Source organism: Jeotgalibacillus sp. R-1-5s-1, from assembly GCF_004405105.1.
Lineage (GTDB): Bacteria > Bacillota > Bacilli > Bacillales > Jeotgalibacillaceae > Jeotgalibacillus.
The window spans coordinates 84790-142460 of the sequence record NZ_SORW01000053.1 but is presented as its reverse complement, the minus strand read 5'-3'; the positions used below and the strand labels follow the sequence as shown (position 1 = coordinate 142460).

Annotated in this window: 62 protein-coding genes and 2 riboswitches; of the genes, 47 read left to right on the top strand and 15 right to left on the bottom strand. The window is 42.6% G+C overall.

Features of this window, described 5'->3' with window-relative positions:
• Positions 1-519: 519 nt before the first annotated feature.
• Positions 520-1887, bottom strand: a complete 1368-nt coding sequence (locus tag E2491_RS16155) for a glycine--tRNA ligase (RefSeq protein ID WP_371414501.1) — start codon at positions 1885-1887, stop codon at positions 520-522.
• Between the two features lie 419 nt (positions 1888-2306).
• Here E2491_RS16155 and ccpN point away from each other — a divergent pair, with 419 nt between their 5' ends.
• The 10 genes from ccpN to E2491_RS16105 all read left to right on the top strand — a co-directional run bounded on the left by ccpN (position 2307) and on the right by E2491_RS16105 (position 11945).
• Positions 2307-2945, top strand: coding sequence for a transcriptional regulator CcpN (ccpN, locus tag E2491_RS16150; RefSeq protein ID WP_134376882.1), 639 nt, complete (start codon positions 2307-2309; stop codon positions 2943-2945).
• Positions 2946-2957: 12 nt separating this feature from the next.
• The gene (locus E2491_RS16145) at positions 2958-3764 is read left to right on the top strand and encodes a pyruvate, water dikinase regulatory protein (protein WP_134376658.1); all 807 of its coding nucleotides are present in this window, start codon (positions 2958-2960) and stop codon (positions 3762-3764) included.
• A 205-nt stretch (positions 3765-3969) separates the two neighbouring features.
• Positions 3970-4446, top strand: coding sequence for a YaiI/YqxD family protein (locus E2491_RS16140; protein WP_134376657.1), 477 nt, complete (start codon positions 3970-3972; stop codon positions 4444-4446).
• A gap of 48 nt (positions 4447-4494) precedes the next feature.
• Entirely contained in the window at positions 4495-6315 is a 1821-nt protein-coding gene (gene dnaG / locus E2491_RS16135) for a DNA primase (RefSeq protein WP_134376656.1), read from the top strand.
• A gap of 32 nt (positions 6316-6347) precedes the next feature.
• Positions 6348-7478: an RNA polymerase sigma factor RpoD gene (gene rpoD / locus E2491_RS16130; protein ID WP_134376655.1), complete on the top strand. Its 1131-nt coding sequence runs from the start codon at positions 6348-6350 to the stop codon at positions 7476-7478.
• A gap of 120 nt (positions 7479-7598) precedes the next feature.
• Positions 7599-8141: a hypothetical protein gene (locus E2491_RS16125; RefSeq protein ID WP_134376654.1), complete on the top strand. Its 543-nt coding sequence runs from the start codon at positions 7599-7601 to the stop codon at positions 8139-8141.
• A gap of 107 nt (positions 8142-8248) precedes the next feature.
• Positions 8249-9391, top strand: coding sequence for an acyl-CoA dehydrogenase family protein (locus tag E2491_RS16120; RefSeq protein WP_134376653.1), 1143 nt, complete (start codon positions 8249-8251; stop codon positions 9389-9391).
• A 156-nt stretch (positions 9392-9547) separates the two neighbouring features.
• Positions 9548-10042, top strand: a complete 495-nt coding sequence (gene cccA, locus E2491_RS16115) for a cytochrome c550 (RefSeq protein WP_134376652.1) — start codon at positions 9548-9550, stop codon at positions 10040-10042.
• Positions 10043-10131: 89 nt separating this feature from the next.
• On the top strand, positions 10132-10830 hold the full coding sequence (locus E2491_RS16110; protein WP_134376651.1) for a tRNA (adenine(22)-N(1))-methyltransferase: 699 nt from the start codon (positions 10132-10134) through the stop codon (positions 10828-10830).
• Positions 10827-11945, top strand: coding sequence for a Nif3-like dinuclear metal center hexameric protein (locus E2491_RS16105; RefSeq protein ID WP_134376650.1), 1119 nt, complete (start codon positions 10827-10829; stop codon positions 11943-11945). The genes E2491_RS16110 and E2491_RS16105 overlap by 4 nt, the downstream gene beginning before the upstream one ends.
• Before the next feature lie 166 nt (positions 11946-12111).
• Here the strand turns inward: E2491_RS16105 and E2491_RS16100 are convergent, their stop codons facing one another.
• Together E2491_RS16100 and vrrA are read right to left on the bottom strand one after the other, a co-directional pair.
• Positions 12112-13086 carry a 4-hydroxy-3-methylbut-2-enyl diphosphate reductase gene (locus E2491_RS16100; RefSeq protein WP_134376649.1) on the bottom strand — a complete coding sequence of 325 codons (975 nt, stop codon included), beginning with the start codon at positions 13084-13086 and terminating at the stop codon, positions 12112-12114.
• A gap of 72 nt (positions 13087-13158) precedes the next feature.
• Positions 13159-13542 (bottom strand): VrrA/YqfQ family protein, encoded by a 384-nt coding sequence (gene vrrA / locus E2491_RS16095; RefSeq protein ID WP_134376648.1) that lies wholly within the window; start codon positions 13540-13542, stop codon positions 13159-13161.
• A 133-nt stretch (positions 13543-13675) separates the two neighbouring features.
• On the opposite strand from vrrA, the gene E2491_RS16090 reads away from it, so the two are divergent.
• Positions 13676-14983, top strand: coding sequence for a DEAD/DEAH box helicase (locus E2491_RS16090; RefSeq protein WP_208528095.1), 1308 nt, complete (start codon positions 13676-13678; stop codon positions 14981-14983).
• Between the two features lie 19 nt (positions 14984-15002).
• Positions 15003-15899, top strand: coding sequence for a deoxyribonuclease IV (locus E2491_RS16085; RefSeq protein WP_134376646.1), 897 nt, complete (start codon positions 15003-15005; stop codon positions 15897-15899).
• A 25-nt stretch (positions 15900-15924) separates the two neighbouring features.
• Here E2491_RS16085 and E2491_RS16080 read toward each other — a convergent pair whose 3' ends face one another.
• On the bottom strand, positions 15925-16164 hold the full coding sequence (locus E2491_RS16080; protein ID WP_134376645.1) for a DUF2624 family protein: 240 nt from the start codon (positions 16162-16164) through the stop codon (positions 15925-15927).
• A gap of 110 nt (positions 16165-16274) precedes the next feature.
• Between E2491_RS16080 and E2491_RS16075 the strand changes: the two genes are divergently transcribed.
• From E2491_RS16075 to E2491_RS16065, 3 genes are read left to right on the top strand one after another with little or no spacing between them, the layout of a single operon-like run.
• Positions 16275-17051: a metal ABC transporter ATP-binding protein gene (locus E2491_RS16075; protein WP_134376644.1), complete on the top strand. Its 777-nt coding sequence runs from the start codon at positions 16275-16277 to the stop codon at positions 17049-17051.
• On the top strand, positions 17048-17887 hold the full coding sequence (locus tag E2491_RS16070; protein ID WP_134376643.1) for a metal ABC transporter permease: 840 nt from the start codon (positions 17048-17050) through the stop codon (positions 17885-17887). Before E2491_RS16075 ends, E2491_RS16070 begins: the two co-directional genes overlap by 4 nt.
• Positions 17888-17904: 17 nt before the next feature.
• The gene (locus E2491_RS16065) at positions 17905-18318 is read left to right on the top strand and encodes a Fur family transcriptional regulator (protein ID WP_134376642.1); all 414 of its coding nucleotides are present in this window, start codon (positions 17905-17907) and stop codon (positions 18316-18318) included.
• A gap of 496 nt (positions 18319-18814) precedes the next feature.
• Here E2491_RS16065 and E2491_RS16060 read toward each other — a convergent pair whose 3' ends face one another.
• Positions 18815-19402, bottom strand: coding sequence for a 5' nucleotidase, NT5C type (locus tag E2491_RS16060; protein ID WP_134376641.1), 588 nt, complete (start codon positions 19400-19402; stop codon positions 18815-18817).
• A gap of 123 nt (positions 19403-19525) precedes the next feature.
• On the opposite strand from E2491_RS16060, the gene E2491_RS16055 reads away from it, so the two are divergent.
• A complete protein-coding gene (locus E2491_RS16055) occupies positions 19526-19885 on the top strand; it encodes a DUF4190 domain-containing protein (RefSeq protein ID WP_134376640.1) in 360 nt (119 codons plus the stop codon).
• A 91-nt stretch (positions 19886-19976) separates the two neighbouring features.
• On the opposite strand, the gene ispG is transcribed toward E2491_RS16055, so the two are convergent.
• A complete protein-coding gene (ispG, locus tag E2491_RS16050) occupies positions 19977-21077 on the bottom strand; it encodes a flavodoxin-dependent (E)-4-hydroxy-3-methylbut-2-enyl-diphosphate synthase (RefSeq protein ID WP_208528094.1) in 1101 nt (366 codons plus the stop codon).
• A gap of 110 nt (positions 21078-21187) precedes the next feature.
• On the bottom strand, positions 21188-21313 hold the full coding sequence (locus tag E2491_RS17775; RefSeq protein WP_256369361.1) for a hypothetical protein: 126 nt from the start codon (positions 21311-21313) through the stop codon (positions 21188-21190).
• A gap of 110 nt (positions 21314-21423) precedes the next feature.
• On the opposite strand from E2491_RS17775, the gene E2491_RS16045 reads away from it, so the two are divergent.
• Positions 21424-23160 (top strand): methyl-accepting chemotaxis protein, encoded by a 1737-nt coding sequence (locus tag E2491_RS16045; RefSeq protein ID WP_134376638.1) that lies wholly within the window; start codon positions 21424-21426, stop codon positions 23158-23160.
• A 103-nt stretch (positions 23161-23263) separates the two neighbouring features.
• On the opposite strand, the gene E2491_RS16040 is transcribed toward E2491_RS16045, so the two are convergent.
• Positions 23264-24049, bottom strand: coding sequence for a DUF1189 domain-containing protein (locus E2491_RS16040; RefSeq protein WP_166805917.1), 786 nt, complete (start codon positions 24047-24049; stop codon positions 23264-23266).
• Positions 24050-24290: 241 nt separating this feature from the next.
• On the opposite strand from E2491_RS16040, the gene E2491_RS16035 reads away from it, so the two are divergent.
• The 9 genes from E2491_RS16035 to phoU all read left to right on the top strand — a co-directional run bounded on the left by E2491_RS16035 (position 24291) and on the right by phoU (position 34372).
• Entirely contained in the window at positions 24291-25922 is a 1632-nt protein-coding gene (locus E2491_RS16035; protein WP_134376636.1) for a Na/Pi cotransporter family protein, read from the top strand.
• Between the two features lie 357 nt (positions 25923-26279).
• Positions 26280-26699 carry a DUF456 domain-containing protein gene (locus tag E2491_RS16030; protein ID WP_371414496.1) on the top strand — a complete coding sequence of 140 codons (420 nt, stop codon included), beginning with the start codon at positions 26280-26282 and terminating at the stop codon, positions 26697-26699.
• A gap of 118 nt (positions 26700-26817) precedes the next feature.
• A complete protein-coding gene (locus E2491_RS16025) occupies positions 26818-27426 on the top strand; it encodes a superoxide dismutase (RefSeq protein ID WP_208528088.1) in 609 nt (202 codons plus the stop codon).
• A gap of 203 nt (positions 27427-27629) precedes the next feature.
• Positions 27630-29741, top strand: coding sequence for a penicillin-binding transpeptidase domain-containing protein (locus tag E2491_RS16020; protein WP_134376878.1), 2112 nt, complete (start codon positions 27630-27632; stop codon positions 29739-29741).
• Between the two features lie 237 nt (positions 29742-29978).
• A complete protein-coding gene (locus tag E2491_RS16015; protein ID WP_134376634.1) occupies positions 29979-30944 on the top strand; it encodes a PstS family phosphate ABC transporter substrate-binding protein in 966 nt (321 codons plus the stop codon).
• A 78-nt stretch (positions 30945-31022) separates the two neighbouring features.
• Complete coding sequence (gene pstC, locus E2491_RS16010) at positions 31023-31967, top strand: phosphate ABC transporter permease subunit PstC (protein WP_134376633.1); 945 nt, start codon at positions 31023-31025, stop codon at positions 31965-31967.
• 1 nt (position 31968) lies between these two features.
• Positions 31969-32847, top strand: a complete 879-nt coding sequence (pstA, locus tag E2491_RS16005) for a phosphate ABC transporter permease PstA (RefSeq protein ID WP_134376632.1) — start codon at positions 31969-31971, stop codon at positions 32845-32847.
• A gap of 28 nt (positions 32848-32875) precedes the next feature.
• Positions 32876-33697, top strand: coding sequence for a phosphate ABC transporter ATP-binding protein PstB (gene pstB / locus E2491_RS16000; RefSeq protein ID WP_134376631.1), 822 nt, complete (start codon positions 32876-32878; stop codon positions 33695-33697).
• A 15-nt stretch (positions 33698-33712) separates the two neighbouring features.
• Entirely contained in the window at positions 33713-34372 is a 660-nt protein-coding gene (phoU, locus tag E2491_RS15995; RefSeq protein ID WP_134376630.1) for a phosphate signaling complex protein PhoU, read from the top strand.
• Between the two features lie 191 nt (positions 34373-34563).
• On the opposite strand, the gene E2491_RS15990 is transcribed toward phoU, so the two are convergent.
• Both E2491_RS15990 and E2491_RS15985 read right to left on the bottom strand, forming a co-directional pair.
• Positions 34564-35031, bottom strand: a complete 468-nt coding sequence (locus tag E2491_RS15990; RefSeq protein ID WP_134376629.1) for a hypothetical protein — start codon at positions 35029-35031, stop codon at positions 34564-34566.
• A 9-nt stretch (positions 35032-35040) separates the two neighbouring features.
• Entirely contained in the window at positions 35041-35391 is a 351-nt protein-coding gene (locus E2491_RS15985; protein WP_134376628.1) for a hypothetical protein, read from the bottom strand.
• 191 nt (positions 35392-35582) lie between these two features.
• Between E2491_RS15985 and rpmG the strand changes: the two genes are divergently transcribed.
• From rpmG to E2491_RS15945, 8 genes are all read left to right on the top strand, one after another.
• A complete protein-coding gene (rpmG, locus tag E2491_RS15980; protein WP_039809691.1) occupies positions 35583-35732 on the top strand; it encodes a 50S ribosomal protein L33 in 150 nt (49 codons plus the stop codon).
• Positions 35733-35839: 107 nt separating this feature from the next.
• Entirely contained in the window at positions 35840-36385 is a 546-nt protein-coding gene (locus tag E2491_RS15975) for a 5-formyltetrahydrofolate cyclo-ligase (protein ID WP_166805916.1), read from the top strand.
• Between the two features lie 79 nt (positions 36386-36464).
• Positions 36465-37625, top strand: a complete 1161-nt coding sequence (locus tag E2491_RS15970; protein WP_134376626.1) for a rhomboid family intramembrane serine protease — start codon at positions 36465-36467, stop codon at positions 37623-37625.
• 101 nt (positions 37626-37726) lie between these two features.
• Positions 37727-37930, top strand: coding sequence for a YqgQ family protein (locus E2491_RS15965; RefSeq protein ID WP_371414495.1), 204 nt, complete (start codon positions 37727-37729; stop codon positions 37928-37930).
• Between the two features lie 8 nt (positions 37931-37938).
• Positions 37939-38901 carry an ROK family glucokinase gene (locus tag E2491_RS15960; RefSeq protein WP_134376625.1) on the top strand — a complete coding sequence of 321 codons (963 nt, stop codon included), beginning with the start codon at positions 37939-37941 and terminating at the stop codon, positions 38899-38901.
• 476 nt (positions 38902-39377) lie between these two features.
• Complete coding sequence (locus tag E2491_RS15955; RefSeq protein WP_134376624.1) at positions 39378-41282, top strand: LTA synthase family protein; 1905 nt, start codon at positions 39378-39380, stop codon at positions 41280-41282.
• A gap of 106 nt (positions 41283-41388) precedes the next feature.
• On the top strand, positions 41389-42447 hold the full coding sequence (locus E2491_RS15950) for a YqgU-like beta propeller domain-containing protein (RefSeq protein WP_134376623.1): 1059 nt from the start codon (positions 41389-41391) through the stop codon (positions 42445-42447).
• The gene (locus tag E2491_RS15945; RefSeq protein WP_134376622.1) at positions 42447-42770 is read left to right on the top strand and encodes an MTH1187 family thiamine-binding protein; all 324 of its coding nucleotides are present in this window, start codon (positions 42447-42449) and stop codon (positions 42768-42770) included. Before E2491_RS15950 ends, E2491_RS15945 begins: the two co-directional genes overlap by 1 nt.
• A gap of 42 nt (positions 42771-42812) precedes the next feature.
• On the opposite strand, the gene E2491_RS15940 is transcribed toward E2491_RS15945, so the two are convergent.
• Entirely contained in the window at positions 42813-42983 is a 171-nt protein-coding gene (locus E2491_RS15940; protein ID WP_134376621.1) for a DUF2759 domain-containing protein, read from the bottom strand.
• A 181-nt stretch (positions 42984-43164) separates the two neighbouring features.
• Here E2491_RS15940 and E2491_RS15935 point away from each other — a divergent pair, with 181 nt between their 5' ends.
• On the top strand, positions 43165-43806 hold the full coding sequence (locus E2491_RS15935) for an MBL fold metallo-hydrolase (RefSeq protein ID WP_134376620.1): 642 nt from the start codon (positions 43165-43167) through the stop codon (positions 43804-43806).
• 95 nt (positions 43807-43901) lie between these two features.
• Here the strand turns inward: E2491_RS15935 and E2491_RS15930 are convergent, their stop codons facing one another.
• The gene (locus E2491_RS15930) at positions 43902-44144 is read right to left on the bottom strand and encodes a DUF2626 domain-containing protein (RefSeq protein ID WP_134376619.1); all 243 of its coding nucleotides are present in this window, start codon (positions 44142-44144) and stop codon (positions 43902-43904) included.
• 282 nt (positions 44145-44426) lie between these two features.
• Here E2491_RS15930 and E2491_RS15925 point away from each other — a divergent pair, with 282 nt between their 5' ends.
• The 8 genes from E2491_RS15925 to E2491_RS15890 all read left to right on the top strand — a co-directional run bounded on the left by E2491_RS15925 (position 44427) and on the right by E2491_RS15890 (position 49180).
• Positions 44427-44807 (top strand): Spx/MgsR family RNA polymerase-binding regulatory protein, encoded by a 381-nt coding sequence (locus E2491_RS15925; protein WP_134376618.1) that lies wholly within the window; start codon positions 44427-44429, stop codon positions 44805-44807.
• 112 nt (positions 44808-44919) lie between these two features.
• Complete coding sequence (gene comGA / locus E2491_RS15920) at positions 44920-45990, top strand: competence type IV pilus ATPase ComGA (RefSeq protein ID WP_134376617.1); 1071 nt, start codon at positions 44920-44922, stop codon at positions 45988-45990.
• Entirely contained in the window at positions 45899-46960 is a 1062-nt protein-coding gene (comGB, locus tag E2491_RS15915; protein ID WP_166805915.1) for a competence type IV pilus assembly protein ComGB, read from the top strand. The genes comGA and comGB overlap by 92 nt, the downstream gene beginning before the upstream one ends.
• A gap of 9 nt (positions 46961-46969) precedes the next feature.
• Positions 46970-47311, top strand: coding sequence for a competence type IV pilus major pilin ComGC (gene comGC, locus E2491_RS15910; protein ID WP_208528087.1), 342 nt, complete (start codon positions 46970-46972; stop codon positions 47309-47311).
• The gene (gene comGD, locus E2491_RS15905; protein WP_134376614.1) at positions 47295-47741 is read left to right on the top strand and encodes a competence type IV pilus minor pilin ComGD; all 447 of its coding nucleotides are present in this window, start codon (positions 47295-47297) and stop codon (positions 47739-47741) included. Before comGC ends, comGD begins: the two co-directional genes overlap by 17 nt.
• The gene (locus E2491_RS15900; protein ID WP_134376613.1) at positions 47731-48036 is read left to right on the top strand and encodes a type II secretion system protein; all 306 of its coding nucleotides are present in this window, start codon (positions 47731-47733) and stop codon (positions 48034-48036) included. Before comGD ends, E2491_RS15900 begins: the two co-directional genes overlap by 11 nt.
• Positions 47990-48445 carry a competence type IV pilus minor pilin ComGF gene (comGF, locus tag E2491_RS15895; RefSeq protein ID WP_134376612.1) on the top strand — a complete coding sequence of 152 codons (456 nt, stop codon included), beginning with the start codon at positions 47990-47992 and terminating at the stop codon, positions 48443-48445. The genes E2491_RS15900 and comGF overlap by 47 nt, the downstream gene beginning before the upstream one ends.
• A 216-nt stretch (positions 48446-48661) precedes the next feature.
• Positions 48662-49180: a shikimate kinase gene (locus E2491_RS15890; protein WP_166805914.1), complete on the top strand. Its 519-nt coding sequence runs from the start codon at positions 48662-48664 to the stop codon at positions 49178-49180.
• Here the strand turns inward: E2491_RS15890 and E2491_RS15885 are convergent.
• The gene (locus E2491_RS15885; RefSeq protein ID WP_134376610.1) at positions 49158-49826 is read right to left on the bottom strand and encodes a YqhG family protein; all 669 of its coding nucleotides are present in this window, start codon (positions 49824-49826) and stop codon (positions 49158-49160) included. The genes E2491_RS15890 and E2491_RS15885 overlap by 23 nt on opposite strands.
• A complete protein-coding gene (locus E2491_RS15880; protein WP_166805913.1) occupies positions 49827-51506 on the bottom strand; it encodes a DEAD/DEAH box helicase in 1680 nt (559 codons plus the stop codon).
• A gap of 198 nt (positions 51507-51704) precedes the next feature.
• Positions 51705-51795, top strand: a riboswitch (glycine riboswitch).
• A gap of 3 nt (positions 51796-51798) precedes the next feature.
• Positions 51799-51873: riboswitch (glycine riboswitch) on the top strand.
• A gap of 99 nt (positions 51874-51972) precedes the next feature.
• Here E2491_RS15880 and gcvT point away from each other — a divergent pair.
• The 3 genes from gcvT to gcvPB are packed head-to-tail and all read left to right on the top strand — an operon-like array spanning position 51973 to position 55908.
• Entirely contained in the window at positions 51973-53076 is a 1104-nt protein-coding gene (gcvT, locus tag E2491_RS15875) for a glycine cleavage system aminomethyltransferase GcvT (protein ID WP_134376608.1), read from the top strand.
• 20 nt (positions 53077-53096) lie between these two features.
• Positions 53097-54440, top strand: coding sequence for an aminomethyl-transferring glycine dehydrogenase subunit GcvPA (gene gcvPA / locus E2491_RS15870; RefSeq protein WP_134376607.1), 1344 nt, complete (start codon positions 53097-53099; stop codon positions 54438-54440).
• Positions 54433-55908, top strand: a complete 1476-nt coding sequence (gene gcvPB / locus E2491_RS15865) for an aminomethyl-transferring glycine dehydrogenase subunit GcvPB (RefSeq protein ID WP_134376606.1) — start codon at positions 54433-54435, stop codon at positions 55906-55908. The genes gcvPA and gcvPB overlap by 8 nt, the downstream gene beginning before the upstream one ends.
• Before the next feature lie 281 nt (positions 55909-56189).
• Here the strand turns inward: gcvPB and E2491_RS15860 are convergent, their stop codons facing one another.
• Positions 56190-56570, bottom strand: a complete 381-nt coding sequence (locus tag E2491_RS15860) for a rhodanese-like domain-containing protein (protein WP_134376605.1) — start codon at positions 56568-56570, stop codon at positions 56190-56192.
• Positions 56571-56700: 130 nt separating this feature from the next.
• Here E2491_RS15860 and E2491_RS15855 point away from each other — a divergent pair, with 130 nt between their 5' ends.
• On the top strand, positions 56701-57537 hold the full coding sequence (locus E2491_RS15855) for a lipoate--protein ligase family protein (protein WP_134376874.1): 837 nt from the start codon (positions 56701-56703) through the stop codon (positions 57535-57537).
• The last annotated feature ends 134 nt before the right edge of the window (positions 57538-57671 follow it).

Below are 57671 nucleotides of genomic sequence, written 5' to 3'. Positions count from 1 at the left end.
GTCGGCGCAAGTCCAGTTTGTACGTCCTTTAACGCCCGCCTCCGCTTTTCGATGGCCGGGCGGTGAACCCACCTGTGCTGCGCACAGTCGGTTTCACCTGTCCCTTTCCGCCACAGGAGTCTTCGGGGGAATATGGCCCTTTTTAATAAAATAGTTTTCATATTGAGCAATAAATATCTTGAATTCACAGATCAAAGTTAGAATTGTTGAATTAGCAACAATAAATGTCAAACAAGGATACACAGTTATAAAATTACCGAATTGTGTTGATAAATTAAGATCAAGGGAGAAAGGGGTAGGAGAGTTGTTAAATGAGTTTTAAATTATTTTATGACGTTGAAGTTTAGGACAAATTGAAGGCATTGTAGTCACTAAAATCTTTAAAATACATACAAAGTACCGGGGGATTCCGCAGACTCCTGCGGCAGAGGAGCGACAGGTGAGACAGCGTAGCGCAGAGCGCTAGCTGGCTCACCGCGCGGCCGCGGAAAGCGGAGGAATCCCCCGGTACGGTTTTATTTAAAACTTAATCGCGTTTTCAATAAAGGATTTCACTTCTGCGATTGGCATGCGTACTTGTTCCATTGTGTCGCGGTGACGTACGGTTACCTGCTGATCCTCAAGAGAATCAAAGTCAAACGTGATACAGTATGGCGTTCCAATCTCATCCTGGCGACGGTAGCGTTTACCGATCGACTGTGACTCGTCATAGTCAACCATAAAGTGTTGTGACAGCTCTTCGTATACTTTGATCGCTTCGTCACCAAGTTTTTTAGACAGTGGCAATACGGCCGCTTTAAACGGCGCCAGAGCCGGGTGGAAGCGAAGCACGGTACGGCTGTCATTTTCAAGCTCTTCCTGCTCGTAGGCATCGCAAAGGAAGGCCAGTGTAACGCGGTCAGCACCAAGTGAAGGCTCGATACAGTATGGGACGTAGCGCTCGTTTGTCTGCTGATCCAGATACGTGAAGTCTTCGTTAGAATGCTCCATATGCTGTTTCAGGTCGAAGTCTGTGCGGTCAGCGATACCCCAGAGCTCGCCCCAGCCGAATGGGAAGCGGAATTCGATATCTGTTGTGGCATTACTGTAATGTGAAAGCTCATCTTCGTCATGGTCACGCAGGCGCATGCTGTCTTCTTTCATACCAAGGTTTAACAGCCAGTTTTTACAGAATTCACGCCAGTAGCTGAACCACTCAAGGTCGTCTCCAGGCTTACAGAAAAATTCAAGCTCCATCTGTTCAAATTCTCTCGTACGGAATGTAAAGTTACCCGGTGTAATTTCGTTACGGAAACTTTTACCGATTTGACCGATTCCGAATGGAACGCGTTTTCTCATCGTGCGCTGTACATTTTTAAAGTTTACGAAGATTCCCTGTGCAGTCTCAGGACGAAGGAAGATCTCGTTTGTTGATCCTTCTGTTACGCCCTGATGCGTTTTGAACATCAGGTTAAACTGGCGGATTTCAGTAAAATCGTTTGCTCCGCAAGTCGGACATGAGATGTTTTCTTCTTCAATCATTTTCTGCATTTCGCTGAATGGAAGTCCATCGACGATTTTTTCCTCACCTTTGGCCTCGTAATGAGCTTCAATCAGTTTATCTGCACGGTGGCGGGCTTTACAGCTTTTACAGTCAATCATCGGGTCATTGAAGTTTCCGATATGTCCTGAAGCTTCCCATGTTTTCGGGTTCATCAGGATAGAGGCATCAAGTCCGACATTATGCTTGGACTCCTGAATAAATTTTTTCCACCATGCTTTTTTAATATTGTTTTTAAGTTCGATACCGAGTGGACCGTAATCCCATGTGTTAGCCAGTCCTCCGTAAATCTCCGAACCGGGGAATACGAATCCGCGGTGTTTCGCGAGCTGGACGATATCATCCATATTTTTTGTCATAGGTCATCTCTCCTTTAAATTGATGTTTGCGCTGCAAAGGGGCATCTGAGCCGCTTGCAAATAAAAACAGCACCGTCCCTGGACTAATTAAGATTAGTCCAGGGACGGTGCTGTCTGACCGCGGTTCCACCCTGGTTAATGCCACTTGTGCATTCACTTTGTTGGGGTGCATTGCTCAGGAGTGCCGTTTCCCTGAATCCGGGCTTACACGATCCCCGGTCGCTTTGGTCAGGTACTTATAATTCCTTCATTGCGCACATCTTATTTAATTCTTGCTTTATCCTACCACGGTTTTTCAGTGAAAACAATCGTCAGTTAAAAAAATCATTTTAAGCATTCCTGTTTACTAGGACGCAGATTTCATTTAGTATATAATATTGGAAAACAGTATAACATTATTCCGCCGGGTGGTGAACAAGATCGAACTGAACAAAAGACAATCGGAAATTCTGCGCATTGTGAAGGCAGACGGACCGATTACAGGTGAACAAATTGCTGACAGATTACATCTTACAAGAGCAACCCTGAGACCGGACCTTGCGATTTTGACAATGGCAGGATTTTTAGATGCGCGTCCAAGGGTTGGCTATTTTTATACAGGTAAATCAGGTACGCAGCTGCTGACGGAAAATTTAAAAAAGCTGTATGTTAAAGATTATCAGTCCATGCCGGTCGTTGTACAGGATAATGTATCCGTGTACGATGCGATCTGCCATATGTTTTTAGAAGATGTGGGAACATTATTTGTACTCGATCAGAAAGGCATGCTTTCAGGCGTCCTTTCGAGAAAGGATCTGCTCCGTGCAAGCATCGGGCAGCAGGATCTGACGAGTCTGCCGGTTAATGTCATTATGACGAGAATGCCCAATGTTACCTACTGTGAGCAGGATGATATGCTCGTCAGCGTAGCAGCCAAGCTGATTGAAAAACAGATTGATTCTCTTCCGGTCGTCAGGAAAACGGAAAAGGGCTATGAAGTCTTCGGAAGAATTACAAAAACGAATATTACAAAAGCCTTTGTCAGTCTGTCAAAGGATGAAGTGTAGGGTGGTGCTTAAATGAATGAAGTACATGTATATGTCGTATCGGATTCAGTAGGGGAAACGGCTGAGCTCGTTGCAAAAGCCTGTGTGAGTCAGTTCCGTCAGTCCAGAAAATCCGTATCAATTAAACGGTTTCCATATATTGAAGAAACGGTTCATGTGGATGAGGTTATCAGTCTGGCAAAAGATAATCACGGAATTATCGTTTATACACTTGTAAAGCCTCATATTCGTGATTACATTGAAGAACAGGTAAAAGTGCACAACATTACCGCACATGATGTTGTGGGACCGATTATCTCTTCACTTCAGGAAGTATGTGAGGAATCGCCAATCAATGAGCCGGGCATGGTGCATGACCTTGATGAAGATTATTTCAAAAAGATTGAGGCCATTGAGTTTGCTGTTAAATATGATGACGGCAGAGATCCACGCGGCATTTTAAAAGCGGATATTGTCCTAGTAGGGGTTTCAAGAACGTCAAAAACACCTTTATCACAATATCTTGCCCACAAGCGTTTAAAGGTTGCCAACGTACCGCTTGTACCGGAAATTGATCCTCCTGAAGAGCTTTATAAAGTCAATCCAAAGAAGTGCTACGGACTGAAAATCAGCCCTGATAAGCTGAATCATATCCGGAAGGAACGGTTAATTGCGCTCGGGTTGAAGGATGACGCGACCTATGCCAAAATGGAAAGAATACAGGAAGAGCTCGATCACTTTGAACGTGTTGCAGGAAAAATCGGCTGTCCAGTGATTGATGTAACAAACAAGGCGGTAGAGGAAACAGCCAATGTAATTCTGAATGATATGATGAGTTAACAGCTGAATCATCATTCCATTGAAAAGAATTTAAGTCAATAAAATCAGTGGTTCATCAAACAAAAGGTGTCTCAGGCATCTTTTGTTTTTATTTCGTTAAAAAAGATAGCCGTATAGGGACATATATATTATAATAAAAAATTGTGATAAAAAGTTATTTTGACTCATTAAAGGAGTTCTGCATTTTTTGTAGAAATGATCATTTATGAATGAATGTAAAAGTGGATTTACAGTTTATGTTGATGCAGATGCATGCCCCTCTGTCATAAAGGAAGAAATAGTAAGGCTTATGGAAGATTCAGCAGGTATGTGCCGATTTATTGCCTCCTACCGCCATTTTAGTCCTGAAGCAGATCGTTTGCTTTGGACCTTCATTGATGACGGAAAAGAGGCTGCTGATCTTTACATAGCCAATCGCGTCAGGAAAGGGGATATCGTGGTTACCCAGGATATCGGACTTGCCTCCCTTGTCCTGTCGAAGGGTGTTTATGCCCTTTCGCCCAGGGGAAAAGAATACAAACCTGATAAGATCGAGACCAGCTTATCTTTCCGGTACCTCCACCAGATGGAGCGGAAAAAAGGGAACTATTCTTCCGGCCCCAAAAAATTAACCATGATAGAAGTCGAGGCTTTTTCAAAGACGTTTTTAAAGTTTTTGTTTGAACTTGAAGGAAAAGCTTGATTTTTGGCGAATATCATAGGTGACAAGAAATAAACTGGTGGTGAACACGTGTCAGAAAGAATTCCAGAAGAAGTCGTTGACCAGATCCGCAGCAAAACTGACATCGTGGATATAATAAGCGAATATGTTCAGCTGAAAAAGCAGGGAAGGAATTATTTTGGTTTATGCCCGTTCCACGGGGAAAATTCTCCTTCTTTTTCTGTGTCTCCGGAAAAGCAGATTTTTCACTGCTTCGGCTGCGGTGCAGGAGGTAATGTATATACGTTTCTGATGGATCATGACGGCCTTTCCTTTCAGGAAGCTGTCATTCAGCTGGGTGAAAAAGTAGGTGTGGATTATGAGTTTTCCGATACCGGCAGCACCCAGGATCATCTGAAAACGAATGAAAGCAGGGAATTTCAGGATCATCTGGATGCACACGAACTGCTTGAAAAACTTTATCATCATCTCCTGATGAATACGGAAGAAGGCCAGGAAGCGCTGGAGTATCTTCACAATCGCGGTTTTACAGATGAACAGCTTAAAACATATAAGGTGGGCTGGGCACTTCCTAACTGGGAGTTCGCTGCTAAGCTTCTTGAGAAAAGAGAATTCAGTTTACCTTCTATGGAACAGGCAGGACTGATCATCAAAAGGGATGACGGTTCTTATTTTGACCGGTTCAGAGGAAGGATCATGTTTCCTCTTACCGATGAAAGAGGAAAGACGGTTGGTTTTTCAGGGCGTATGATTAACCCTGGGAAAGAAGACCCTAAGTATCTGAACAGCCCGGAAACACCACTTTTTCAAAAAAATAAAATATTGTTTAACTACCACCATGCACGCGGTGCCATCAGGAAAAACAAATCGGCCATTTTATTTGAAGGTTTTGCTGATGTGATTGCTGCATCCGGAGTTGTCCACAATGCGATCGCCACAATGGGTACATCGCTTACTGGAGAGCATATACAGCAGATCAGACGGCTGACTGATTCCATTGTAGTTTGCTACGATGGGGATAAAGCCGGTATAGCAGCTGCTTACCGGGCGGCTCAGGATTTAACCGGGAAAGGTTTGTCTGTTAAAGTGGCGATGTTGCCAAACGGGCTGGATCCTGATGATTATATCCAGCAAAAAGGACCAGACGCATTTAAAACAGACATTATTGATTCGGCTGTTTCATTGATGAGTTTTAAACTCCGCTATCACAAGTTGTCTGTGAATATGAACACAGAGGATGGCAGAATTCAATATGTTCAGGCGATGATCCGTGAAATCGGCTCCCTGAGCAATGCGATTGAAAAGGAGCTTTATCTCAAACAGCTTTCAGAGGACTCGGGTGTTTCAATCCAGTCTCTTCAGGAGCAATTGAATAAAATGCGTCCTGCTTCAGAACCGGTTCAACCGGAACCTTCTCCACCTGTAGAGCAGCATTTGCCTGCTAAAAGCAGTAAAGAGAATAAAAAAGCCTACTACCGTGCAGAGCAGCACCTGCTCATTTATATGATGGGCAGTGAAGAAACGACTTATACAGTCCAGTCACTGCTAGGCGATCAGCCTTTTAACACGGATGATTATCAGGCGTTATATACGTACCTGCTGGCTTATTATGAAAATGGCGGCAGGGCTGACCCAGGTGCCTTTATTCAATTCATTCCTGATCGGCATCTGAGGGCTGCAGCAGCAGAGCTATCCATGACGGAAGTAAATTCTGAGGTGACAAAATCTGAATTGACTGATTGCGTCAATGAGGTATTGAAACATCAGAAGTTAATGCATATTAAAGAAAAAGAGCTTGCGTTAAAGCAGGCGGAACAAATGAATGATGTTAAGAAAGCCACAGAATTGGGAATGGAAATTTTCCAGCTGTGGAAAGCTCTTAAGAGATAAATAAGGCAAGGAAGTTGGAAGGAGGGGGACTAATGGCTGAGAAGTCAACACGTTCCAAACAAACAGAAACTGAAACATTAACACTCGATGCGGTGAAAGCACAATTGCTGGAAACGGCGAAGAAAAACGGTGAAATCACTTACGAGGATATTGCTGAAAAGCTTGCCAGCTTTGAATTGGATACAGAACAGATCGAAGAATTTTACGAGCAGCTTGGCGAACAGGGTGTAGAGGTCATGAAAGAAAATACGGAGGCAGATCCATCAATTACCGAACTTGGTAAGGAAGCTGAAGAAGAGTTTGACCTGAACGATTTAAGTGTTCCGCCTGGAGTAAAAATTAATGACCCTGTCAGAATGTATCTGAAAGAGATAGGACGCGTTGATCTCTTATCTGCTCAGGAAGAGATTTCCCTTGCGACACGGATTGAACAGGGTGATGAAGAAGCGAAACGCAGACTTGCTGAAGCAAACCTGAGACTTGTTGTGAGTATCGCCAAGCGTTATGTTGGACGTGGTATGCTGTTTCTTGATCTGATTCAGGAGGGCAACATGGGTCTGATCAAAGCCGTTGAAAAATTTGATCACCGCAAGGGGTTTAAATTTTCAACTTACGCAACCTGGTGGATCCGTCAGGCAATCACCCGTGCTATCGCTGACCAGGCCAGAACGATCCGGATTCCGGTTCACATGGTTGAAACCATCAATAAACTGATTCGTGTTCAGCGTCAGCTCCTTCAGGATTTAGGCCGTGAGCCATCACCAGAGGAAATTTCAGAAGAGATGGATTTAACGCCTGAAAAGGTTCGTGAAATCCTGAAAATTGCCCAGGAGCCGGTTTCCCTTGAAACACCAATCGGTGAAGAAGATGATTCACACCTTGGCGACTTCATTGAGGATTCAGAAGCCCAGTCTCCATCAGAGCATGCTGCGTACGAGCTGTTAAAAGAACAGCTTGAAGACGTGCTGGATACCTTGACTGACCGTGAGGAAAACGTGTTGCGTCTCCGTTTTGGTCTTGACGATGGTCGTACACGTACACTTGAAGAAGTGGGTAAAGTATTTGGGGTAACAAGAGAGCGTATTCGTCAGATTGAAGCCAAAGCCCTCAGAAAGCTCAGACACCCTAGCCGAAGCAAACGATTAAAGGATTTTCTTGAATAGAAATGTGAGAATCTGTTTCAGACACATGTGGTCTGAAGCAGATTTTTTTTGACTGTTTTTAATTTCTAAACAAACCGCCCACTCATGTCGAAATGTATAATAGGAGCAGGAGGTGGTTAAATGAACGAACAAAGAAAAAAAATCATCCTGAATGAAATAAATTACTGGAAGGATCGTAACCTTCTTCCCTCACATTACTGTGATTTTTTAATTAATTTATACAGCAGTGGAGAAGATGCAGAGCCGGAAAAAAGTAAGTCGATTCTGCAAAAGCGCCGAATTACATTAAATTCAGTTAACATATTTGTCCTTCTCTTTACGGCTATTCTGTTTATTGTTTTCTATTTTACTGAATTGTCAATTATATTGCAAACCGCTCTTATATTGGGTGTCTCCTTTTTACTGTTGTTTATTGCATCCAGAAAAAGTGTGTTCCCTTTTCTTCAGGTGTTAAGCAGAATTATTGTTGCCTTTGCCATTTTGCTGCTGTCCATTGAATATTGTGCTGTCTACTTTCCAACGAGTCCAGTTGTTATACTCTGGGTGATCGGCCTTCAATGTGTGCTCTGGTCCATTTACGGTTACATAAGAAATTATCAGTATTTTACGTATTCGGGCATAATCGGCCTTCTCGTATTAACAGGATTTATTTTCCTTACATAAAATTGAGATCATCACAATTGAAAAGTTTAAAAATAGATAAGGTTGTGAGTTTTCAGCCTTTTCTTTTATAATGGAAATGTAAGCGGATACAAACAAGGGGGATGAACATGAATTTCGATCTTACACAGGAACAGAAGATGATTCAAAAAACAATGAGGGAATTTTCTCAGGAGGTTGTTGCTCCGGGCGCATTGGACAGAGACCGGACGAAGGAATTTCCTGTTGATATTTTCAGGCAGCTCTCAGAAATGGGGATGATGGGACTGCCGTTTCCGGAGGAATTTGGGGGAGCGGGTGCTGACACGACAAGCTTTGCGATCGTAACAGAAGAGTTAAGCAGGGCATGCGGCTCGACTGGCATCACGTATTCAGCGCATATTTCATTGGGTGGTGCACCGATCAGCTTATTCGGAACGCAGGAGCAGAAAGAAACATATCTGCCACAAATCTGTTCTGGAGAATCATTTGGCGCGTTCGGACTGACAGAGCCGAATGCAGGCTCCGATGCAGGCGGTACCCAGACCTCCGTAAAAGAAACCGATGATTCATTCATTATTAATGGAAACAAAAGCTACATTACAAATGCCAGTCATGCAAAGTTTTTGGCATTAACGGCTGTTACAGGAATGAATGATGGAAAAAAAGAAATCAGTGCGATTATTGTTCCAACAGATGCTGACGGATTCAAGGTGATTGATAACTACGAAAAGATGGGGCTGCACTCTTCAAATACAACCGAACTTGTCCTTGAAGACGTTAAGGTTCCAAAGGAAAACCTGCTCGGTAAACGGGGTGAAGGGTTCCGGCAGTTTTTGATAACGCTTGACGGAGGACGGATCGGGATTGCGGCAATGGCTGTTGGAATCGCACAGGCCGCATACGAGCGAGCGCTCAGTTACTCAAAAGAAAGACAGCAGTTTGGCCGTTCTATTGCGTCGTTCCAGGTAACCCAGTTTAAGCTTGCTGATATGGCGATGAAGATTGAACTTGCACGAACCATGACGTATAAAGCAGCCTGGCTGAAGGATCAGGGAAGAAAATTCACGAAAGAAGCTTCGATGGCGAAGCTGTATGCTTCTGAAATCTGTATGGAGGTATGTGATCAGGCAATCCAGATTCACGGCGGTTATGGTTATATGAAGGAGTACCACGTTGAGAGATTCCTGAGAGACGCCAAACTGCTCGAGATCGGTGAAGGGACATCAGAAATCCAGAGAACCGTTATCTCAAGAGAAATCGGCGCGTACTAAAATATTTTATTGATTGTGTCTAAAATGCGACAAAAAGGGAAAAGTTGAGTATTGGGTCTTTCCGATTCCCATAAAGTAAAGTAAAATATGTAGTGTTCATACCTGCTATTATAGGGTTGATAATTACATAGTTTTTCTGAAAAGGGAGGGTTATACATGAATAAGAATCCGATTATTCCATTTTTACTGATTATGGTATTAGGCTTCGGCGTTGTATTCTTTATGTCCGTTCAGGGTCTTGATGATTCTGAAGAGATGGCACAGGAAGAAGAAGGCGGCGGCGAAGGTGAAGGTGGCGGAGAAGCTGCCGGAGATTTCGATCCTGAAGCAACGTATCAGAATGCCTGCATCAGCTGTCATGGTGAAAACTATGAAGGCGGTAGTGGTTTCCCATCACTTGTAGGCGTTGGGGAAAGACTTTCAGTAGATGAAATCGCTAACATCCTTGTAAATGGTCAGGGAGCAATGCCTGCTGGTCTTGTAGAAGAGAGCAATGCTCAGGCTATGGCTGAATGGGTTGCAGAAATCGGCGCTGAAGGCGGCGGTGAAGAAGGAGCAGAGGAAGGTTCTGAAGAGGGAACTGAAGAAGGCTCTGAAGAAGGCGGATCTGGTGAAGAAACAGAAGAAGGCTCTGAAGAAGACGCTGCATAATTTGTTTCAAACCGGTATCAATGATAAGGTGAAAAGGAGCGGCCGAATGACGGTACCGCTCCTTTTTTCTGATAAAAGGAAGTGTTGAAATGAACAGCAGTCAGTTGTCAAAACGGCTTGAAACCGTTGCAAAATATGTGCCGGCTGGAGCCATTGTAGCAGATATAGGATCAGACCATGCCTACCTGCCTTGTTATCTCGTCAAATCGGGCAAAATCACAAAAGCGGTAGCAGGTGAAATTGTTGAAGGTCCTTTTCAATCTGCTGTCAGTCAGGTCCAGGAAGATGGATTAACAGATCATATAGAAGTCAGAAAGGGCAGTGGATTATCTGTTATCACCCCAAATGAAGTCACAGCCGTCACTATTGCTGGTATGGGTGGTCCATTAATCGCAGATATACTCGAGACAGGAAAGCAAAGCCTTCCAGGAGTACAGCGTCTCATCCTCCAGCCGAATATCAGTGGAATTTCGATTCGTTTATGGCTGCAGGAAAACGGCTGGACGATTACAAAAGAAGAAATCCTGGAAGAGGATCAAAAAATTTATGAAGTGATTGTAGCTGATCTGACTATTGAAAAGAAACCATTGAATGCTCAGGACCTGCTTTTTGGTCCATACCTGAGGGTTGAGAAATCGGCCGTTTTCAAAAAGAAGTGGCTGCAGGAATTGGCGCAAATGAGAAAGATCAAAAAACAAATCGAGACATCAGGTCAAAGCGAAAAAAATCTTGAGCGATTACGTGAGTTAGAAGAAAAAATGAGGCTGATTGAGGAGGAAATCAAATGAAACGCCAGATGAACGGACATCAGGTCGTACAGTTGATGGAGCAATTTTCCCCTAAGCATCTTGCCATGGAAGGAGACCCGGTTGGTCTTCAGGTTGGCAGACTGAGCAGGAAAGTCGATAAAGTACTCATTACACTTGATGTAACAAATGAAGTTGTGGAAGAAGCAATTAAATCAGGCGCCGGGATGATCATCGCACATCACCCTCTTTTATTCCGGCCGCTTCGTTCAATTAATATGGAGGAGCCATCAGGACAAGTCATTGAGAAAATCATTAAACATGACCTTACTGTATTTGCAGCTCATACCAACCTCGATATTACAAAAGGCGGAGTCAATGACTGGCTCGCTGAAAAGCTTGATATTCAAAATTCCCAGGTACTCGTACCGACATTTGAGGATAAATACAAAAAACTGATTGTTTTCGTACCTGGTACACATGAAGAGACAGTCAGATCAGCTCTTGCAGAAGCTGGTGCAGGGCAGATTGGTGATTACTCCGATTGTTCTTTCACCTCTGTTGGAACAGGAAAATTCAAGCCGGGGGCCAGTTCTGACCCGTTTATCGGGACATCAGGAGTCGTTGAATCCGTTGAAGAAGTGAAAATTGAAGTGATCTATCAAACTTCTCTGGAAAAGAAAGTTCTTAAAGCATTAAAACAGTCACACCCTTATGAAGAACCGGCTTATGATGTATTTGAACAGTCAATGCCGGGTGAAAAATACGGACTAGGCCGTGTTGGTGCCGTTGAACCAGTCAAACTGAAAGACTTTGCAGAAAAAGTGAAACAAACCCTGGATGTGCCTGTGGTGCGCGTAACAGGCGATCAGGATAAACTCATCAAAAAGGCAGCTGTTCTTGGCGGGATGGGAAGTAAATATATGCAGTCAGCCAGATTTGCAGGGGCCGACGTTTATATCACCGGCGATATTGATTTCCATACAGCACAGGACGCAGAAGCGCTTGGGCTCTCCATCATTGATCCAGGGCATCATGTGGAAAAGGTCATGAAAGAAGGGCTGGCAAATCAGCTTTCAGAAATGGCAGAAAAACAAGGATTCGAAATCGACTTCATTCCTTCCGCGCTGTCAACAGAACCTTTTAAGTTTGTTTAATTTTTATGTTGCTACAGTTTCAAAGGAATTGAATCATTTAAAGCATGCTGTTTAAGTTTGCTGGGCCCCTGCCCGAAGAAGCTAGACAAAGGAAAGCGTAGGATGACACCGGCCCGGTTTTAATAGCAAAAAAACAGGACTCGCACTATGCGGGTCCTGTTTTTTATCAGTTTGAATAAGGCATAATCGTTTCCGGTTTGGTTGGTGTTTTGATTTTAGGCAGGATTTTCTCAAGCGGTACCTGCTTTTCACCTTTCCATGTAGATGGATCTTCCGGATCGAACTGTGCGATATAGTTCATCACTTCTTTTACGATTGGTGTTGGTGTTGATGCACCGGCTGTGACGGCAACCGTTTCGCAGTCGAGCAGCCATTCGTGGTTGATCTCAGAAACGTCTGAAACGCGGTAGGCTGGTGTACCTGCAATTTCTTTTGAAACCTGCGCGAGACGGTTGGAGTTATTACTTTTCGGATCTCCTACAACAATAAGAAGGTCAGCGGCACCGGCCTGTTCTGCGACGGCTTCCTGACGTACTTGCGTAGCCAGACAGATCTCTTTATGTTCTTCTGTATGAGGGTACTTCTCCATCACACGTTCCATCACTTCAGCTACATCCCACTGACTCATCGTTGTCTGGTTGGTGACGATGATTTTGTCGTTGTTCACTTCGAGTGTTTCAACATCTTCCGGCTTTTCAATTAAATGTACAATGTCCGGCGCAACACCGAGCGCACCTTCAGGCTCAGGATGACCTTTTTTCCCGATATAGATGACATGATAGCCTTCCGCTTTTTTCTGGCGGATCAGATCATGTGTACGGGTAACGTCCGGACATGTTGCATCAATGGAGACAAGGCCACGCTGTTTGGCGATTTCCCGGACTTCCGGAGAGACACCATGAGCGGTAAAAATGACCGTTCCGCCGTCCACCTGTTCAATGATTTCCTTGCGATTTTCGCCATCAAGCGTGATGATGCCTTCTTCTTCAAAAGCATCCGTCACATGTTTATTATGAACGATCATACCAAGGATGTAGATTGGTCGTGGCAATGTTTTATCAAGTGCTGCATTGCGGGCAATCACCATGGCATCCACAACACCGTAGCAGTAACCGCGGGGGGTTATTTTAATCGTCTTCATCAAAATCCTCCTGAACGTAAGACTTATACATTCAGTATAAAGCAGATAACAGACAGGAACAAACAAAAGCTGTCATATATACAGTTTCGGTATTGAAGATTTGATTTGCGCCGGAAGACGTTTTGGTTTTTCATCCCTCTGCTTCGACAGATTTTCAGGCGGTTTGTCATCCTCTGAAACGCCATCTGTTTCATCATTTAGCGACCGGTATAATTTCCACATAGCAGGGAAATTTTTAATTAATGGACCATATTGATGGATGAGAGGCATGAACTGATTGGCTGTATGGATCATTTTTTGTGCATTACCTGCAAATGACTGTATGGATTCGAGCGACAGATTTTTTGTAAGACCGGAAAGAACTCCAGAGCCGCCTGGCTGATACCCCGCCTGCTGAAACGGAAATACAGACTGCCGGGGGAGTGGGGGACGTGCGTAAAATCGCTGATGATACAAGCTGTCATCTCCCTTCTTTAGAACGTATTATAGTTTATGCAAATGTCTTTACTTTTGGAAAGGTGGATTCACTGTAGCTTTTTGGTCTGAAGTTGATTATAATTAAGTTTTGACGCGAACAGAAGGAGTGACTATAATGTCATCATCATTTAAACAATATGATTTCAAACCATTTATTATGGATGCGATAGAAAAACTCGGGTTTCATGCCCCGACTGCCATTCAGGAAAAAATGATTCCAATGATCAGAAAAAACCAGAGTGCTATTGGACAATCCCAGACAGGTACCGGCAAAACACATGCTTATCTGCTTCCGCTTGTAGATCAGGTTGATGCTGAACGTCAGCAGGTACAGGTTGTCGTAACAGCACCAACAAGAGAGCTTGCCAAGCAGATCCATGCTGAAGTGAAGCATCTGACAGATGACACTGCGATTCAAAGCAAGCTTTTTGTCGGCGGAACGGATAAACAGCGCGCGATTGAAAAGCTGAAGACTCAGCCTCACATTGTGGTTGGAACGCCGGGCCGGATTAATGACTTAATTAAAGAACAGGCTTTACTCATTCATACAGCAACATCCATCGTCATTGATGAGGCAGATTTAATGCTTGAAATGGGCTTTTTAGAAGACGTCGACCAGATCGCTTCAAGAATGCCGGAGGAACTTCAGATACTTGTATTCTCAGCAACCATTCCGGAAAAGCTGAAGCCGTTCCTCAAAAAGTATATGGAAAACCCTCAGTATGCACACATTGAGCCTAAGCAGATTCAGGCTGAAAACATTGAATTTGTCATCGTGCCACAGAAAAGTAAGTCAAAGGATACGGTGCTTTATCAGATCCTGACCTCTATTAATCCTTACCTTGCCATCGTCTTTACAAATACAAAGTCAAAAGCGGATGAAGTGGCTGATAAGCTGCTTGAAAAAGGACTTCGTGTAGGGCGCGTTCACGGTGGACTGGCTCCTCGTGAGCGTAATAAAATGATGAAGCAGATCCGCGATCTTGAGTATCAGTACATTGTTGCGACGGATCTCGCAGCCCGTGGGATTGATATCCCGGGTGTCAGCCATGTCATTAACTATGAAATTCCGTCTGACCTTGATTTCTTCATTCACCGTGTTGGCCGTACAGCACGTGCCGGTTCATCAGGTACAGCGATTACAATCTATGAGCCATCTGATGAAGATGCATTAAATCAGATTGAGAAAAAAGGCATTACGTTTAAGCATCAGGAAGTAAAAGATGGCGAATGGGTAACGCTGAATGATCGTCATAAACGTTCAAACCGTGTGAAAACGGAAAATGAAACGGATCAAAAAGCGAAATCTTTAGTCAGAAAACCTAAAAAGGTCAAGCCTGGCTATAAAAAGAAAATGAAGTATAAGATGGAACAGATTAAAAAGAAAGAACGCAGAAAAAACAGAAGAAATAACAATTAATTAATGGGGGAGATTCAGGATGTTAAAAATCGGTTCTCACGTATCTATGGGCGGCAAGAAAATGCTGCTGGCTGCGAGTGAAGAAGCAGCCTCTTACGGTTCCAGTACCTTTATGATCTACACCGGAGCCCCTCAGAATACAAGAAGAAAACCCATCGAAGAATTAAATATTGAAGCTGGCCTTAAGCACATGAGTGAAAATGGCCTTGCAGATATCGTTGTTCATGCGCCATACATCATTAATATTGCGAACACAACGAAGCCGGAAACATTTGAACTTGGTGTCAACTTCCTGCGATCAGAAACTGAACGTACGGCAGCGCTCGGTTCAAAACAGATCGTTCTGCATCCAGGTGCGCATGTTGGAGCGGGAGTGGATAAGGGGATTGAACGGATTGTTGAAGGGTTGAACGAAGTATTAACGAAAGACCAGACCGTTCAGGTTGCCTTGGAGACGATGGCAGGTAAAGGGTCTGAATGCGGCCGCAACTTTGAAGAAATCGCGAGAATCATCGATGGTGTTACGCATAATGAAAAGCTTTCAGTCTGCTTTGATACATGCCACGTGCATGATGCGGGGTACGATATTGTTAATGACTTTGACGGTGTTCTTGAAGAGTTTGACCGGATTGTCGGCCTGGACCGCATTAAAGTTCTCCACGTCAATGACAGTAAAAATCCAAAAGGTGCTTCAAAAGACCGTCACGAAAATATCGGCTTCGGTCATATCGGCTTTAAAGCGCTGGATTATATCGTTCATCATGAAGTGTTCAAAGATATTCCTAAAATCCTCGAAACACCATATGTCGGTGAAGATAAAAAAGATAAAAAGCCGCCATACAAATACGAAATCGAGATGCTTCGCAACCGGACATTCCGTGAAGAAGTGCTCGATGATATTAAAAATCAGCTGTGAGGTACGCACCTCACAGCTTTTTCTTTTAAAAAAGCTTTAACAGTTCGTTAGTGCGATCAGGGCCAAGCTTTTTCATGCTTTCAGAAATTAACTGATCCCGGTTCGATGAATCAAAAAAATCGAATTCATCACTGTGTATGAATTGATGAATAATGTTACATTCCTGATCCGTCAGGTGTACACCGGTTGTTTTGGCGTAGCTTTTAATATGTTCAGGCGTAAAAGATTTAATTTTACTGATTAAAAAGGGTGGAATCCAGGTCATCCTGTCACCTCCTTTCAATGTCAGTATTCTTTTATTTACTTTCACTCTGATCAGGTGTATACTGATGATTTGTTAAATCGGAATCATTCTAGTTCGAAAGGGATGAGAAAATGACTAATGTCATTGAACTCCAAAATGTTTCGTATCGCTATGATAAAGAACAGGTATTAACAGACATCAATCTGGAGATCCCTAAAGGATCCTTTCTCGGTATTGTAGGCCCGAACGGATCCGGAAAATCAACGATGCTAAAATTAATTCTTGGATTGTTAAAACCTAAAAATGGTGAAGTATTTTTATTTGGTGAACCTCTTGCCAAATTTAAAGCGTGGGAGAAAATCGGTTATGTCTCTCAAAAGGCTAACTCATTTAACACCGGTTTCCCTGCAACAGTTTATGAAGTCGTGGCAAGCGGACTGACAAAAAAGACGGGGCTTTTTAAAATGATAGGCAGAAAATCAAGGCCTCAGATTGAGCGTGCGATCCATGCTGTCGGAATGGAAGACTTTATGACCAGAAACATCGGGGAGCTCTCAGGCGGTCAGCAGCAGCGTGTATTTATTGCCCGGGCCATTGTCAGTGATCCGGATGTGCTCATACTGGATGAACCGACAGTCGGGGTTGATGTGAAAAATGTACAGACCTTCTACAATATGCTCGACCGCTTGAACAAAGAACTCGGAATTACCCTTTTACTCGTTACGCATGATACAGGTACCATTTCAAATAAAGTGACACATGTAGCCTGTCTGAATAATACCCTTCACTTTCATGGCAGCGCAGAAGATTTTGATCAGGTAAAAGATGATGAATTGTCCCTGTTTTACGGGCATGATGTTCACAGTCTTCATCATGATCACGACCACGGTCATGAGGTGACACCATGATAGAAGCCATCTTTCAATATCAATTTTTACAAAACGCCTTTCTTGCAGGCCTGCTGATTGGTGTAATTGCGCCATTACTCGGTGCGTTTATCGTGGTCAGGCGGTTATCATTAATTGCAGATGCGCTGAGTCACGTCACGCTGTCCGGGATAGCGGCAAGTCTGCTGTTAAGTAAAACATTTGTCGCTTTCAACGGGCTCAATCCGTTATGGCTCGGAATGGGTTTTTCAGTAGCAGGTTCGCTATTTATAGAGAGACTCAGAAATGTGTACAAGCATTATCAGGAGCTGGCGATACCGATCATCTTATCCGGCGGAATCGGAATCGGGGTTATTTTTATTTCACTGGCTGACGGATTTAATACTGATTTGTTCAGTTATCTTTTTGGCAGTGTAAGTGCAGTCAGCCGCAGCGATCTGTATTTAATCATTGGGATTGCAGTAGTGGTGATTGCGCTAGTCACGATCCTTTACAAGGAGCTTTTCCTTTTGTCCTTCGATGAAGAGTTCAGTAAAGCATCCGGACTGCAGACAGGTGCACTGCATTTAATCTTTATGGTCATCACGGCACTTGTGATCGCAGGATCAATGCGGATTGTCGGTATCCTGCTCGTATCCTCACTCATGACACTTCCTGTCGCAGCAGCAATGAGAGTGGCAAGAGGGTTCAAGCAAACCATCATCCTTTCAGTTGTGTTTGGTGAAATCGCGGTGATTGCCGGGTTATTCAGTGCCTTTTATCTGGACCTTGCACCGGGAGGAACGATCGTTGTTTCCTCTATTCTGATTCTCCTGACATCGATCGCTTTTAAAAAATGGCAGACCATGAGAAAATAACAGTGAGGTGAAACGCAATGAATCTTCAGGAAGCAATGGATTTATTAAAAGAAGAAGGCTACAAGCATACGGGAAAGAGACAGCATATGCTTGAGTTATTTGAAAAACACGACCGCTACATGACGGCTCGTGAAGTGCTGGAATCAATGAATCCTCATTTCAGCGGTTTGAGCTTTGATACCATTTACCGGAACCTGTCACTCTTTGCCGACCTCGGTATCCTCGAGGAGACGGAACTATCCGGAGAAAAGCACTTCCGTTTTGTCTGCAGCAGCGGACATCACCATCACCACTTTATTTGCATGGACTGTGGCAAAACAAAATCAATCCATATGTGTCCCATGTCCGTACTCGAAGAAAACCTGACAGGCTACGAAATCTCCGGTCACAAATTCGAAATCTACGGCACATGCCCTGAATGTCGGGCGTAAAACTTTGATATCCAGCGACATATAGAAACAACAACACCCCCTGTGAAAATCACAGGGGGTGTTAATATGTATAAATTTAATAAAGGTTTTTTACAAAAAATCAAATATAAGGGCAGGTGCCATCCGCAGACTCCTGCGGCAGAGGAGCGACAGGTGAGACAGCATAATGCGGAGCAAAAGCTTGGCTCACCGCGCGGCCTTAGAAAAGCGGAGGCGACTGGTCCAGCCCCGACAAGCATAAGGCGAAGATGAAAAGAGGGCTGTCCTTTGCCCTCGTTCAGCTTTGACTTATGACCTCGAGGGGCTAGTCGCCGCAGCTAGACACAAAGAAAAGCGGAGGCGACTGGTCCAGCCCCGACAAGCATAAGGCGAAGATGGAAAGAGGGCTGTCCTTTGCCCTCGTTCATCTTTGACTTATGACCTCGAGGGGCTAGTCGCCGCAGCTAGACGCAAAGGAAAGCGTAGGATGGTACCTGCCCGGTTATCTAAATACCACTCATCTAAGTGGTTTCTTCAAAGCCTTCTCCCATTGCATCACCCACTGATGCGCCTCAGCCCAGCTCCTTACCCTGATCACACCATCCGGGATCGGATCCTGGTTATAAGGCGTATCAAACAAAATAACCGGAATCGAAAACTCCTCATGAATCATCACTGCGTTATCATGTTTATCCTCTAAAAAAAGATCGATATTGTGCTGATCCACAGCATCGAGCTTATTATGGGACCCGATTAACTCAATATGATCATAATCAATCTCCTGCTCATCAAACCACTGTTTAGTCAGCTCCAGGTGCTGACCTCCTCTGGCACTGATAAAAAACAATTCAAATTCCTTTTTCCAGTTGGCTAAAACGGCATCTGCTTCATTGTGTAATGGAGAGGAGCGGTAAATGTCCGCTTCAGTTTCCTGAAACCACTCTGAAAAGCGTGATGGATGAATATCAGGAAGCGCTTTGGTTAAATCATATTCCTTTATATCTTCTAACGTTAAACTGAGGTTGAAAGCCCGGTTAATATGCGGGATCAATGAAGAGGGACAGGTGACAGTTCCATCAATATCAATGCCAAGTCGCTTTTTCATATGCAAAATCTCCTTTAATATCGCTATGTATTATTGTATCACAAATGAAGAAGAATATTTTCCAGTCATAATGAAGTTTATTCATGGACACCCTAGGATTATTCCGGGAAGGAGGGGAAGTGAATGGATGATGACAAAATGGAGAAAAAAGATGAAAAAAGCCTTCAGGAAAACAGGTATGATGAAGAAATGGGCACGGAGCTTTCGAGGGTAAGTCCTGCATGGTACACAGAGACACCTGATGATACGGAGAGAAAAAGAGACGGTGTAATCAAAAATACAAATCGCGGTATGTGGCTTGGATACGCTTCTATCATAACGGGTATCATTGCTTTTTTTACCGCACCAGTATTATTCGGGGCACTGGCGATTATTCTCGGATTTGCAGCAAGACGATCTGACGGTAAAATGTCGGGTGGGACAGGGATTGCTTTGGGTGCGATCTCAATCGTGCTCGGTCTTTTGATCTATCCGTTATTCTAGTGCCTGAAGAAATTTACTGAACCCGGGTTAATATAAAGTGTCAAAACAAAAACACGGATTTTATAGATCCGTGTTTTTTGTTATAGCTGGATTAAGCGTTCGCTGCGGCTTCTTCAGCCTGTTTGCGGTAATGCTCCTCAGCCAGTTTATCAATTTCAACTTTGAGTTCTTCGACCATGGTTGCTTCAGGAACTTTACGAACTGTTTTCCCTTTCATGAAAAGAAGACCTTCTCCTCTTGCTCCGGCAATCCCGATGTCTGCTTCACGGGCCTCACCCGGACCGTTAACCGCACATCCCAGAACGGCAACTTTAATCGGTGCTTTGATTGTGGAAATATACTCCTCTACTTCGTTCGCAATTGAAATCAGATCAATTTCAATACGTCCGCAAGTTGGGCAGGAGATTAAGGTTGCCGCATTTGAAGCAAGACCAAATGACTTGAGCAGTTCTCTTGCCACTTTAACCTCTTCAACCGGATCCGCGCTCAGTGAAATGCGAAGCGTGTTACCGATCCCCTTACTCAGAATTGCGCCAAGACCTGCAGCACTTTTTACTGTACCTGCAAATAATGTGCCGGACTCAGTAATACCGAGGTGAAGCGGGTAGTCAAATGCTTTTGCGGCTTTTTCATATGCTTCAATAGCCAGATTCACATCTGACGCCTTCATCGAGACGATGATATCGTGGAAATCAAGGTCTTCCAGGATTTTAATATGATGAAGGGCACTTTCTACCATGCCGTCTGCAGTAGGATATCCGTATTTCTCAAGGATTTTCCGCTCGAGACTTCCGGCATTTACACCAATCCGGATCGGGATGTTCTTTTCCTTGGCTGCTTTTACAACAGCTTCGACCTTCTCACGGCGACCGATATTACCAGGGTTAATCCGGATTTTATCCGCTCCGCCTTCAATTGCTTTTAAAGCCAGCTTGTAATCAAAATGAATATCAACGACAAGCGGGATATTAATTCGCTTTTTAATTTCAGGAATCGCATCAGCCGCACGCTCATCCGGACATGCTACACGGACAATCTGACAGCCGGCTTCCTCAAGACGTTTAATTTCAGCAACCGTTGCTTCAACGTCATGCGTTTTAGTTGTTGTCATACTTTGAATGACTAATTCATTGTTACCGCCAATAGTTAAATCCCCGACTTTAACGGGACGAGTGTTTGAACGATGTGTAATTTCACCCAAAGGTATTCGCTCCTTTTTAAGCATCCTATAATATTGTTTCTTCTTTATTCTAACAGTGTTGAATCAGCATGTACAAGAAAATGAGTGTGCAGAAGATTTTATTACAGCTCACATTCCGTTATCTCTGTGATTTTAAATAATGATGGATCGATGGAACCGGTTGTCAGATCCCAGTAACAGCTGTACAGACTGATGATCAGCAATAAGAACAGCAGGAATTTTTTCATTTTTTCCTCCCTTTCAGGTTTCTTATTTACAAAGATTTTACAAACGGGGTACAGGAAATTAAAAGAAAATAGTGATAATAGACCTATAAAACCATTGGGGGAAATATGACATGAAAAATCGTAATGCAGGATGGTCACGGAAATTTAAGAAGGTTGGGAAAGCCGGATGGAATACAATCTTGGGTAAACTCTCATTATCTGTAAGGTTAACAGTGGTTTTAATGATTTTATTGTTAGGTTCTACTGCTTACTTAGGTGTAATTGGCTATCATGCTTCCGTTGAGTCAGGCGAAAAATTAATGGCACAAAGACTTGAGCGTGAAGCGACGATCGCTAATGAATTAGTGAAAAATGCCATGCTCGCTTATCCCGGAAATGAAGAACAATTTATAAATAAATCAAAACAGATCATGAATCAGCAGAAGGCGAACCTTTCCCAGGATGGCTTATCAGCTTCCATTTTTCTATTGACACCCGAAGGTCCCGAGGCGTTAACAGGCGAGCTTCCATTCAATCTTCCTGAGGAACTTCAAACATCAATCATATCAGCAGGTAAGGGAACCATGGACGGTGAAATAGAAGGCAAAAGCTATAAACTTTCATATTTTAACATTCAGGAGCTCAAAGGGATCTATACGATCGCAATTCCAAAAGACGATTATTTAAGTGAACAGGCAGCACTTGCTGCTTCCATTATACGAACAGTCATTGTTACAAGCTTAATCGCACTTATTTTAATGATACTGACTGTGCGCTCAATCAGCCGGCCGATTTCAATTTTGCGTGAAGAGATGAGAAAAGTGCGGGAAGGTGATTTCACAGGTGGTCAGTTGAAAATCCACACGACAGTGCCGGAAATCGTTTCTTTGCACAAAAGTTTTAAAGTGACAATAGAAACAATAAGCAACCTGATAACTGAGCTGCTTCATACAGGAGATCAGTTGAATCAGTCAGGAATCAGCCTGCGCAAAAGCTCGGATGAACTTGTCCATTCTCTTTCTCCGATTAAACAGAAAGTAAATGGTATTCATCTTGGAGCAGAGGAAACAGCAAAAGAGTCCGGTAAAAGTTTGTCCGCATTTTACAATATGTCGGAACAGCTCAGTCTTATGCTGGCTGATTTGCAGGAATTAAATGACATCAATTCACTGCTGAAGGAAAAGAGAGTTGATGGGGAAAAAAGTGTTGATCAATTAAAGGCTTCAATGGAACAGGCAGTTGTCAAAATGATGCCGCTGAAAGATACCATTGTCCAAATGAGAAAACAGGCTGAAGTATCCAATGAAGCAGCGCTTTTCATTAAAACGATTGCGGATAAAACACGACTTCTTTCAATAAATGCTTCTATTGAAGCAGCCCGTGCTGGAGAAAGCGGAGCAGGTTTTGCTGTCGTGGCAAAAGAAGTTGGGATGCTGGCAGAGCAGTCATCAAAAGCGGTTCAGAATATTGATGAGGCAATGGCTTTTCTACAGAATATCAGCAGGCGTACAGAGCATGACTTTCTATTAATTGCAGACGAGTCTAAACAGGCACTCGATGATTCATTACATGGTCTGTCCTTCTTTAATGAAATGGTGTCACAAATTGAAGAATCTGAAAGTAGAATTGAAGAGCTTCAGGAACAGGCTGCTTTATTTAAGGAAACGCTCCCTCAGTTAAAACAAACAACGGAGTCCGTATCAGCGATTGCAGCGAAAACGCACAGCAGGACAGCTGAAATGAACGTCATGATCGAACATCAGGAACAGCGTATTCTTGAGTCAACTGAAATTGCCGGAAGGCTGTATCAGCTTTCCTCCCATTTAAAAACAGCCACTCTCAGCAACAATAGAGAGGAGGCATCATAAAAACTGCCGGTTTTTTCTCTTGATTGAGAAAAGAACCGGCAGTTTTTTATAAGGATATATTTCATGACTTTAACTGAATATGTTACTTCTTTATACGCGTTTTTTATGCCGTCACTTCAGGTTTCTTCTTAGGCTGTGGTATCTCCTTAATCGCGAGGTAAAGCACCATTGTCGTAACAAACCAGTTAATCAGCGTTGCAAACGGGATCACGGAGCCGACAATATCTGTTATCAGGAAAAACGTAACCGGCAGCGTCGAACTGTAAGCAGCCAGTCTGAAGCTTTGACGATAGACCAGCCTGCGTTCTGAAGATTTCGCCATGATTGTTCCAATCCAGGCAAAAAATAAAGTTTTAATAAAAAGCAATCCTGCGCCAATAATATAAATGAATAAAAAGATAAACGCATAAATAATCACCTTTGCCCCTTCTATAGAAGAAAGAAGAGAGGAGAGACCTTCGTTACTGAATGTAAAACCTGTAAAGCTGCTGTATGGATATTCCTGAACACCGGCCCCTGCTGACACTGCCACTCCGTCACGAAGCAGTGCTGCAGTATTGACCGTGCCCTCAATATCCTCAGAAGTCATTTCCCCGGTACCATCAACAATAATGGTAAAACCGCTGTTGCGTATGGTCACTTCTTCATTTGTTTCTGTCTGGAGAGTACCATTTGTTACTTCAAAAGCCGGCATTTGGTTACTCAGAATTTCCTCTCCTTCATTAAAGACAGTGTTGCCGAGTGATATGATCTGAATCATGGCAGGTATGGAACTGATAAATGCGAGGATGAATAAATATAAAATGGTTTTTCCAATTCCCTGAAATCTGAAACGGGAAATATCTTTTGGTGAGTATAAGCTCTTATAAAACTGTTTAAAAATATTCAATACGTGAACCCCCAGATAATAACGCTCTATAGTAGTTATATTGTACGTTTATAAACGTTCAGAGAGCAAATGAACGATTCGTGAATACAAATCTTTTGTAACATTATTGTAATATAAAGCCTCTATTATTAACCGATTGTAAAGATTTAATTTTACCCCTTTACTTATATCGTTAAAAGAATTAATAATTGTGGAGGGTTTTCAAGAAGTTTGTCTAAATTTGTTTACAGGGGTTGAAAACATGGAAGTGAATTGGCAAGAAGTCTTCTTTCAGTTTATCGGAGGACTGGGGATCTTTCTTTTTGGATTGAAGTATATGGGGGACGGACTTCAAAAGTCTGCTGGTGACCGATTAAGAGAAATTCTTGATCGTTTTACTACGAACCCGTTTATGGGTGTACTGGCAGGTATTTTTGTCACAGTTCTTTTACAGACGAGTACAGGTACTACCGTTATTACGATTGGGCTTGTAAGCGCAGGGTTTATGACGCTTCGCCAGGCTATCGGGGTAATTATGGGGGCAAATATCGGTACAACTGTTACTGCCTTTATTATCGGTATTGATATTGGTGCTTATGCTTTGCCAATTACCGCAGCAGGTGCAATCCTATTATTCTTCTTTAAGAATAATAAAATCAATAACTTAGGCCAGGTTGTATTCGGTTTTGGTACATTATTTTACGGGCTTGAACTGATGAGTGGTGGCATGAAGCCTCTGCGTGAATTACAAGCCTTTATAGATCTAACTCAAAGCATGAGTGAAATCCCGATTTTGGGTGTTGTAATCGGAACTGTCTTTACAATGATTGTTCAAAGTTCCAGTGCGACTATCGGGGTTCTTCAAGGACTTTATGCAGAAGATTTAATTTCGTTAAATGCTGCAATTCCTGTATTATTTGGTGATAATATCGGTACAACGATCACAGCAGTACTCGCTGCAATCGGCGCTTCAGTAGCTGCAAAGCGTGCTGCAGCTGTACACGTTATGTTTAATATTATCGGTACAATCATTTTTATGATTGCGTTAATTCCATTTACAGCTTTCATTACATGGATCGATCAGTTTATGAACCTGAATCCTGAAATGCAGATTGCATTTGCTCACGGAACATTTAACGTAACAAATACAATTATTCAGTTCCCATTCATTGCGATTCTGGCATTGATTGTAACGAAGATTGTGCCTGGACAGGACGTTGCAGTTGAATTTAAACCGAAGCATCTTGACCCGCATTTTATTGAGCAGTCACCTTCAATCGCGCTAGGACAGGCGAAAGAAGAAGTTCTGCGCATGGGACAGTTTGCTGTTCAGGGATTAAACGAAGCACACGAATATTTGAAAACTAAAAACAAGAAAAACGCAGAACTTGGCTATCAGGTTGAGGATGCGATTAATAATCTTGATAAAAAAATTACGGAGTATCTTGTTAAACTATCAGGAAGCTCATTGTCTGCACAGGAATCGGAACGTCACTCTATTCTGATGGATACGGTTCGTGATATCGAGCGGATCGGTGACCACTTCGAAAACGTCATTGAGCTTGTTGATTATCAGCAGGCTAATAAAGTGAAGCTGACAGAAGATGCCATGGAAGATTTACATGAGATGTTCACTCTAACAGTCGAAGCTGTATCTCAGGCTATGGAAGCACTTGATTCAAATGATCATGCGCTTGCCCGCAGCGTGGCAGAAAAAGAAGATTTAATTGATAAAATGGAACGTAAATTCCGTAAAAAGCATATTGTCCGTCTGAACGAAGGTCGTTGCAGTGGACAGGCTGGAATTGTATTCGTTGATATCGTCTCAAATCTCGAACGTATTGGAGATCACTCTTCTAATATCGCTGAAGCAGTTCTTGGTATCCGTAAATAAGTAAAAAAAGTCGGCGCAATGCCGGCTTTTTTTATTGATCAATTTTTATTTTGTGACATTTCCATTGTTCGTTCCCCACAGTGGGGAATGGCATGATGTGGATAGCGGTTCAGCAAATGTTGATAAGATCTGGGGTACTGTGTAAAGATAATTCGGTACCTTAAAGCACCTGGTTTACTTAAACGGGTTGGCGCTTGTCCTTAGTGTATTCAGTGTTGAAACCTTTTAATGTGCAATACGTATATAAACTGTTAAGTATAATAATAAAGAAGGAAACGTTTAAGGGAGGTTTTAATTATCGAACCGTTATTCTGGGTCATCATCATTCTTTCATTTATGATTGCGTTTGTAGGTCTTATGTATCCCATTATTCCAAGTGTGGTTTTTATCCTGCTCGGATTCATTTTATATGGTCTGTTTTTCTCATTTGAACCGTTCAACTGGCTGTTCTGGACGATCCAGGGTCTGTTTATTATTCTGCTGTTCGGAGCGGACTACGTATCAAACATGTTTGGCGTGAAAAGATTTGGCGGATCAAAAGCCGGGATCTGGGGAAGTACAATCGGTCTCTTAATCGGACCGTTTGTCATTCCGGTACTCGGAATTATTGCAGGCCCTTTTATTGGAGCAGTGGTAGGTGAACTCATTGTGAACCGAACCGAATTTAAGCAGGCTGTCAAAATTGGATTCGGATCATTGATTGGTTTCATTACTTCTGTTGCTACAAAAGGTACGGTTCAGGCTGTGATGATCCTGATCTTTATCCTATTCATATAGTAAGTGTCTAATGTAAGAGCTTATTAATTGAATGCTTCCTTGTTATTTGGTAATCTGAAACAGATGAAACCGCTAATTGCGGACAAAAAAACAGACTACATACAGGAGGAATTCAATTATGGCTTACACATTACCAGATTTACCTTACTCTTATGATGCATTAGAACCGCATTTTGACAAGGAAACAATGAATATCCACCACACAAAGCACCACAATACTTATGTTACAAAATTAAATGACGCTCTTGAAGGTCACGATGATCTTCAGGCAAAATCTATCGATGAGCTTGTTGCAGATCTTAACAGCGTACCGGAATCAATCCGTACAGCAGTTCGCAACAACGGTGGCGGACACGCTAACCACTCATTCTTCTGGAAGATCCTTTCTCCAAATGGCGGAGGAGAGCCAACAGGTGATCTTGCTTCAGCGATCAATGACAAGTTCGGCAGCTTTGACAAGTTCAAGGATGAATTCGCTGCTGCTGGCGCAGGCCGCTTCGGTTCAGGCTGGGCGTGGCTTGTTGTCAATAACGGAGAGCTTGAAGTTACAAGCACACCAAATCAGGATTCACCGCTGACTGACGGCAAGACACCAATCCTTGGTCTTGACGTTTGGGAGCACGCATACTACCTGAAGTATCAGAACAAGCGTCCTGACTACATCAACGCTTTCTGGAGCGTAGTGGACTGGAACGCAGTAGATAAGCTTTACGCTTCAGCGAAATAATAACGGATAAAAATCTTCTGCCGCATCTGGCAGAAGATTTTTTTGACCTTTTCGTGAAAAAGGACATTCCTCTCTGGCGAATATTTCATTTTTCTTATAAGATAAAAGAAGTAAAGAATAGGAAGGGAGGCTCTTCATTGACAAAGAACCCATCCCGAAGCCAAAACAATAAAAAGAAGAAAAAGAATTTTCTATCCAACCGGATGAATATTCTGTTCTTTGCAGTATTTGTGATGTTCTCAATGCTGATCTTAAGGCTCGGTGTACTACAAATAGTTAACGGAGAAGATTTCACACGCCAGCTGGAGAGAACGGAGGAAGTTGTCGTCAATTCCAGCGTTCCACGGGGAAAGATTTTTGACCGTAACGGCAAAGTAATCGTTGATAATAAACCTGTCAATGCCATTACATACACGAAAACACAGCAGACAGAGCAGGAAGAAATGCTGATGGTTGCTGAACGTTTAGCGGGTATGATCAAAATGGATACAGAAAATATTGCGCTGCGTGACCAGCAGGACTTCTGGATTCGTGAAAATCAGGAACGCGCAGAAGCAAAAATTACAGAAGAAGAGCAGGCTCTTTATGATGAAGGAGAGCTTGAACAAAATGAATATGACGCGTTAATCAGGGAACGGATTACCGAAGAGGAATTAGCAGAGCTCACTCCGCAGCAAATGGAGGTTCTTGCTGTTTTCAGACAGATGCAGACAGGGTATAATCTTTCTCCTCAAATCATCAAAAATGAAGGGGTAACAGATGAAGAGTTTGCAACGGTAAGTGAACACCTCGGCTCACTGCCTGGTGTCAATACAACCGTTGACTGGGAACGTGAATATCCATATGGGGAAGTATTACGTTCCGTGCTTGGGAGCGTTCGCTCAATCCCTGAAGACAAGATTGAATACTACCTTGCAAGAGATTACGCCCGCAACGATCGTGTCGGAACAAGTTATCTTGAACTCCAGTACGAAGATGTATTGCAGGGGCAAAAATCCAAGGTCAGAACGATCACGGATAAAGCAGGTAACGTGATAGACTCGCAGCTTGTTCAGGAAGGTGAGCGCGGAAAAGATTTAGTTCTTTCTATTGATATAGAGCTTCAGCAGGAGCTTGAAAAAATCGTGGAAGATGAACTGATCCGACTGAAGCAGAACCCGGGTCGTAATCTACTCGACCGGCTGTTTTTCGTCATGACAGATCCATATACCGGTGAAATCCTGGCTATGGTAGGAAAACAGTATGTTGAAACAGATACCGGTTATGAGATTCAGGATTATCATATCGGGACCTTTACGAGTGCTTATGAGGCTGGTTCGAGTATAAAAGGTGCAACCGTTCTAGCTGGCTATCAGGATGGTGTAATATCACCAGGTTATTCTATGTTTGATCAGCCTTTTGATATTAAGGGTACACCCCTTAAATCTTCATGGTTTTCACCGAGAACTGTAAATGATTTATATGCATTGGAGAAATCTTCGAATGGATATATGTTTGATATTGCAATTAAAATGGCTGGTGCAACTTATCGTCCTGGACAGCCAATTGATATTGGAACAAGTGCATTCACTAAAATGAGAAACTATTATGGTCAATTTGGTTTGGGAAGTGAGACCGGCATTGATCTTCCTGGGGAGAGTGTTGGTTATCAGACAAATAATCCTCTAGATTTAAATCCTGGTAAACTTCTGGATTTAGCTATTGGCCAGTTTGACACTTATACACCAATGCAAATGGCTCAATACGTATCAACAGTTATCAATGGAGGAAATAGAGTCGCTCCAAAAATAGTTAAAGAAATTCGAGAACCAAGTTCTGATAATAATACTCTTGGACCTGTAGTTAAAGCAATGAAACCGGAAGTTTTAAATAAACTTAATAATACCGAGTCGGAATTAGAACGAGTTAAACAAGGATTCTATAGATCATTTAATGGACCTGAAGGTACAGGACAAGACTTTATCGGTAACGGATATGTAGCCGGCGGTAAAACCGGTACTGCCGAGGTAGTTTACTTCGGACCAAAATACAATGATCTTTACCGTTCAAGAGACCTTCCGCCACCTGAAACAACGAACTCTACGTTAGTCGGTTTTGCACCATTTGAAGAGCCGGAAGTATCTTTCTCTGTTCTTGCTCCATGGGTATACCCTAATGACGGCACGGACAGATTAAGGGAAGACGTTAATGAAAATCTCGGTACCGCTGCCCTTGCAAAATACTTTGAGCTCCGTCAAAAACGGATGAACGAAGAAGGAGCAGAAGAGGATCAGCAGGTCGAAGTGACGGCTGAAGAGGCAGAAGAGGGACAATAATAAACACAAAACACCTGGATTTCTAACTGAAATCCAGGTGTTTTTATATTGCAAGGGAATTTATTTTCTTTTTTAAAAGCACTATATATCCTTATATATCAGTGTTTTCGGCGTTTTATTCGACAAAGTCCGACCAATTTACAAAACCTTTACACTTCATTTATATGAGATTAATAGAGAACCTTTATTGTATTACCTGTAGGACAAATCAACCAAACCTTTAGGAGGAATTACAGAATGAAAAGTGTAAAGTACTTGGCAATGTCAACAATCTTGGGATCCGCGGTATTTCTTGCTGCATGTGGTGAAGAAGAAGCAGCAGACAGTTCAAACGGATCTGGTTCAGAGAGCTCTGAGCTTGAAGGTCAAGTACGAGGTGACGGATCTTCAACTGTAGCACCAATTATGGAAGCAATCGTAGAAGAATATGCAGCTGCACAGCCTGGTGTTCAGGTATCATCTGGCGTTTCCGGAACAGGCGGCGGTTTTGAAAAGTTTATCGCTGGAGAAACAGCATTTTCTAACGCATCACGTGAAATCTCTGAAGAAGAGATTGCAGGACTAGAGGAAGCGGGAATTGAGTTTACAGAAGTTGAGCTGGCATTTGATGGACTGTCCGTTGTAGTCAGTCAGGAAAATGACTGGGTAGACTATTTAACAGTAGAAGAATTAAAAGAAATGTGGACTGAAACAGGAGAAGAAAAAACATGGGCTGATATCCGTGAAGGCTGGCCTGAAGAGCCGATCGAATACTACTCACCAGGTACAGACTCCGGTACTTATGATTACTTCAATGAAGTGATTCTTGAAGATCAGGACATCGTCCGTTCAGCAACATTATCTGAAGACGATAACGTTCTAGTACAGGGTGTTCTTGGATCACCAAATGCGGTTGGTTATTTCGGATATGCTTACTACCTTGAGAATCAGGATACATTAAGAGCGGTTCCGATTGACAACGGCGAAGGCCCGGTTGAACCAAACAACGAAACAATTGAATCTGGAGAATATGCTCCACTTTCACGTCCAATGTTCACTTATGTAAGCAATGCTGCAATTGCAGAAGATCCAGCAGCTGCTGACTTTATCAAGTTTGCAATTGAAAACGCAGGTGATCTTTCAGAAGCAGTTGGCTATGTACGTGCACCACAGGATGTATATGACGAAGATATGGCAACAATTGAAGAACTTGCAGGTGAATAATTAAATAGGAGCCGGGAAGCGTGCAGGTCACGCTTCTCGTCTCATTATGTTCTTGGATAAATAAGGAGGTTTTCAACCATGGCAATGAATGAACCAAAGCAAGTGTCGGTTCAGGATCTGATCGCCCAGAAAAGCAACAGGGGTCTTCTGGCGTTCATCGAAAAACTGATTCCAAAATTACTGCTTGCAATTGCGGCAGTTTCTGTATTAACCACAATTGGTATTGTATTGACGCTGATTGTAGAAACAACCATCTTTTTCTCACGTGTAAGTGTTTTTGACTTTTTGACTGGAACAGAGTGGTATCCATTTGCAAATTCAACGCCAACATATGGGATTCTACCTTTGATTGTTGGTACATTAAAAATTGCAGGAATTGCTACTGTTGTTGCCGTACCAATTGGAATTGCAACAGCCATTTTCTTGAGTGAGTATGCGAGTGACCGTGTGCGACGTATTGTAAAGCCTGTACTTGAAGTACTGGCAGGTGTTCCGACAATTGTTTACGGATATTTTGCTTTGACATTTGTCACACCGATCCTTCGCTCTATGTTTCCTGAGATTGCGATTTTTAACGCGATCAGTCCAGGGATTGTTGTCGGTATCATGATTATTCCTATGATTGCCTCCCTTTCTGAGGATGCGATGTCATCAGTACCAAATGCTATGCGTGATGGTGCGTATGCCCTTGGATCAACGAAGCTTGAAGTGGCGTTAAAAATTGTATTGCCTGCCGCATTATCAGGTATCGTTGCATCAACTGTACTCGCAATTTCACGTGCTATTGGAGAAACGATGATCGTTGCGCTTGCAGCAGGTTCAACACCAGGATTTAACCTGGACGTAACTGGCTCCATTCAAACAATGACAGCCTATATTGTACAGGTTACGACTGGTGATGCAGGATACGGAACAACGATCTATTACAGTATTTACGCTGTAGGATTCACATTATTCCTGTTCACATTGTTTATGAACATGCTGGCACAGTTTATCTCCAAGCGCTTTAGGGAGGAGTATTAAAATGAGGTATATCAATCATGAAGATGTAGCTGTTCGGACGAAAAAAAGACTGACGAAAAATCTGCTGCTAAAAGGCGTATTCGCTGCTGCAACTACTTTCGGTCTAATTGTCCTTGCAGTTTTACTTTATCGTATCATCACTCAGGGAAGTGGCTATCTGAGTCTGGATTTCTTCACAAGCTTTTCTTCACGAATACCTGAGAATTCCGGTATCCGTGCAGCCATTGTTGGTTCCATCTATTTAATGCTAGTTGTCGCTCCGGTATCTATGTTCCTGGGAGTGGGCACGGCAATTTATCTAGAGGAATATGCAACGAAAAATAAATTCAACGATTTAATTAAAGTCAACATTTCAAATCTGGCAGGGGTACCATCAGTTGTTTTTGGTCTTCTTGGTCTGACGATCTTTGTCCGCTATTTTGATCTGGGGATCTCGATCTTAGCTGCAGGTCTGACAATGAGTCTCCTAATCCTGCCGATTATTATCGTTGCATCACAGGAGGCAATAAGAGCGGTACCTAATGAGTTGAGGGACGCATCGTTTGCCATGGGCGCAACAAAATGGCAGACAATCTTACGAGTCGTATTGCCTGCATCCATTCCCGGCATTCTGACAGGAAGCATTTTGGCGCTGTCACGTGCAATTGGGGAAACAGCACCACTTGTTGTTATTGGTATACCAACGATCCTGATGTTTATGCCGGATGGGTTGATGAGTACATTTACAGCACTTCCAATGCAGATTTATGACTGGACAAAACGTCCACAGGTTGCATTCCATGATGTCGCTGCCGCGGGGATCATCGTATTGATGGCATTGCTGATTATCATGAATTCAATCGCAGTATTTATCCGAAACAAGTACCAAAAGCGTTATTAATTTATTTGGGTGAAGGGAGTTTTTCAACATGACAACAACAATCAAACCGGCAACAGATGTGCTTGAAAATAAAGAACCTAAGGTTAAGGGTCCAAAAGCTTCAGTTTACAAGACAAACCAGCTTAATCTCTGGTACGGATCCAACCATGCATTAAAAAATATTGACCTTGATATTAAAGAAAACGAAGTAACGGCGATTATCGGACCATCAGGCTGTGGTAAATCAACGTATATTAAAACATTGAACCGGATGATCGAAACAATTCCATCAGTCAAGACTTCAGGTGAAATTATCTACCGTGACCGCAACATTTTCGGTAAGGACTATCAGGTGGAAGAACTGCGCACAAAGGTAGGAATGGTGTTCCAGAAGCCAAATCCATTCCCGAAATCTATCTACGATAATATTGCATACGGCCCGCGTATTCACGGAATCAAAAATAAAAAGATTCTTGATGAAATCGTTGAAAAATCACTTCGTGGTGCAGCAATCTGGGATGAAGTAAAGGACCGTCTTCAGGAAAATGCCTACGGACTTTCAGGTGGACAACAGCAGCGTATTTGTATCGCACGCTGTCTGGCGATTGAGCCTGACGTCATCCTGATGGATGAGCCGACTTCTGCACTTGATCCAATTTCCACATTAAAAGTGGAAGAGCTTGTCCAGGATCTGAAAAAAGACTACAGCATTATCATTGTGACGCATAACATGCAGCAGGCAGCTCGTATTTCTGATAAGACAGCCTTCTTCCTGAACGGAGAAGTCGTTGAATATGATGAAACAGATAAAATCTTCTCGAATCCATCAGATTCAAGAACAGAAGATTACATTTCAGGCCGATTCGGATAATAGGGGGATAAAGGAATGTCAGTCAGAGAAAAGTATGAAGCAGATTTACAGCTGTTAAACGACAGAATTATTGAGCTTGGTGAATTTGCCCACCGTGCACTGGAGCGTTCACTAAAAGCGCTTGAAGGTCATGATGTAGACCAGTCGCTTGCAATTATGGACGAGGATATTAAAGCAAACCGCTTAGAGGAAGAAATCAACGACCAGGCAATCCTGCTCATTGCCAAGCAGCAGCCGGTTGCAACCGATCTTCGACGTGTGATCGTTGCAATCAAAATAGCAGCTGACCTTGAACGTATTGCCGACTTTGCTGTTAACATCGCAAAATCAACGATCAGAATCGGAAATGATTCATTCGTAAAGCCGATCGAAAGCATTGATCAGATGTACAGAAAAACTGCTGAGATGATTGAGCTCGTTCTGGAAGCTTACCGTGATGAAGACATCGTGAAAGCGAAACAGATTGCAGAGCTTGATGATAAAGTAGATGCACTGTATGGTCAGACAATCCAGGAGCTGCTCTCAGTGAGCGCGACAAATCCGGACAAGCTGCCACAGATCACTCAGCTGTCATTCATCTGCCGTTACCTGGAACGTGCAGCAGATCACGTAACCAACATCTCTGAGAACATCTTCTACCTTGTTAAAGGGACAAGATACGAGTTGAATAAGTAATCCAAAAAAGCTGGCACAAATTTACTGTGCCAGCTTTTTTTAGGTGCTAATTCACTTGTAGATTCACTTCATCCAAATTTTGATTGAGTATCGATGTGGTTTACACACTAAAAGTACCGGGGGATTCCGTAGACTCTTGCGGCGGAGGAATTCCCCGGTACGATTTTCAAAACAATTACCCGCATTATACTTTACTGTGTAATCATCTCTGCGATTTCCTGAGGGGTCATGGATGAGTTCAGGTCGTACTGTCCAATCTGTATCTGGTCCGTCAGGTCATTATCTGTTAAGTACTGCTCGAATTCCCCGTTATCCTCAATTAATTCATACTCCACAAGCAGATCCCGTATATCAGGTGTGGTCATGCCGGATTCAATAGAAAGGATGAAACGGGTCGTTGCCGGAGCTTCTCCTTCAGCAGTCTCCTCTTCCGGAGCTTCTTCAGCAGCTGCGGCTTCCTCGGCTGCTAGTGCCCTGTTTTCCCAATCTGTGAGTTCCTGCTGAAGGGTTTCATATTCTTCGTTAGAAAGGATAACATCAGTTTCTTCTATTGATATGTTTTCATCCTCTGACTGGTCTGTCAGCTCATTTGCACTGTATAAGAGAAGGGAGGCGGAAATGAAGCCGATTCCCAGTGTGCGCATTGATCTTTTATCCATATCTATGCCTCACGATCTGTTTTTAATGAGGGTTTTAACTTCGTTTACCGGGAGAGACGATAGGTTTGAAATCTGCTCCACTTTTAACCCTTGTTTATGTAGTGAAAGGACCTGATTAACAATAATTTCATTGACAGGTTTCGATTTTTTTACAGCTTTTTTCACGGGCCTGCTGTTTTCAATCATGAGTTCTTCCTCGAGCAGCTTCGTCCGTTTTTTCAGCTGATAGAGCTCCTGATAAAGGTTCATGGAAAGGTCCTGCAGCTCTTCTTCATTTTGTTTAGATCGGTCTTTTATAAAAAATGAAATGATCAGAAACAGCACTCCGATACCTGCTGTCACGATATATGTCCACTCCATTGTCATCACCTCCAAAAGTTTACGGGTATAATTGTATCATGTCTTGTTAGGCAGGGAATATAAGGTGAAAATAAAAAGTGGAATTCGCGAAATGACAGTAGATTTTTTTTATTGTTAATGGTATTATTGAAAAGTCGTATGAATCGAAATGAAATTATGAAATAGCATTTGAATGTTTGGAGGGAAAATAAATGCGTGTAAACATTACTCTTGCTTGCACTGAAACTGGTGACCGCAATTACATCACTACTAAGAACAAGCGTAACAACCCGGATCGTATTGAACTTAAAAAATACAGTCCACGTCTGAAGAAAGTGACGCTTCACCGTGAGACAAAATAATGATCGTTAAACCGAAAATGTGCAAAAGCATTTTCGGTTTTTTTTATACTTATAAAAAGTGTTAACCAGCTCTTTGAAACAATATGAGAATGAAAAGGAATAGGGTGATGACTTTGGATAAGAAAGACTTGAGAAAAAACATGCTCCAGCAAATGAAAGATCTTTCAGCTGATGACAGGATCTGTTTAACTGAACGTGTTTATGAGCGTCTGTTTCAAACAGATGAGTGGAGAAATGCTCAAACGGTAGGTCTTACAGTATCAACCGGTAGTGAATTAGAAACGCGCCCTGTGATTGAACGTGCCTTTCAGGATGGAAAGACAGTTGCTGTGCCGAGATGTATTCCATCACAAAAAGTTCTCGTTTTTCATGAGATTAAAGACATAACAGACGTGAAACCATCCTTTTTTAACTTGCTTGAGCCGCCTGAATCGCTGCCGGTTATACATAAAGATGACATTGATCTGTTAATTGTTCCAGGACTCATTTTTGATCCTGCCGGATATCGGATCGGGTTTGGTGGCGGATATTACGATCGTTTTTTGACAGACTACAGAAATATGACTGCTGCTTTAAGTTTCCGTTTTCAGGTTATGGATCAGATTCCGCGTGAGAGTCACGACATCCCTGTGAAGAAGCTGATAACCGATTGAACGGTTCAGCAGCAGGGTGAGTTAAGGCTGGAATTGATATAATAAAATAAAATGTGCTCACAGAGAAAGAGTGATAATCATGGAAGGGAACATTGATTACTATTACTGGAAAACCGCATATGATCTCATTGTGAAGAAAAACTACCGTGTTGCGACCATGTCACCATCACATAATGAAATCTGGCTTGAAAGCCCTGGTCGTTCACCTAAAAGAGTGGTCAGGCTTGTCCGTAATGATTTTGACTGGATGAACAGGTTGAAGACTGATCTTGCACAGATTCCTGAAAAAGTTGAAAGAGTCAGAAGGCTGATCAGAGCAGGCAAAATTGAAGCTGACAACATTTATTTCTCGCGTTATGAGCCTGTTGACCATCAGCAGGAAGTCCTTGTGGCATACAATCAGCCTGATCGCCGGACGCCTCTTTATCATACACTCGTTACGATGGAATCAAACCCGGCTGATGTGGGCATCCGGAAACCATTGTCTTCTATTGATTATCCTTCCTCCTATGAAGGGATGGATCTTGAAATCGACCGGCTGAAATATGCAGCGCTGCTCTGTGCAAAAGAACAAAATGAACAGGACCGGGCCGTTTTTAATAACGCGAAACCTCTCCTTGCCTATATATTCATATTTTTGCAGGTTGTCATGTTTTTCATACTTGAACAGGCAGGGGGAAGTACAAACCCTTACGTCCTGATCGAGTATGGCGCTAAATACAACCCTCTGATCATTGAAGGAGAGTGGTGGCGACTGATTACACCGATTTTTCTCCACATCGGCATCCTGCATTTACTGATGAACTCACTGGCGCTTTATTTCCTCGGTCCAATCGTTGAAAGAATCTATGGGCGATTCCGCTTCCTGCTTATTTACCTTACGGCAGGGTTTACAGGGTCTGTGATGAGTTTTCTTTTTACAGAATCAATCTCCGCGGGAGCCAGTGGTGCGATCTTTGGCCTGTTTGGTGCGCTACTGTATTTCGGTATCAGGAAGCCGGGACTGTTTTTCAGAACAATGGGTGCGAATGTACTTGTCATTATTTTAATCAATCTTGTGTTTGGATTTTCCATCCCGGGAATTGATAATGCAGGGCATATTGGTGGTCTGCTTGGCGGATTTCTGACAGCAGGTGCAGCCGCACTGCCGAAAAGCCGTTCGAATGCGGGGATTCAGCTCATTTTTGCAATTGCGGTCATCATCGTTTCGGGAGCAGCATTGTTCCTTGGGTACCTTTAACATCCGGCTATGCCGGAATACATAAAACACGTCAGATTCAATTGAGATTATAAAGGGTTTTCATATATACTTATAAGGTACTTTTCAGATGGAGGATACACATGGAACTGAAAACGATGTTTGATGTTCAACAGCTTCTGAAACGGTTTGGTTTGTTTATCTATGGACATAACCGTACTTCCACGCTTGAACTGATGGAAGTGGAAATCAGGGAACTGTATGAGTCAGGAATGATCGATCGCGACATTTTTCGAAAGGCTGTTTTAGTCCTTCGAAGTGAAATGAATAAAGAAATGAATGGATAGGTGAAACGATGAAAAAATTTATTTTTGGTGTGGATATTGGTGGAACAACAACGAAGCTGGCTGTCATTGAGGAATCAGGACTGATTGTGGAAAAGTGGGAGATCCCGACCAACACAACGAATAACGGTGTGAGCATCATTCCGGATATCGCAGCTGCAGTAAAACTGAAGCAGACTCAGCTATCTATCAGCTCCGAGCAGATTCTCGGTATTGGTGTCGGGGCGCCGGGCCCTGTTAATATGCAGACGGGTATCCTTTATACAGGAGTAAATATTGGCTGGGAGCAACCGGTTGCCCTGCGTGATGAGCTGCATCAGCAGACAGGACTGCCAGTTGTCATTGAGAACGATGCCAATGTTGCTGCGATAGGTGAGATGTGGAAAGGTGCAGGTGATGGTGCACGTGACGTTGTATGCGTCACACTGGGTACAGGCGTTGGCGGTGGCGTCATCGTCAATGGAGACATTGCGCACGGTATTAAAGGAGCTGCAGGTGAAATCGGCCATATTACAGCTGTTCCAGAAGGCGGTTATCAGTGTAACTGCGGGAAAAAAGGCTGCCTTGAAACAGTTGCTTCTGCTACAGGTGTTGTCAGACTTGCTAAGGAAGAAGCAGCAAAAGACACATCTTCTGTGCTAAATACACTGTTAAATGAAAAAGGCGAATTCTCTGCTAAGGATGTATTCGATCATGCAAAACAGGGAGACGAAGCCGCACTAAAAGCTGTTGACCGTTTAACTTTCTATCTCGGACTGGCTCTTGCCAATCTTGGAAGTGCGCTGAATCCTGAAAAGATCGTGATCGGCGGAGGTGTATCACAGGCTGGACCAATCCTTCTTGACCGACTGAGAGAGAAGTTTAAAGCATTTGCTTTCCCCACAGTTGCCGAATCAACAGAAATTACAGTTGCAACGCTTGGCAACGATGCAGGCGTGATCGGCGCAGCATGGCTGATTAAATATAAACATTGATCAAATAGAATGGCCCATTTTTAACGAGAGTGGAGATGAAGCGTTTAAGGCGCTTGATCTTCACTCTTTTTTTGGGTACGGAGCGGGTGTTCCTTTTTGCAGAAATGCACACCCGCTCCGTCCCCCTGTGTTCACGTCAACGTCAAAATGAAAACCATTTCATTTAAAACAATCCTGTATTCCCAACTTCCAGCCCTATACTTTACTTAATAATCATTGTATAATACAACCTTAACCTTAAATTTACATTCCTTTCATAGATCAAAAGTTCTGAGTGACTTAAGGATGATTTTTCAAATATCTTTGTAAAACGAAACTATTTGAGGTTTTAAACGTCTATAAAGGTGGAATTGTAAATAAGATTTTATGATTGTTGATTTTGTATTTGATTTTTGTAAAAAAGCGGCGTAATATTATGTTTGACTGAAAACACTACCCACTATTTGTCATTTTGCAATACACAGGAGGAAAGATTTATGAACAAAAAATGGTCAATGCCCAAGCTGTCGCTTGTCATTATCGCCATTGCGTTCTTGTGGATTAAAACGTACATTTCTTACTATGCAAGTTTCAGTATTGAAATTGAGAACGCAATGCAGGCGTTTATTTTATTTATTAACCCATTAAGCTTTTTACTATTGATTTTCGGAATTTCACTATTCTTTAAGAAAGAAAAAACAAGAAATATTTACGTAATCGTTACGAGCTTTATACTTACACTTATGTTATTCGCTAATATGGTGTTTTACCGCTTCTTCAATGATTTTATTACGCTGCCGGTATTATTCCAGACAAACAATTTCGGTGATCTTGGTGGAAGTGCGTTAGAGAATATTTATTTTACAGATGCACTGTACTTCCTGGACATTCTGATTCTGATTGCCATTGTGAAGTTTAAGCCCGTTTTTGTTTCAAGAAAAGAACCTGCCAAATTAACTCGTCGTGCATTCTTTCTTGTCGCTGTAGGGACATTCTTTTTTAATCTTGCACTTGCAGAAATTGAGCGTCCACAGCTCTTAACAAGAACGTTTGACCGTGAAATGCTTGTTAAAAATATCGGACTGAACAACTATCATATTTATGATGTTTATTTACAATCCAAGCAGTCTGCACAGCGTGCCATGGCTGACAGTGATGCACTTGTTGATGTGAATAACTATGTTGAAGCAAAACAGGCTGATCCGTCACAGGATCTTTCTGGAATTGCAAAAGACAGAAACCTGATTGTTGTAAAACTCGAATCGCTTCAGAATTTTGTAATTAACAATGAGATGAACGGGGAAACGATTACGCCTTTCCTGAATTCATTAACAGAAGATGAAAATACGATTTATATGGATAATTTTTATCACCAGACAGAACAGGGGAAAACTTCTGATTCTGAGTTTATCCTTGATAATTCACTTTATCCACTGGGCCGTGGTGCCGTATTCTTTACACACAGCGGTAACGAGTTCCATACGATGACAGACACACTTAATAATGCAGGTTATTTTACAAATGCAATGCATGCTAATAATAAGAGTTTCTGGAATCGTGATGTTGTGTATGACAACTTTGGTTATGATCGATTCTATTCATTACCTGACTATACTGTGGAAGAAGGCCAGGCAGTTAACTGGGGCATGAAGGATATTCCTTTCTTCGAACAGTCTGTTGAACACATGAAAGAAATGGAACAGCCTTTTTATTCTAAAATGATTACTTTGACAAACCACCATCCATTTACATTGGATGAAGAAGATAAGTTTATTGAAGAATACGATTCAAATTCAGGAACGCTGAACCGTTATTTCCAGACTTCACGTTACCTTGATGAATCTATCAAAGAATTTTTCACTTATCTTAAGGATGCAGGGTTATACGAAAATTCTATTATTGTGATGTATGGAGACCACTACGGTATTTCTGAGAATCACAATGCTGCAATGAGCCAGTATCTTGAAAAGGATATTACGCCTTATGAGACAGCACAGCTGCAGCGGGTACCAATGTTTATTCATATTCCTGGTGAAGATGTAGGCCAGGTTAATTCCAAGCTCGCCGGCCAGGTTGATCTGAAGCCGACGATTCTTAACCTGCTTGGTATTGAAGAGGAAAACAGCCTTCAATTCGGTCAGGATATCTTCTCTGAGGAAAACGATAATTTTGTTATCCTTCGTGATGGACGGTTTATTTCTGAAGAGTTTGTCTACGCCGGTGAAACGTGCTACGACCGTGAAACAGGAGAGCCTGTTGATATGGCTGGATGTGAACCGTTGATTGAAAAAGCAAATGAAGAGCTTGCTTATAATGATGAAATCATTTATGGTGACCTTCTGCGCTTCTATGATCGCGAAACGGGCAGATTGAAATCAGAACAAAATAGTGAAGAAGAATAGAAGAAGCCACCTGGCTTCTTCTTTCTATTTTCTGTTAAAATGAAACAAAGCATTCGATACATACGTCTATACTTATGCTTGCAGTAATTCGTGGAGGGGGGATGAAATGAAGGTTAAATTATATTTGATTTTGATTTTGCTGGTAACAGGCTGCTCACCTGAATCCGTTCCGGTTAAATCTGTTGAATCAGAGCAGAAGCAGGTCATTTACCCCTACATACTTCCTTCATCCTCGTTCTATAATGTTCTTGGATGGCAAGATAGTAATAACATATTAATCGCGCAAAAGAACAAACAATCGATACAGATTATTTCACATGATCTGTACAGGAACGACTCGACACTTTTATTTGAAACGAAGGAAGGGGTCTCTCAGATTTATTTAAGTCCGTCCAAAACAAAAGCTTTAACAGTAAAGCCATTGAGCGATCAGCAGGTTGAAATTGAAATAACGGATATGTCCACCGGTGAATGGATTGACTCATCTATGCTCGAAGGAAACGAGTTTGATTTCAGGTGGAACGAATATAATGAAACACTTATTCTGATTACTTCGTTCAATGAAGAGTGGGAAGCTGATGTAAAGGTGATGGATCTGTCTGATCAATCCATTAACAGTTTCGATGACTTCCCCCCTTTTGCAAGATGGATTGAGGAAGGTTCTTTATTTTATAAGGATCCTGAAAGCGGGACAAGTGTAACATATGTGCTTGAAGAGAAGAGAAAATTATTTGACGGGGAACCAATCGAGATGATCAGGGCAAATGAAGATTACATCGTCAAAACAATCAGGAACTCTGACAAAGATGAAATAACCTACCGGATTGAATCTGAAAGTGCCTTGATTCATGAAGTGAGTACCGGTTTTCTCACTGAGTATGACCAGCAGCTTCTGCCGGCGTATGAATTAACAGAAGACGCCTTTATTTATTTTTCCCCTAATGAACCAGGGGAGTATGAATATGGGAAAGGGCAATATTCTCTGATGGGCATGAATTTAAAAACGGGATCAATGGGCACGATTCTTGAAAATACTGAGAATCATCAGATATCCTGTAATCAAAGCGGTACGCATTGTTTGATTGGACACCATCTAACCTCTATGATCAATATAGAAGATCGATCGAACAGACCGATAATTTTGTTTGAGGAGGAAATTCAATAATGGCAATTGCAGATATCACAATTATTCCAATTGGGACAGAAACGCCAAGCGTTAGCTCATACGTGGCTGATATTCAGAAGGTGCTTGAGAAAAGGGCGTCTGAAGGCGATATTAATTATATACTGACGCCTATGAGCACGCTGATAGAGGGAGATTTAACCGTGCTGTTTCAGGTCATTCAGGAGCTCCACGAAGTTCCTTTTACAAAGGGTGTACAAAGAGTAGCGACCAATATAAGAATTGATGACAGACGGGATAAGGCGGACCATACGATGGAAGGGAAGCTGGAGTCAGTACAAAACAAAATGAATAATGCCGTATAAATAGAAAGACAAATAAAAAAAGCTGACATTAGTCAGCTTTTTTTATACCGGATATCCGTCAAATACAATTGTCATAACAGTGAACCATCCGAATACTCCAAGTGTTGCAAGAGAAAAGAAAATTCCGAGAACGTTCTTCTCCTTAAATGTTGTAATGGTTGCAATTACAGATAAAATTGTTACGATAGCAAGGATAATTGTTAAACCATTCATACTTCAGCACCCCTTTCACACATTACATGAATCAGTTCAATACGAGATTAGTGCAGATAAATGCGTACTCTTCTATTATTTTAATGCTATTTACGTGTAATGTCGAGAACAAATCATGACACTTTCGTGATGATTCGTGTTTTTATTCCTGTCGTGCTACACTAATTTCGAGGTGATTGTCGTGGAATGGAAACAGCTGCCGTTGGGCCCGCTGCAAACGAATGCATATTTGATTTATCAAAAAAATGGAGATTGTTTGATTATTGACCCTGGGGAAGAGCCGGATAAAATTGCGGAGTGGGTCAGACAGAAAAAATTGAATCCGAAAGCGATTCTTCTGACACATGCGCATTTTGATCATATCGGAGCGGTTGACGATATCCGTGCAAAATATGAGATTCCTGTATATGTTCATGAACAGGAAAAGTCGTGGCTTAGTGATCCTGCTAAAAACGGTTCTGCTTTTTTTGCTGGATTAAGTGAGATTACGGCAAAGGGACCTGATTATACATGGAATCGGGAAGAAGAGATGACCATTGAAGGTTTTGTCTTCTCTTTGCTATATACACCGGGACATTCACCTGGAAGTGTGAGCTTTTATTTTCCTGAGCAGTCGCTGGTCATTTCAGGGGACGCACTTTTTCAGGGCAGTATCGGCAGGACCGACCTGCCTGGTGGTGACGGCCCGCTTCTGCTGAAGAGTATTCATCAGAAGCTGTTAACTCTCCCGGAGGATACATATGTGTTGCCTGGACACGGTCAGGTTACAACAATTAGTGATGAAATGGATTCAAACCCTTTCTTAAACGGATTTAGTATATAGTTTGTACAACTTCCTGTTTAACACAAAGAAAAAGACAGCTGCGTAATGCAGCTGTCTTTTTTGCTGAAAGCCTGAATGGGCTTTCAAAACTAGTTTTACAGTGGGCCGTTTAATGGCATCATAAAAGTTGTCCAATAAGTAAATCCAGCAAAGAATACCGTTAAGTATACAAAGAATACATACACATACATACGCTCAGATAATTTCATGTATCCCAATAGGATGAAAAAGCCTGTCTGGGCTAAGAAAAGTAATGAAGTCTTTGGCATATGTCCTAAGTAAAATAATACCGAAAAAATAGCTGTCCAAAACCCCATAACGCGATACATTTTATCCATCCGAATCCCTCCTTTACGCAAACAATCCATCGAACCTATTATAAAGGATACCATATTACAAAGTAAATAACCCATCTTTTTTGAATGTGACGATTACGTGATTTTTGGTAATTGTGAATAAAATCGTACAAAACCTAATATCTGAAAATAAATTAAAAAAATGTTGTGCAAAAAAGTGTACAAAGGTTATACATGTGGTATACAATACTAACAACAGTTAAACAAAAATAAAACAACAGTCAAACAAAAGTTGTACAATAAAACATCCAGGAGGAGAAAAACATGAACCCAATCACATTTTACACGTATCCAAGCTGTACATCTTGCAGAAAAACGAAAAAATGGCTGAAGGCAAATGACGTAAATGTTACTGAGCGGCACATCTTCCGTGAGACTCCTGATTTTGATGAACTGATGCACCTGCTTACTTTAACGACTGATGGACTTGATGAATTGCTTGCGACAAGAAGTCAGTCATTTAAAAACCTGAACCGTGATGTAAATGACCTGCCGCTTTCTGAAGTGGTTAAGCTGATCATCGAAGATCCGAAGCTGCTGAAGCGTCCAATCCTGACAGATGGCAGAAAGCTGATTGTCGGTTACAATCCTGAAGGCTTAAGAAGTCTTTCAAATAAAAAGCAGCTGTACAAGCTGTCCGGTTGATTGGAGAGGCAAATGCCTCTCTATTTTTTTGAATTTTTCAAAAAAATATGAGACATATTTACAAATTTGGTGTATAGTGAAGACATCTTTCAGAAAAGGATGTGGTTCATGAATGACGTTTGGAACAGAACGGCTCGCATTACAGCTTGTTAACGATGCTGTGAGGCAGGAGGGATCAGACATTCACCTGATTCCAAAAGAAGGTTGTCTCCTTGTTCAGTTGCGTGTACAGGGTGATCTCGTTCACCACCGGACGATCTCTACTGATGCAGGAGAAAGACTGATCTCACATTTTAAATTTAAAGCGTTACTCGACATTGGTGAAAAAAGAAAACCTCAAAGCGGCTCCTGCGAAGTGACAAATCAGGAGGAAACGCTGCCTCTACGTATTTCCACACTGCCATCTGCGACCGGCAGGGAAAGCATGGTCATCAGACTACTGCCTCAATCCTTTGCCATACCCATCGAAAAGCTATCTATGTTTTCTCACTCTGCAAAAAAACTTCAGGAACTGGCTTCATATCCTCAGGGACTTCTTCTATTTACCGGCCCGACCGGAAGCGGCAAATCCACGACTTTATACTCCCTGTTACACTTTTGTTCAACGATTCTAAAAAGAAATGTGATTACACTTGAGGATCCTGTTGAAAGAAAGGAGGATCATGTCCTTCAGGTGCAGATCAATGAAAGAGCCGGTATTACTTACTCTTCAGGCTTAAAAGCCATTCTGCGGCACGATCCGGATATGATTATTGTCGGAGAAATCCGCGACATGGAAACAGCAGATATCGCAGTAAAAGCTGCATTAAGCGGTCACCTTGTCTTATCAACCCTGCATGCAAAGGATTCAGCGGGTGCAATCAGACGGATGATTGATCTGGGAATCTCAAAAGAAGTACTTTTGCAGGCGCTGATCGGCGTGACAGGTCAGAGGCTCGTGAAAATAAACACCGCCTCGCACAGCATTAAACGTACATCTATTTATGAAATCGTCACGAGCCCCACGATTGAATCCATTATTGACCAACTCCCCGTACGGCACAAATATGTCAGCCTGCCGGACCTCTTCAGAAAGGGGGTCGCTCTTGGATATGTCTCTTCAGAGGAATACCACCGATGGATGGCGTCAGAAATCTCTTATCCCGAAAAAAGACCAGCCGCAATTCCTGTCAAGACTGAGTGAACTGAAGGAAAGTGGTTATCCCCTAGATCAGGCAATTGAATTTCTCCTGTTACCCTATCGTAAAACACCGGAAACACCTAAAAAAATCCATGATTCCCTTCTAAGCGGCGACTCACTGAGCGATGTGATGAAAACGCTCGGTTTTCCTCAATTTGTCTGTATGCATCTCTTTTTCGCTGAAGAATATGGAGATCTCACAAAAACGTTAAAGGAAACTGCTGATCTTATGAAGATGAAACAGCGTGAAGAAAAAAGACTGATCTCCATTTTGCAGTATCCATTTTTTCTGATGCTGATGTTTTCGTTCATTTTAATCGTCATGAATCATTATTTACTCCCCAGAATGAAAAGCCTCTATTCAGCCGTCGGATCAAATGAGTCAGCAGCATTAAAAGCGGCGGCTTCCATCTTTACGGCAATGCCCCAGATTATTCTTTTCAGTACATGTTTGATTGTTTTATTACTTGTCAGTTTGTATTTCATATTGAGAAGACTATCAGCCCATTCGAGATGGTCGTTTTTGGCTTCATTACCTGTGGCAGGCTTTTACGTCAAGAGTTTTCACAGCTATGTTTTTTCACGTGAAGCTTCTTCCATGCTGAAAAGCGGATTGTCCTTTTATCAGATGCTTGAATCATTTATCTCACAGCCTTACCGCCCCTTATATCAAGAGATCGGTCAGTTTATGATGGATGAATTGAAGAGAGGACAGAACGTATATCATACGATGCTGCTGCTGCCCTTTTTTACGGATGAATTGAGTAATGTTACGAGACACGGGGAATTGAATGGAAGCCTGGAGAGGGAGTGGGGGTTTTACAGCACTTTCTGTTTATCAGATCTGGAATCAAAAACGAATACAGCTTTTTCTTTTATACAGCCTGTTTTATTTACCTTTCTCGGTCTGGCGGTTATTGGTGCGTATCTTATTATTTTGCTGCCTGTTTTCCAATTAATGCAAACTATTTAAGGAGGAATTGTGATGAAAAAGAAGCTTAAGAAGTTGTTAAGAAACAGCCGGGGATTTACGCTCATTGAAATGGTGATCGTTCTGCTTGTCATTTCGGTGCTGCTAATTGTCAGTCTTCCGAACATTTCATCTCAGAGTAAGGAGATTAACGGTAAGGGGTGTGAGGCTTTTCAGCAAATGGTACAGGCTCAGGTAGAGTCCTACCGGATGTCTAATAAAGCGCTGCCGGAATCGATGGAAAAGCTGCAGGAGAAAGGATATCTGAACGCAGAAGAAATGACCTGCCCGGATGGAAGGGAATTGACGATCGGAACAGGTGGTCAGGTAGCGGTAGTTGGAAACGCGCCATAAGGAATCAGGTTTCACCCTGATTGAAGTGATGATCGTGCTGCTTGTTTTAAGTATATTTATTGTGATTGCTTCATCAGTCAGTGTTACTGCAGACCGAAACCTTGCTGAGTCATTTGAAAATCAACTGAGTCAGGACCTTCATTATGCCCAGTTGAAGGCAATCACAGATAAAACCTATATACAGTTCCAACTGCTTCCTGCAGAAAGCCGGTATGTGATTAGAATGGGGACAGGCGTGTCAGGGAAAATTCTGCTTGAACGACGCATTCCGGAGCAGGTGGAATTTAATTCGAACAGTTCACTGCAATCGTTCAGATATACACCGGTCGGAAATACGAATACGTTCGGATCTATGAGGTTTTTCGTAAATGGGGATCATCTTGCTTTTCATTTTTATTTGGCAAGGGGGAGGTTTACGATTGAAAAATGAATCGGGTTTTTCTTTTCTTGAATCCCTGGTCTCGATCGGGATGGTTATGTTTTTATGTCTGACTGTTGTTCCGGTCACAGTGCTTTCCATTCTTCAAACAGAAGCAGCTTCAGTTAAATATGAGCTTTGGGCGGTGGCAGCAGAGAAGGCTGAATATGTAAAGTACACGGGGGTACGACCGTCTGAAGTGATAAAAAAAGGTGTCACATACAGGGTTATCTATTCACAGGAAGGGATATGCGTGTATCATGCCTCAGACTCACAGTTATATATCTGCACATCTGAAGAATCATAATGGGTTTACATTACTGGAGGTTTTAATCAGTCTGACTGTTTTAATGGTGATCGCACCGCTGCTCAGTTTATTAATGATTACCTTTTATTCAGCATATGAGTCACTTGATCAGCAGAGAAACGAAGAATGGGAGATTTTTATCATTCAATTCAGGGAAGAAAACAAATTTCTTCAGCTGAAGCAGGTTGAGAACAATGTTATTACTTTTACAGATGGTGAAAAAGATATCAGATATGCCAGGTACAGTTCGTCTATCAGAAGGACGGTGGGCTTGCAGGGACATGAAATCCATTTAACGAATGTCAGTGACGTGAGGTTTCAGCTTGAAAATGGCCTTGTGAGAATGGAGGTGACGTTCCAAGATGGCCGAACGAATGAGGCACATTTTACTTTTCCGACTCTTAAATAATAAGGGGAGCATTTTATTACCGGTATTAATTTTTTATTTTGTATTGTTAAGCGCAGCTATTCTCATTACAACTCTTTCTCATAGTCAGGTACGTCATTATGAAGGCATGGTGAACTATTATCAGGAATCTGTTAAAAAGGACTGGGAAGTCATCCAGTCTGACCCTTTGTCTAATGTAAACCTGATACGTTATGATGAATGGAACAGGGAGTGATAATGATGAAAAGTGAAAGAGTATTTCTGATCGGTTTTATGGGAGCGGGTAAATCAACAGCAGGAAAGCTGGCAGCTGATCGGTTGTCACACCCTTTCATTGATCTCGATCAATATATTGAAGAAAGAGAGAAAAGGAGTATTCCTGATATTTTTAAAGCAGACGGAGAAGTGTATTTCCGCACACTGGAGGCCGGTGCGATCAAAGAAATCGGAGAGCCTTCTGTAACCGCAACCGGTGGTGGTATTTTATATGATCCAAAAACAGGCGAGTGGATGCGGAATCACGGGCTGGTCATCTATCTGCACGCTCCTTTTGAAGAACTGTACACCAGAATTTCAGGGGATCATAACAGACCTGTAGCCGCTACGAGAACAAAAGAGGAGCTAGAGGAACTATATCAAAAAAGGCATGAGCAGTATCAGGATGTGGCTCATGTTACTTTATCAGTCGACGGTGTTTCGCCTGATATAACAGCTGATCAGATCAGATCCGCTGTTATGGAACGAGCCGGTATATGATGCCTGCTGAAGGAGTGTGCATATGAACATCATACGATTTTGATGCCTCCAGCCTCCCCGTTTTGATTTTGTTTCTGATCGCCATTTCGGTGTGTGCGATCAGCCGGCTGATGGCGTGTTCAAAACTGATGATTGGAGTTGAAGGCGTGCAGTTTTCCGGGATCAGTCCTGACAAATTGTCTTTAAATGGTATGTCGTCCTGTGATTGCAGTATACCTGTAGTCAAAGACATAGCCTGAATTGTCCATATACTTTCCGGACCCGGGGGAGTAAATTCAGCCTCTCCGTGTAAAAATAACCATGGATACAGCCTCACATGTACATGTTGTTCAGCAGGCTTTTCATAAAACTTATAAAAGCCTGCTTCTTCATGCGCTGATTGAACAAGAGACTGAAATACGGGATGGGAATGGGTGATTTTATCGACAGATGGAGGACCTTCCGAACTGTTCATTGAAATTAATACTCTTGCAGGTTCCCCTTTTTGACATGTTGCGTCACGGTAATGCCAGTAATAAGGTCTGTTCATGTATTTCCGGTCAAGCTCTTCAGTCAGCTGCACCATAAATTCTTTGTTCCCCTCTGTAACGGCAGCTCCTTTATGGATTAAAAATTCTTTGATTAATGTCAGGTGCATTGCATTCATCTAAAATTCCTCCTTTTCAGTTAAGCCTTCCGTTCCGGTGCCGACTGACTGGTCAGGTTGCGGTATTTTATGATGTGGCTTTTTCAGAACCGATTCCAGATGGTCCAGTTTCAATTTCATTTCCTTTTCTGATCTGGAGTGAAGGATGGCATCGTTTAAATAGCGGTCAAGGTCCTTTTCCGTCGTTCCGCTCAGCAGATGATCGTGCTCTCCTACAATTGTTTCGAAAAGCACCATTTTATCTTTTAATAGCCTCCATATTCTTTCCTCAATCGTATTTTTATTCAATAAATAATAGATGTTGACATCATTTGATTGGCCGATTCTGTGAACCCTGCCTGTTCTTTGCTCGAGTTTCATTGGATTCCAGGGAAGGTCTGCATGTATAAGGCAGTGACAGAATTGAAGGTTTAACCCCTCTGATCCCGCCTCAGTTGCAACCATGACTTCTGCCTGATCCCTGAACAAGTCGGTCATCCATTGTTTTTTCCCTTTTTTAAATCCTCCTCTGAATAGCACCGAAGATATTCCGTTTTGTTTCAGAAACCAGTGGAGATAGAGCTGTGTTGCCCTGTATTGCGTAAAGATCAGAACTTTGTCCTTATGCTCTTTGACAATTTTTAATATCATTTGTGCTTTTGCCGTAATCAGTTCATCAGGCGTGATGTTTAAATTCACGTTAATAGATTTGCAAAAATCATCGTGCTTTTCTCCTCTTAGTGCTTTTAATAACGAAATGCTGGAGCTGCAGCCTTGTCGAAGCAGTGCCAGATGACTGAAGGAGTGAAGGTTTTCCTTTTGCATTCTCATATATTCATTTTCAACAGCCTGATAAAGAGACTTTTCATATGGCAGCTGATCAATCCATAAAACGCTGATCTTCCGTTTTGTCCACTTGACGTCGGTTTCGTTGCGGCGTGATCGGATCATGAGCCGATCCATTTTTTTCTTCAACAGTTCTTTATCGTCACAGGCAATCAGTTCTTTGAAGTCCTTCTTGCTTTCGAAAAGTGATGGGTGCAGCAGCTTTGACAAATGGTACAAGTCCTCTGTTTTGTTTTGTACCGGCGTTGCCGTTAAAAAGATCCGGTAAGATGATTTCAATGATGCAACAAATTGATGATTCAGCGTTTTCGGATTGGATAATTTATGTGCTTCATCTACCAGAAGGAGATCAAACGCTTCCTTCTGAAACTCTGAACGGAATGGCTCCCTTTTGACAAGGTCAATGGAAGCGATGGTAATCGGTGACTGTCTCCATTCTTTTTTTCCTCTATGGATAATAGAAGGGAGAGTGAACCGCCAAAGTTCCTTTTGCCATTGCCCGGCCAGTGATGATGGCACGAGAATGAGTACCTTTTTGACCATTTTTCTGCATAGCAACTCTTTAATGATCAGCCCGGCTTCAATCGTTTTACCGAGTCCGACTTCATCTGCCAGGATGGCGCGGCTATCCATTTCAAATAGTACCTTTTCAGCTGCACTGATCTGATGAGGCATGGGAGAAAAATCAATCAGGTCCTGCAGACAACTCAGCGCACGCTCTTTTTTGATGGACGTGTGTTTTAGTTCATAGGATATTTCAGTCAATGCAGGGCTTGATGGCTCACAAAAGCTGTTCAAATAACGAAAGAAACGTTGGCGCCATTCTTTGTCCCCGATTGAAATGTTGATTTCCATATGTTTTCTCCTTTCACCTTGTATAGTCAAATATAGAAACATTTGAACATTCAAACTAAAAAAACATTGCCTAAAAAACTGAAATGATGATACTATTAAGGTGATTTTTAAAGTATTTAACTGCTAAATACGAACATTAAAGAAAAATAAAAGATTGCTGTTCATAGTATGTCCAACTGACATAACAAATATGAGCGAATGATGGCAGAGGGAGAGATCCTTTATGGACGCCGAAGGAGCAAGCATGTTCACATGTGAATCTCTCAGGCAAAAAGACTTCTGTCGGACGCAACTCTGGAGAGTGTTTCTTTGTGAAACCACCAAAGAGGAAAGCCATCAGGTAAACTTTCAGGTGAAAAGGACAGGGACCCCTAAATGACCAAAGGGGATTCCCTGTCCTTTTTTGTTCGGCTTACGTATTTAGTTCAGCGTGTGGATGTATTATTCATCAGAAAGGAGAAAAAGAATGGTTACAGCTTTAAAAAGAACTCCGCTTTTCCCTTTATACAGTGAATATGGAGGAAAAGTCATTGATTTTGGAGGCTGGGAGCTTCCGGTTCAGTTTTCAGGTATTAAACAGGAACACCAGGCTGTCAGAACGAAAGCAGGACTGTTTGACGTTTCCCATATGGGTGAAGTCATGGTGGAGGGGCCGGAGAGCCTGAACTACCTTCAGAAAATGATGACGAATGATATCAGTACGCTTGAGAACGATCAGGCGCTTTATACAGCCATGTGCTATGAAAACGGAGGGACGGTAGATGATCTACTTGTTTACCGCTATGACGCTGAGACCTATCTCCTTGTAATTAATGCTTCAAATATAGATAAAGATGTTCAATGGTTAAAAGACCATCAGATTGAAGGGGTTACCCTTGAAAATATATCAGATCAAACGGGTCAGCTAGCCCTGCAGGGACCACTTGCACAGTCCATTCTTCAGCAGCTGACAGAAGAGGACCTCGCGGGTATTACGTTCTTCCGTTTTAAAAGAGATGTGAAAATCGGAGACTACTCCGTGCTTGTATCAAGAACCGGCTACACAGGTGAGGATGGCTTTGAACTTTATTGCCGCGCTGAAGATACACCGGGATTATGGAAGCTTCTGGTTGAAAGCGGAAAAGAAGCAGGACTTGAGCCATGTGGTCTCGGGGCACGTGATACACTCCGTTTTGAAGCGAAGCTTGCGCTTTACGGGCAGGAATTGTCAGAGTCCATTTCCCCGATTGAAGCAGGGATCGGATTTGCCGTAAAAACGAATAAGGAAACTCCGTTTATCGGACAGGAAGTGCTGAAGGATCAGAAGGAAAATGGTGCACCGAGAAAGCTTGTAGGCATTGAAATGGTTGATCGCGGCATTCCACGTTTCGGTTATAAAGTTTTTGCCGGGGAAAACGAAATCGGCTTTGTCACGACCGGTACTCAGTCCCCGACACTTGGTAAAAACGTTGGATACGTGCTGATTGGAAAGGAATACGCGTCAATGGATCAGGAACTTACCGTTGAAATCAGATCCAAGCATGTGAAAGCGAAAGTCGTAAAATCCCCATTTTATAAACGTAAATCATAAAAGCAGGAGGAATCACTACTATGACACATCGTTATTTACCGATGACAGAATCAGATAAGCAGGAAATGCTTTCAGCCATTGGTGTATCATCCATTGAGGAGTTGTTCTCCGATATCCCTGAAAAGGTACGCTTTGACGGGGAGTTGAAAATTAAGCCTGCAAAAGCGGAATCTGCCTTAACAAAAGAGCTTGCACAGCTTGCAGCTAAAAACGCGGATACAAAGAAATACACATCATTTCTTGGAGCCGGGGTTTACGACCATTACTCTCCAACGATTATGGATCACGTCATTTCAAGATCTGAGTTTTACACAGCTTATACACCTTATCAGCCTGAGATTTCCCAGGGCGAACTTCAGGCCATTTTCGAATTTCAGACGATGATCTGTGAGCTGACGGGTATGGATGTAGCCAACTCATCTATGTATGATGGCGGAACTTCATTTGCAGAAGCAGCGATGCTGTCAGCGGGTCAGACACGCAGGAAGAAAGTGCTTGTCTCTGAAGCTGTCCATCCGGAATCACGTGCAGTGCTTGAAACATATGCAGCAGGTCAACATATTGAAGTCGTAACGGTACCGGAATCTAACGGAGTAACAGATCTCGACGCACTGAAAGAGCTTGTCACAGATGACATTGCGGCTGTTATGGTTCAGTATCCTAACTTCTTTGGACAGATTGAGCGTCTGGATGAAATCGAAAAAATTACGCATGCCTCAAAAGCAATGTTTGTTGTATCGGCGAATCCGATTTCGCTTGGTGCACTGACACCTCCTGGACAGTTTAACGCGGATATCGTGGTTGGTGATGCACAGCCATTCGGACTTCCTCAAGCATTCGGCGGCCCTCACTGCGGTTATTTTGCTGTAACGAAAAAGCTGATGCGAAAAGTTCCAGGCCGTCTTGTTGGTGAAACGCAGGATGAAAATGGACAGAGAGGATATGTGTTGACGCTTCAGGCACGCGAACAGCATATCCGTCGTGATAAAGCGACATCCAATATTTGTTCCAATCAGGCGCTAAATGCACTGGCATCTTCGGTAACGATGACTGCGCTTGGAAAACAGGGGATCCAGGAGATTGCGAATCAGAATTTCCAGAAGGCACATTATGCTAAGAAACGTCTTCAAGAAGCAGGTGTTACGATCGTGGACCAGGGCTTTACCTTTAACGAGTTCGTCGTTGAGTTAAACCGTCCTGTAAAAGAAGTAAATCAGTCGCTGTTTGGGAAAATGGTTTTAGGTGGATATGACCTTGGCCGTGATTATGACAGCCGTAAAAACCAGATGCTGATCGCCGTTACAGAGCAGCGGACAAAAGAAGAAATAGACCTACTTGCAGAGGAGCTGAAGCAATATGCATAACAAGGATCAGTCGCTCATTTTCGAACTCTCAAAAGAAGGCCGCACAGGCTACAGTCTGCCAGCGCTTGATGTACCTGAAACGGATCTGTCCGAGCTCGTTCCGGAAGGATTTCTGAGAAAAGAAGCGCCGGAGCTGCCGGAAGTATCCGAGCTTGATATTATGAGACACTACACAGCGCTTTCAAATAGAAACCACGGTGTAGACTCCGGCTTCTATCCGCTTGGCTCATGTACGATGAAGTACAACCCGAAAATTAACGAAGCTGTTGCCCGTTATGACGGTTTTGCCCATATCCACCCGCTTCAGGATGAAAGTACAGTTCAGGGTGCAATGGAGCTTATGTACGATCTGCAGGAACACCTTGTGGAAATCACGGGAATGGATGAGGTGACGCTTCAGCCTGCAGCAGGTGCCCACGGTGAGTGGACGGGACTGATGATGATCCGCGCTTATCATGAGGCAAATGGTGATGTTAACCGGACGAAGGTCATTGTTCCTGATTCAGCACATGGTACGAACCCTGCATCCGCAACAGTGGCTGGCTTTGAAACGATTACCGTTAAATCCAACGAGCAGGGACTTGTTGACTTGGATGACCTGAAGCGTGTAGTTGGGGATGATACTGCAGCGCTCATGCTGACAAACCCTAATACGCTTGGCTTGTTTGAGGAAAACATTCTTGAAATGGCTGAAATCATTCACGAAGCAGGCGGCAAGCTTTATTATGATGGTGCAAACCTCAACGCTGTTTTATCAAAAGCACGTCCTGGTGATATGGGCTTTGATGTTGTGCATCTTAACCTTCATAAAACATTTACCGGTCCTCACGGAGGCGGTGGTCCGGGGTCGGGTCCTGTCGGCGTGAAAAAGGATCTTATTCCGTATCTTCCAAAGCCGGTATTAGTGAAGAAGGATGGCGTTTTATCATTTGATTATAACCGTCCTCAGTCAATCGGACGCGTTAAGCCTTATTACGGTAACTTCGGCATTAATGTCCGTGCCTATACGTATATCCGCACAATGGGACCTGATGGCCTGAAAGCGGTCAGCGAATATGCCGTTCTCAACGCCAATTACATGATGAGAAGACTGGCTGAACATTACGATCTGCCATTTGACCGTCATTGTAAGCACGAATTTGTATTAAGCGGAAAACGACAGAAGAAGCTTGGTGTAAGAACGCTTGATATTGCTAAACGACTGCTTGATTTCGGCTTCCACCCGCCAACCATTTACTTCCCGCTGAATGTTGAGGAATGTATTATGATTGAGCCGACGGAAACAGAATCAAAAGAAACGCTTGATTCGTTTATTGATGCGATGATCCAGATTGCAAAAGAAGCGGAGGATAACCCTGAGATTGTTCAGGAGGCTCCTCATACAACGGTCATCAGCAGACTGGATGAAACAAGAGCAGCAAGACAGCCGATTCTCCGTTACACGAAAAAAGAAACGGTTGAAGTATAAAACGAAAACTCCCTGATTTTTTTCAGGGAGTTTTTTGAATTGAAAATCGTGACGGAACGATTCTCAATTTCTTTCGGGCGGTCAAAAAGACTGTACATCAATCTGTTCATCTGATCCAGCTGTTCATAGGAGTAATTGAATCCCCAATCACTTGTCGTAATCAGACCGAAGAAATGTTTTCATGTATACAAAGCGGTCAATTAAAAAAGTCAAAAACCTCGTTAATACCGGAGGCTTTTGACTTTTAGTGGGATGGTTATGATTAATCGAAACAAAATATTTTATTTGCGTTTAATTTTACCTGTCCATTTTTTGAATCCGCCTTTAAGCTGGTAAAGGTCTTTTACACCCTTTTTATGCAGCAGCTGGGCAGCACGGCCGCTTCTCATGCCATTCTGGCAGTAAAGATAAACGGGCTTGTCTGCGCGGATTTCTCCTAAGCGCATTTTAAGCTGAGAAAGTGGAATGTTTCTGGCGCCAAGAATGTGTCCGCCATCATATTCACGCTGTTCTCTTACATCAATCAGCTGTGCTTTGCGGTAACCATTCTTGAATTCTTCTTCTGTCAGTGTCTTTAAAATCTTTTTTTGACGGAAATAGGTGAAGACAGAATAAAGAATGATCGCAGCAAGTACAGCGATTAGTACATAAAGTGACTCCAACTTTTTAACCCCTTTCTATTTTCAGCACTATTCTTTATTATAGGGGTCAGAGGTTAATAGTTCAAAGAAAAATATTAGAAACATCACGATACATGAAAATAATATTTGAACAGACGGTTAGGTGATCATGTTGGAAAAAGAAAAGTGGTACTTTATTGATTCAGGATTTTGTGGTCCCGCCTATAATATGGCGATGGATGAAGCGCTTTTGGAATGGCACAGCAAGGGTGAAATGCCACCTGTAATCCGTTTTTACGGCTGGGATCCTCCTTCACTATCGATCGGTTATTTTCAAAAAGCTGAAAAGGAAATCAACCTTGAAGAGGTAAAAAAACAGGGACTCGGTTTTGTCAGAAGACCCACCGGGGGCAGGGGCGTGCTTCATGATAAAGAACTGACATACAGCGTCATTGTCTCAGAAGAGCACCCTGAAATGCCCGGAACGGTCACGGAAGCATACCGTGTGATCTCTGAAGGAATACTGAATGGATTTCGCGAGCTTGGACTTGATGCCTACTTCGCTATTCCTGATTCTGAAAAAGAAAAAGCGCAGCTTAAGGATCCGAGAAGCGCTGTATGCTTTGATGCACCGAGCTGGTATGAGCTTGTGGTGGAAGGGCGAAAGGTGGCTGGCAGTGCCCAGACCAGACAGAAAGGCGTGATCCTCCAGCACGGTTCCATTTTGCTGGATCTTGATACAGAGCAGCTGTTCAGTCTTTTCAACTATCCAAGTGAACGGGTAAAAGAACGGATGATGCGGGCGTTTTCAGATAAAGCGGTAGCGATTAATGAACTACGAAAGACTCCAGTCACATTTGAAGAGGCGAAAGCAGCCTTCCATAAAGGATTTGAAAAGGGTCTGAATATTGAATTGGTTCCCTACACCCTGTCAGTCGACCAGCTGCGTGTAGTAGAGTCCATTATGGAGAAGAAATATTTAAGTGATGACTGGAACTATCAAAGATAATATTGTTTTTTAAAAAATGAGAATCATCTATATAGTGCCAGGACATTCCGGAGACTCCTGCGGCAGAGAAGCGACAGGTGAGACAGCTTAGCGCAGAGCTCTAGCTGGCTCACCGCGCGGCCTTGGAAAAGCGG

Excerpts from the sequence above, each read along its gene's own strand:
- E2491_RS16155 (WP_371414501.1), bottom strand. The coding sequence starts at position 1,887 with ATGGATGATATCGTCCAGCTCGCGAAACACCGCGGATTCGTATTCCCC.
- E2491_RS16145 (WP_134376658.1), top strand. The coding sequence starts at position 2,958 with ATGAATGAAGTACATGTATATGTCGTATCGGATTCAGTAGGGGAAACG.
- E2491_RS16140 (WP_134376657.1), top strand. The coding sequence starts at position 3,970 with ATGAATGAATGTAAAAGTGGATTTACAGTTTATGTTGATGCAGATGCA.
- rpoD (WP_134376655.1), top strand. The coding sequence starts at position 6,348 with ATGGCTGAGAAGTCAACACGTTCCAAACAAACAGAAACTGAAACATTA.
- E2491_RS16125 (WP_134376654.1), top strand. The coding sequence starts at position 7,599 with ATGAACGAACAAAGAAAAAAAATCATCCTGAATGAAATAAATTACTGG.
- E2491_RS16120 (WP_134376653.1), top strand. The coding sequence starts at position 8,249 with ATGAATTTCGATCTTACACAGGAACAGAAGATGATTCAAAAAACAATG.
- cccA (WP_134376652.1), top strand. The coding sequence starts at position 9,548 with ATGAATAAGAATCCGATTATTCCATTTTTACTGATTATGGTATTAGGC.
- E2491_RS16110 (WP_134376651.1), top strand. The coding sequence starts at position 10,132 with ATGAACAGCAGTCAGTTGTCAAAACGGCTTGAAACCGTTGCAAAATAT.
- E2491_RS16105 (WP_134376650.1), top strand. The coding sequence starts at position 10,827 with ATGAAACGCCAGATGAACGGACATCAGGTCGTACAGTTGATGGAGCAA.
- E2491_RS16100 (WP_134376649.1), bottom strand. The coding sequence starts at position 13,086 with ATGAAGACGATTAAAATAACCCCCCGCGGTTACTGCTACGGTGTTGTG.
- E2491_RS16085 (WP_134376646.1), top strand. The coding sequence starts at position 15,003 with ATGTTAAAAATCGGTTCTCACGTATCTATGGGCGGCAAGAAAATGCTG.
- E2491_RS16080 (WP_134376645.1), bottom strand. The coding sequence starts at position 16,164 with ATGACCTGGATTCCACCCTTTTTAATCAGTAAAATTAAATCTTTTACG.
- E2491_RS16075 (WP_134376644.1), top strand. The coding sequence starts at position 16,275 with ATGACTAATGTCATTGAACTCCAAAATGTTTCGTATCGCTATGATAAA.
- E2491_RS16070 (WP_134376643.1), top strand. The coding sequence starts at position 17,048 with ATGATAGAAGCCATCTTTCAATATCAATTTTTACAAAACGCCTTTCTT.
- E2491_RS16065 (WP_134376642.1), top strand. The coding sequence starts at position 17,905 with ATGAATCTTCAGGAAGCAATGGATTTATTAAAAGAAGAAGGCTACAAG.
- E2491_RS16060 (WP_134376641.1), bottom strand. The coding sequence starts at position 19,402 with ATGAAAAAGCGACTTGGCATTGATATTGATGGAACTGTCACCTGTCCC.
- E2491_RS16055 (WP_134376640.1), top strand. The coding sequence starts at position 19,526 with ATGGATGATGACAAAATGGAGAAAAAAGATGAAAAAAGCCTTCAGGAA.
- E2491_RS17775 (WP_256369361.1), bottom strand. The coding sequence starts at position 21,313 with ATGAAAAAATTCCTGCTGTTCTTATTGCTGATCATCAGTCTGTACAGC.
- E2491_RS16045 (WP_134376638.1), top strand. The coding sequence starts at position 21,424 with ATGAAAAATCGTAATGCAGGATGGTCACGGAAATTTAAGAAGGTTGGG.
- E2491_RS16035 (WP_134376636.1), top strand. The coding sequence starts at position 24,291 with ATGGAAGTGAATTGGCAAGAAGTCTTCTTTCAGTTTATCGGAGGACTG.
- E2491_RS16030 (WP_371414496.1), top strand. The coding sequence starts at position 26,280 with ATGTATCCCATTATTCCAAGTGTGGTTTTTATCCTGCTCGGATTCATT.
- E2491_RS16025 (WP_208528088.1), top strand. The coding sequence starts at position 26,818 with ATGGCTTACACATTACCAGATTTACCTTACTCTTATGATGCATTAGAA.
- E2491_RS16020 (WP_134376878.1), top strand. The coding sequence starts at position 27,630 with ATGAATATTCTGTTCTTTGCAGTATTTGTGATGTTCTCAATGCTGATC.
- E2491_RS16015 (WP_134376634.1), top strand. The coding sequence starts at position 29,979 with ATGAAAAGTGTAAAGTACTTGGCAATGTCAACAATCTTGGGATCCGCG.
- pstC (WP_134376633.1), top strand. The coding sequence starts at position 31,023 with ATGGCAATGAATGAACCAAAGCAAGTGTCGGTTCAGGATCTGATCGCC.
- pstA (WP_134376632.1), top strand. The coding sequence starts at position 31,969 with ATGAGGTATATCAATCATGAAGATGTAGCTGTTCGGACGAAAAAAAGA.
- pstB (WP_134376631.1), top strand. The coding sequence starts at position 32,876 with ATGACAACAACAATCAAACCGGCAACAGATGTGCTTGAAAATAAAGAA.
- phoU (WP_134376630.1), top strand. The coding sequence starts at position 33,713 with ATGTCAGTCAGAGAAAAGTATGAAGCAGATTTACAGCTGTTAAACGAC.
- E2491_RS15990 (WP_134376629.1), bottom strand. The coding sequence starts at position 35,031 with ATGGATAAAAGATCAATGCGCACACTGGGAATCGGCTTCATTTCCGCC.
- E2491_RS15985 (WP_134376628.1), bottom strand. The coding sequence starts at position 35,391 with ATGGAGTGGACATATATCGTGACAGCAGGTATCGGAGTGCTGTTTCTG.
- rpmG (WP_039809691.1), top strand. The coding sequence starts at position 35,583 with ATGCGTGTAAACATTACTCTTGCTTGCACTGAAACTGGTGACCGCAAT.
- E2491_RS15975 (WP_166805916.1), top strand. The coding sequence starts at position 35,840 with ATGACTTTGGATAAGAAAGACTTGAGAAAAAACATGCTCCAGCAAATG.
- E2491_RS15970 (WP_134376626.1), top strand. The coding sequence starts at position 36,465 with ATGGAAGGGAACATTGATTACTATTACTGGAAAACCGCATATGATCTC.
- E2491_RS15965 (WP_371414495.1), top strand. The coding sequence starts at position 37,727 with ATGGAACTGAAAACGATGTTTGATGTTCAACAGCTTCTGAAACGGTTT.
- E2491_RS15960 (WP_134376625.1), top strand. The coding sequence starts at position 37,939 with ATGAAAAAATTTATTTTTGGTGTGGATATTGGTGGAACAACAACGAAG.
- E2491_RS15955 (WP_134376624.1), top strand. The coding sequence starts at position 39,378 with ATGAACAAAAAATGGTCAATGCCCAAGCTGTCGCTTGTCATTATCGCC.
- E2491_RS15950 (WP_134376623.1), top strand. The coding sequence starts at position 41,389 with ATGAAGGTTAAATTATATTTGATTTTGATTTTGCTGGTAACAGGCTGC.
- E2491_RS15945 (WP_134376622.1), top strand. The coding sequence starts at position 42,447 with ATGGCAATTGCAGATATCACAATTATTCCAATTGGGACAGAAACGCCA.
- E2491_RS15940 (WP_134376621.1), bottom strand. The coding sequence starts at position 42,983 with ATGAATGGTTTAACAATTATCCTTGCTATCGTAACAATTTTATCTGTA.
- E2491_RS15930 (WP_134376619.1), bottom strand. The coding sequence starts at position 44,144 with ATGGATAAAATGTATCGCGTTATGGGGTTTTGGACAGCTATTTTTTCG.
- E2491_RS15925 (WP_134376618.1), top strand. The coding sequence starts at position 44,427 with ATGAACCCAATCACATTTTACACGTATCCAAGCTGTACATCTTGCAGA.
- comGA (WP_134376617.1), top strand. The coding sequence starts at position 44,920 with ATGACGTTTGGAACAGAACGGCTCGCATTACAGCTTGTTAACGATGCT.
- comGB (WP_166805915.1), top strand. The coding sequence starts at position 45,899 with ATGTCTCTTCAGAGGAATACCACCGATGGATGGCGTCAGAAATCTCTT.
- comGF (WP_134376612.1), top strand. The coding sequence starts at position 47,990 with ATGCCTCAGACTCACAGTTATATATCTGCACATCTGAAGAATCATAAT.
- E2491_RS15890 (WP_166805914.1), top strand. The coding sequence starts at position 48,662 with ATGATGAAAAGTGAAAGAGTATTTCTGATCGGTTTTATGGGAGCGGGT.
- E2491_RS15885 (WP_134376610.1), bottom strand. The coding sequence starts at position 49,826 with ATGAATGCAATGCACCTGACATTAATCAAAGAATTTTTAATCCATAAA.
- E2491_RS15880 (WP_166805913.1), bottom strand. The coding sequence starts at position 51,506 with ATGGAAATCAACATTTCAATCGGGGACAAAGAATGGCGCCAACGTTTC.
- gcvT (WP_134376608.1), top strand. The coding sequence starts at position 51,973 with ATGGTTACAGCTTTAAAAAGAACTCCGCTTTTCCCTTTATACAGTGAA.
- gcvPA (WP_134376607.1), top strand. The coding sequence starts at position 53,097 with ATGACACATCGTTATTTACCGATGACAGAATCAGATAAGCAGGAAATG.
- gcvPB (WP_134376606.1), top strand. The coding sequence starts at position 54,433 with ATGCATAACAAGGATCAGTCGCTCATTTTCGAACTCTCAAAAGAAGGC.